We start from the raw sequence: 56,677 nt of genomic DNA on the forward strand, positions 1-56,677 counted from the left end.
CCCATCACCTTGTTGCCGACCGTGGCGGTCAGGTACGTCTGCCAGACGCCGATGCCGGCGGACAGCACCCAGAGTCCCACCATGGCGCCCACGAGTTCGAGCAGCACGGGCACGTCGGGACCGCCCTGGGGGAACAACCCCCGGTCGAACGCCTGCTTGGTGAGCAGCGGTGGAGCCACGCTGACGGCGGCCCCGATCAGGACGAGCACGACGGTGACGACGAGGGCTCGCCGGTGCGGGGCGAACAGGCCGCGGATGCGACGGAACAGGTCGGGGATGCGCGGCGCGGTGGCGTTCGCCGCACGCTGGGCCTCGGCGTCGCCGCTCGAGACCCGGCCGGACCCGCCCGGTCGGCCTCCGCCCCGGGGACCGCCTGCGGGGGCGTGCATCGAACTCATGCGGTCAGCGTAGGCCCGACCCCCGTCACGAGTGGCCCACCGTCGGACGCCGACGCCGCGACACGCCGTAGAACGACCGTTCGTCCCCCAGTTGTGGGCGCAATGCCCGACAGACCATACGGCGTAATGAACACTCAGTTTAGTATGGCGGTGTCGGTGCACCTGACCAGGCTCCGGCAGCCGCGTTCTCCCTACCCGACGGGCGAGCCTCCCGAAGCGGCCGAGCTAGGACCATCGTGAACACGTCGAACCCCACGGCCGTCGAACCGCCGAGTGCCGAACTGCAGCCCGCCGACCACCGGGCCGCTCTCGATGCCATCGAGCAGGGCTGGACCCAGATCGCCCCCTTGCAGGGAGCGCGTCTGCGCGAGGCCATCCGCTCGACGCCCGAAGAGGAATGGCGCGGCCGACCCCGCATCCTGCTCGCCCTGGCGGCGAGCCACCGCTCGGTCGGCTCCCGCTCGCGCAGTGCGGCCCTGCCCTGGTTCCGCGGCGTCGCCAAGGCGCTCGACGCCGACCCCGACCTGCCGCTCGACATCCGGGCGGGCTACCACGTGCACCTCGGGGCGTCGCTGCGCACCCTCGGCAACTTCGTCGTGGCCCACGAGCACCTCGAGGTCGCCCGGACCCTCATCGAGAACGACCTCGCCGAGTCGATCAGCGTGCGCATCTCGCTCAGCGCCTCCTTCTCGTTGCAACTCGGCCTCATCCGGCTGCACTACGGCGAGATCGACCAGGCCCGCTTCGCCCTGAGCCTCGCGAACGGTCTCGGCGAGGACCACCTCAGCACCGCCGAGCGGGTCGAGTGCCTCTCGGCGCTCGCCTTCGTCGCGATGCTGATCGGCGACTTCGACCTCGCCGACCGCCACGTCGACCTCGCCCGCGAGCTCGCCGACGGCACCGACCTGCTGGGGAGCTCGTTCGGGGCCCTCACCCAGATCACGCGCGTGCACCTCGCCCTCGAACGCGGCGAGGCCGTGAGCGGCCACGAGGGCCTGCTCGCCGACGTGCGGCAGGCGTCGCGCGGCAGCGACTGGGAGGCGCTCGGCCTCTTCGCCGAAGCGCACGTGCTGCTGTCCGAGGGCCGCTACATCGAGGTGCTCGACCTGCTGGCGCGGATCACCCGCACCATCGACGGGTTCACCGGGCACAGCGCCCTCACCGACTCGGCCACGGTGTTGCGGGCCGAGACCATGCGCCTGCTCGGTCAGCCGCACGAGGCCCGTCGACTCGCGTCGTCGGTGACGTCGTCGCACCACCACATCCGCTGTCCCGGTCGCGTGCTCGCCCTCGTGCACCTCGCCGCCGGTGAACCCGAGGCCGCCCTCGAGGCGCTCGAACCGTGCCTCGCCATCGGCGACCTGCACAGCGAGCGCACGATGGGCCAGGTGCACGCCCTCCAGGCGGCCGCACACCTCGCCCTCGGCGACGCCGCGCGCAGCGACATCGCCTTCGACCAGGCCCTGCTGAGCGCGGGTCACAACGGGTCGATCTGGCTCTTCGCCACCCTGCCGGAGGACGTCCTCGACCACCTCGTGCAGCGCGCCGTCGGCCGTCGTCAGCCGGCCGCCATCGTCGGGGTGCTCGACCGCCTGCGCGGGACCACGGCCGACGTCGTGCCGCAGCTCGCCGAGCCGCTGAGCGACCGCGAGCTCGTGATCGTCCGCCACCTGGCCACCGGTCAGACCCTCGGCCAGATCGGCAGCCAGCTGTTCATCTCGGTCAACACCGTCAAGAGCCACGTCCGCAGCATCTACCGCAAGCTGCAGGCGTCGTCGCGGCGCGAGGCGATGACCCGCGTCAAGCAGCTCGGCCTCGACCTCGACGACTAGGGACGAGGAGGCGCGGTGCCGGCCGTGGGGTAACCTCTCGCGGTGCCCCACGAGTCCCGCGTCACGTCCCGTCCGTCCCTCCTCGCCCAGCTGAGGGCGCGCAAACCCCTCGAGGCCTACGTCGCCGAGAGCGCGGCATCCGCCGACGGCGGCCCCCGTCTGCGACGCACCCTGGGCGTCTGGCACCTCACGGCGATCAGCATCGGGGCGACCCTCGGCACGGGCATCCTGGTCGTGCTGGGCACCGCCGTCCCGCTGGCCGGCCCCGCCGTCTGGATCTCGTTCGTGCTCGCGGGCGTCGCGGCCCTGCTGTCGGCCCTGTCGTACGCCGAGATGGCGGGCAGCGTGCCCGTGTCGGGGTCGAGCTACTCGTACGCGTACGCGACGCTCGGCGAGGGCATCGCGTGGGTCTGCGGGTGGTGCCTCGTGCTCGAGTACGCCGTCTCGGTCGCGGCCGTCGCCGTCGGGGCGGGGCAGTACGTGAACGAGGCCCTCGACGTGTTCGGGCTCGCCCTGCCGGCCGCGATCGCCGAGCCCCCGGGCGCCGGCGGCGTCCTCAACCTGCCCGCCGCGGTCCTCGTCCTGCTCGCCACCCTCGTGCTCGTTCCCGGCGCCCGGGAGAGCGCCTGGGTCAACACCCTGCTCGTCGTCGTCAAGGTGGCGCTCCTCGTGTTCTTCGTCGCCGTCGCCTTCACGGCCTTCCGCGCCGGGAACTTCGAGCCGCTGGCGCCGATGGGCGCGGCCGGCGTCTCGGCGGCGGCCTCGCGCCTGTTCTTCTCGTACATCGGCTTCGACGCGGCGTCCACGGCCGGTGAAGAGGCCCGCGACGCGAAGCGCGACCTGCCGCGCGCCATCATCGCCTCGATCGTGATCATCACGGTGCTCTACATCCTCGTGGCCGTCGCCGCGATCGGCGCGCGCCCGTGGACGACCTTCACCGACGGCGAGGCGACCCTCGTCACGATCGTCGCCGACATCACGGGGCAGCCGTGGGTCGCGTTCCTCTTCGCCGTGACCGCCGTGGCGGCGATCGCGAGCGTCGTGTTGACGGTGCTCTACGGTCAGACGCGCATCTTCGTCTCGATGGCCCGCGACGGGCTCGTGCCCCGCGTCCTCGGCCGCGTCTCGGCGCGCACGCAGACGCCCGTCGCCGGCACCCTGATCGTCGGCGGAGCCGTGGCCGTCGCGGCGGCGGTGATCCCCCTGGGCGCCCTGGCCGACGCGACGAGCATCGGCACGCTCTTCGCCTTCGCCCTGGTCAACGTGTCGGTCATCTGGCTGCGCCGCAACCGCCCGGAGCTCGACCGCACCTACAAGGTGCCGCTCTACCCGCTGACCCCGGTCCTCGGCTGTGCCTTCTGCGTGCTGCTCATGGTGACCCTCGGGTGGGTCACCTGGGCGGCCTTCGCCGTCTGGATGGTCGTGGGCACCGCGGTGTACCTCGGGTACGGCCGCCGACACTCGGTCCTGGCCCGCGCCTCCTGACCCGGCCGTCCGTGTGGTCGGCGCGCCCCACCGGAAACGCCGAAAGGCGCCACCCCGAGGGGTGGCGCCTTCCGTGTGGTGCTGAGCAGACGTGCCGCTCAAGCGCAGAGGGCCGCGAGGGCCCGCCGACTACTTGAGGGTGATCGTCGCGCCGGCGGCCTCGAGCTGAGCCTTGGCCTTCTCGGCGGCGTCCTTCGTGGCACCCTCGAGGACGGTGCTGGGAGCACCGTCGACGACGGCCTTGGCCTCGCCGAGACCGAGGCTCGTGAGCGCGCGGACCTCTTTGATGACCTGGATCTTCTTGTCGCCGGCAGCCTCGAGGACGACGTCGAAAGCGGTCTGCTCTTCGACCTCTTCAGCGGCGGCGGCGGGGCCGGCGGCACCGGCAGCGGCCACGGGGGCAGCAGCGGTGACCTCGAAGACCTCTTCGAACTTCTTCACGAAGTCGCTGAGCTCGATGAGCGTGAGCTCCTTGAAGGCCTCGATCAGTTCGTCCTGCGTGAGCTTCGCCATGGTGTTCTCCTTATGGGTTTTCTAAAGTGTGGGTTGGTACGACAGCTGTTTAGCTGTCGGCTTCCTGCTTGGCACGCAGCGCCTCGACCGTGCGAACGGCCTGGGACAGCGGTGCCTGGAACAGGTAGGCAGCACCGAACAGCGAAGCCTTGAAGGCGCCGGCCAGTTTGCCCAGCAGCACCTCTCGGGACTCGAGATCGGCGAGCTGCTTGACCTCGTCTGCCGTGAGCGGGTTACCGTCGAAGTAACCGTTCTTCACGATCAGAGCGGGGTGTGCCTTGGCGAAGTCACGCAGGCTCTTGGCGACGGCGACGGGGTCACCGTGCACGAAGGCGATCGCAGACGGTCCGACGAGTTCGTCGTCGAACGAGCTGATTCCGGCGTTGTTGGCCGCGATCTTGCTGAGCGTGTTCTTCACCACGGCGTACGTCGCGTCTGCACTGATGGACTTGCGGAGCTCTTTCAGCTCGGCAACAGTGAGACCGCGGTACTCGGTGAGCAGGACGGCGGTCGAGTCACGGAAGTTGTCCGTGAGCTCGGCGACCGATGCTTCCTTGTTCGCCATGGCTCTCCTAAAACGTGGGTGTGCCGGCAGCCCCCGGGAACTCGACTCGGCCGCGCCGAGACCGGCGCCGCACCAATGAAAAAAGCTCCGGCGCAAGCGCACGGAGCTGGATCTCTTCGAGAAGAGGAACGACTTCACACACCTGCGCTGGTCGCTCTCTCTCGAGAACCTTCGGCACCCGTCTGCGAGCAGACGACTACAACCGGCGGTCTTGGGCTTCGTACAGAGTAGACGCAGGAGGCGCCCTCACGCAAGTCGCGCCTCCTCGGCTTCGTGGTGGGGTGCGTCCGCGGGCGTCGCGAGCGGCAGGCGGACGGTGAAGGTCGCTCCCCCGGCCGAGCTCGCGACGTCGACGGTGCCGCCGTGGGAGTGGACGACCGCCTGGACGATCGCGAGGCCGAGACCCGTGGAGCCGGCCTTCCGCGACCGCGAGCTGTCGGCGCGGGCGAACCGCTCGAACAGCACGGGCAGCACGGCCGGGTCGATGCCCGGCCCGTCGTCGGCGACCGAGACGACGGCCTCCCCCGACGTGTCGTCGACCGTGAGCGAGACGTGCACGTGGGTGCCGTCGGGCGTGTGGGTGCGCACGTTCGTCAACAGGTTCGCGACGATCTGGTGCAGGCGCATGGCGTCGCCCGACACGGTGACCGGCTCGTCGGGCACGTACACGTCGACGTCGTGCGTGGGTCCGGCCACGTGGGCGTCGTTGACCGTGTCGAGCACGACCCTGGTCAGGTCGACGTCGCCCGTGACGAGGTCGCGACCCTCGTCGAGGCGGGCGAGCAGCAGGAGGTCCTCGACGAGCGAGGTCATCCGCAGCGACTCCGACTCGATGCGGCCCATGGCGTAGACCACGTCGTCGGGCAGTCCGGTGTTCATGCGGCGGGTCAGCTCGGCGTAGCCGCGGACCGACGCGAGCGGAGTGCGCAGCTCGTGCGAGGCGTCGGCCACGAACTGCCGCACCTTGTTCTCGCTCTGCTGACGGGCCTCGAGGGCCCCGGCCACGTGGCCCAGCATGCGGTTGAGCGACGCACCGACGCGGCCGACCTCGGTGCGGGTGTCGGCGTCGGCCTCGTCGACGCGTTCCGCGAGGGCCACCTCGCCGCGGTCGAGCGGCAGTTCGGCGACCCGCAGCGCGGTGTCGGACATGCGCTCGAGCGGGCGGAGGGCGCTCCGCACGACCCCGTAGGCGATCGCGATCGCGACCGCGAGGCCGATGAGGGTCACCGCGAGGATCGTGACCACCATGACCGTGATGGTGCGGTCGACGCTGCTCGTCGGCAGACCGACGACGAGGTACGCCGGCGTGGTGGCGAGGGAGCCCGACGTGGTGGTCGTCTGGTAGCCGACCGCGAGCGACTCCACCCGGTACGACCCCAGCGCCGACCCGAGCGAGACGGACTCGGGCGCGGTCGAGCCGGCGACCGTCGTCACGACCGAGGTCAGGTCGTCGGTCAGGCGCGGCGTGACGACCCGACCCGACTGCTCGACCTGGTACGCCGCCACGACCGTCCCGTTCACGACGACGGCCGTGAAGGTGCCGGGCGACTGCCGCGGGCCCGAGAGGTCGTCGCCGTCGGGCGTCAGGTAGGGCCGGCTCGTCGAGCCCTGCGCGTTCACCATGGGCACGGAGCGGCCCGTCGCCCCCTCGAGCTCGTCGTCGAGCTGACGCATGAGCGACGCCTGGAGCACGAACACGCTGACCGAGCCGATCACGATGGTCAGCAGCACCACGAGCGCGACGATGCTGAGGATCAGGCGGTTGCGCAGCGTGAGCGGCCCGGCGAGACCGGGCGCCCGGCCCACCAGGCCCCGGAGGCGCGAGCCCACCCGGGCGGGCAGGGCATCGCTCACGACGTGGGCTTGATCACGTAACCGACGCCGCGCACGGTGTGGATCATCGGCTCTTCGCCGACGTCGATCTTCTTGCGCAGGTACGAGATGTAGATCTCGACGACGCTGGACTTGCCGCCGAAGTCGTAGCTCCAGACCCGGTCGAGGATCTGCGCCTTGCTCAGCACGCGGCGGGGGTTGCGCATCAGGAAGCGCAGCAGCTCGAACTCGGTCGCGGTCAGCTCGATCTCGCGACCGGCGCGCGTCACCTCGTAGCTCTCCTCGTCGAGCACGAGGTCGCCGACGACGATGCGCGAGTCGCCCGCCTCGCTGATGGCCGAGGCCGACCGGCGGATGAGGCCGCGCAGCCGGGCCACGACCTCTTCGAGCGAGAACGGCTTGGTGACGTAGTCGTCGCCCCCGGCGGTGAGACCCGACACGCGGTCCTCGACGCTGTCCTTCGCGGTGAGGAACAGGATCGGGGTGTCGTCACCGCTCGACCGCAGTCGACCCAGCACCTGGATGCCGTCGATGTCGGGCAGCATCCAGTCGAGCACGATCGCATCGGGCTTGAACTCGCGCGCCGTGGCGAGGGCCGCCTGACCGTCGGAGGCCGCCTTGACGTCCCATCCCTCGTAGCGGAGGGCCATCGAGAGCAGGTCGGTGAGACTGTTCTCGTCGTCGACGACGAGGACTCGGAGGGGCGTTCCGTCGGCACGGGTGAGGCGGGGGGCCGAGGCGGTGGCGGGGGTCGTTGTGGTCACCTCTCCAAGTATCGAGTCGTTTCTATGAACCAACTGTGATGGGTCGATGAGCGGGCTGCGCATCGTCCCCGGACGGCCCACGGCGACCACGCGGGCCGCGAGCACCCGGGGCGCCGGGCGCGCGTCAGGCGGACGGGTAGTCGGCGCAGGCGAAACGAGCCGAGTCCGGGGCCCAGCAGGGCACGTTGATCGTGCCCTGGCCGCCGAAGAGGGCGAGCACGTCGCGTGGCGCCCGGCCCGGCACGGGCAGGCCGTCGGGACCGAGGGGCAGGGTGCGCAGCACGACGTCGCGGTTCTCGGGGTGGCCGAGCGTGCCGGGCTCGAACGACACCCAGAGCAGCGTCGAGCCGTCGGGCGACACGTGCGGGAACCAGTTGACCCGTTCGTCGTCGGTCACCTGCACGACGTCTCCGCCGTCCAGGCGGCTCCGGAAGAGCTGCGCGTGGCCGGCGACCCCCGCGGAGGCGCGTTCCGAGTTGGCCCACAGCCACGCCCCGTCCGGAGAGAACTCGGCCCCGTCGTCGGGGTGCTCGTCGTCGGTCACCGGCGTGGTCGCGCCGTCGGCGAGCGAGACCAGGGCGACGTTCGTGCGCCAGCCGGCCCGCGCCTCCTCGTCGTCCGGGTCGTCGACCGGCGCCGGCAGGGCGCCGACGATCACGCTGAGCGTGGCACCGTCGGGCGAGACGCCGTGCAGGTAGTTCTTGTGGTTGCGGCCCGCGGGGTGGTCGCGCGTCACGCGGCGGGCGGTGCCGCCCGGGGTCACGCCGTCCCACGGCACCTCGTACAGGTGGCCGTCCCGGGCGCTCACGATCACGGCCCCCTGGTCGGGAACGATCACGTGGTCGTTGTTGATCTCGGGCACGTCGCCCATCGGCACCGGCTCGAGCGCCGTCTCGTCGACCCCACGGGCGTCGGCGGGCACCCGCCAGAGCAGGCCGTCGCCGTTGACGACGAGCCATCGACCGTCGGGGCTCCAGTTCGGGGCCTCGACGAGCACGCGGGTGCTCTCGAGGACGACCTCGACGTCGCCGGTCGCGGGGTCGACGACGAGCAGGCGGCTCCGTTGGCCGGGCAGCAGGGTTCGGGGCATGGGATCAGTCTGCCGTCACTGGTTCGCGAAGGCGGCGTCGAAGGAGGCGCTCGGTCGTCTCCAGAGGAGTGAACGGATGTAGGCGAGCGCCTCGGGAGCACCGTGCAACCGGTCCATGCCCGCGTCCTCCCACTCGATCGAGATCGGGCCGTCGTAGCCGATCGCGTCGAGGGCGCGGAAGGCGTCCTCCCACTTCATGTCGCCGTGGCCGGTCGAGACGAAGTCCCAGCCCCGGCGGGGGTCGCCCCAGGGCAGGTGGGAGCCGAGCACGCCCGAGCGCCCGCTGGGCGGCTTGATGCGGGTGTCCTTGCAGTCGACGTGGAAGATCCGGTCGGCGAAGTCGGTGATGAACGACACCGTGTCGACCCCCTGCCAGAGCATGTGCGAGGGGTCCCAGTTGAAGCCGAAGGCGGACCGGTGCTCGATGGCCTCGAGCGCCCGGACGCTCGTCCAGTGGTCGTAGGCGATCTCGCTCGGGTGCACCTCGTGGGCGAACCGGACGCCCTCGGCGTCGAACACGTCGAGGATGGGGTTCCAGCGGTCGGCGAAGTCCTGGTAGCCGGCGTCGATCACGCTCGCCGGGACCGGCGGGAACATCGCCACGTAGGGCCAGATCTTCGAGCCGGTGAAGCCTACGACGGTGTCGACGCCCATCTTGCGGGCCACCCGCGCCGCCCGCTTCATGTCCTCCGCGGCCCGCTGCCGGACGCCCTCGGGCTCGCCGTCGCCCCAGGTGGACGGGCGCACGATCGCCTGGTGCCGGAAGTCGATCGGGTCGTCGCAGACCGCCTGCCCGGTCAGGTGGTTCGAGATCGCCCAGACCCCCAGGCCGTGCCGCTCGAGCACGTCGAGTCGCGACCGCAGGTACGCGTCGTCCTGGTCGGCGCGCTCGAGGTCGAGGTGGTCGCCCGACGCGGCGATCTCGAGGCCGTCGTAGCCCCACCCGGCGGCGAGTGCCGCGACCTCCTCGAAGGGCAGGTCGGCCCACTGGCCGGTGAACAGGGTGACGGGGCGGGAGCTCTCGGCCATGGGTTCCTTCTCGGGGGCGACGGGGGTGCGGGCGGGCGGCGGGGGCGGTGCGGGCGGCGACGGGGTCGGGACGGTCGGGGTCAGGGCAGGTCGACCCACCGGCGCGACGCGGCGGACGCGAGGACCGCCTCGGTCACCCGGACGGCGCGCAGGCCGTCGACGAAGGTGGGCAGCCCCTCGGGGGTCCCGCCCCGGACGGCGTCGTGGGCGTCGCGCACGAACCCCGCGAACGCGTCGACGTAGCCCATCGGGTGCCCGGCGGGGACGGTCGACAGGCGGGCGGCGTCGGGTGCGAGCACGGCCGCGTCGCGGGCGACGAGCTGCGTGCCCGACCGGCGTCCGACCCAGAGCGTCTCGGGCTCCTCCTGCGAGAACTCGAGGCTCTCGGCGGTGCCCGACAGGTCAAGCAGGAGGCGGTTCTTGCGACCCGGCGCGACCTGCGACACGAAGAGGGTGCCGATCGCCCCCCGTGCCGTCTCGAACACGACGGCCGCCTCGTCCTCGGTGTCGACCGACGAGCCGCCGCGGTGCGTGTGCACGGTGGTGGTCGTCGAGGTCAGCCGGGCCAGCCGGTCGCCCAGGACGAACTCGAGCAGGTCGACCAGGTGGCTGCCGATGTCGGCGAAGGCCCGCGAGGGACCACCCGCGGCCGAGTCGACCCGCCAGTCGACGTCGTCGCTGTCGAGCAACCAGTCCTGCAGGTACGAACCCCGGACGCTCAGCACGCGGCCGACCTCGCCCGTGGCGACGCGGGCCCGGGCCTCGCGCACCATCGGGTGGTAGCGGTAGACGAAGGGCACGGCACCGACCAGTCGCCCGGCCCGGGCGGCCTCGACCAGGGCCTCGGCCTCGGCGCTCGAGGTCGCCAGCGGCTTCTCGCAGACCACGTGCTTGCCGGCGGCGAGCGCCGCCAGCGCGACGGGCGCGTGCGTGGCGTTCGGCGAGCAGACGTGCACGACGTCGACGCCGGGATCGGTGACGAGGTCGTCGACGCTCTCGTGGGAGGTGTCGACGCCCAGGGACGCCGCCGCGTGGGCCGCGCTGGCGGCGCTCGAGGAGGCGAGGGCGACCACGCGGGCACCGGCCGACCGCGCGGCGCCGGCGTGCACGCGCGCCATGAAGCCGCCGCCCACGATGCCGACGCGCAAGGGTTCGACGCGACCCGCGCCTCCTCGGCTCGGTGCTGCCCGGCCGGCCGGGCCGGCGGTGGCGCCCACCGGCCCCACCGCCGTGGCCACGGCCGGCTCGGTCACTTCACGGCCCCCGACGACAGTCCGGTGATCAAGTGTTTCTGCACGAGCATGAAGCCTATGAGCACGGGCAGCGAGACGACGACCGAGGCGGCCATGAGCTGGTTCCAGTAGACGTCCTGCTGCGAGGCGTAGGCGCGGAGGCCGATGGAGAGCGTGCGCGTGTCCTTGCTCGTCAGCACCGAGGCGAACAGCACCTCGCCCCAGGCCGTGATGAAGGCGTAGACCGCGACCGCGATGATGCCCGGCTTGGCGACCGGGATGATCACGCGGAACAGGGCGCCGAGGCGACCCGTGCCGTCGATCATCGACGCCTCCTCCAGCTCTTTCGGGATCGACGCGAAGTAGCCCGTCAGCATCCAGATCGAGAACGGCAGCGAGAACGTCATGTAGGTGATGATCAGGCCGAGGTAGCTGCCGGTCAGCTGCACGCCGACCGTGCGCTGGATCTGCACGAAGATCAGGAACAGCGGCAACAGGAACAGGATGCCCGGGAACATCTGCGTCGACAGCACGACCAGGCTGAAGCTGCGCTGGCCCTTGAACCGCAGGCGGGCCAGCGAGTACGCGGCGAGCACGGCCATGGCCACCGACAGCACCGTCGCCGAGATCGTGACGATCAGGCTGTTCTTGAAGTACGACGCCAGCGGCACCGTCTGCCAGATCTGCACGTACGGTTCGAGCGTCACCCGGCTGGGGATCCAGGTGAACAAGCCCTGGACGTCGGCGAGCGGCTTGATCGAGGTGGTCAGCACCACGTAGAGCGGGACGACCACCACGAGCGACAGGAAGGCCAGCCCGAAGAAGCGGAAGACCTTGAACCCACGGGTCTCAATCATCGTGTTGTCCCTTCGGCAGAACCATGCGGATGTAGAACGCCGACGCGATCAGCAGCACGACCAGGAGCATCACGCTCATGGCACCGCCGAGGCCGAAGTTCCAGTTGTTGAACGACTGCTGGTAGATCAACGGCGAGATGAGCGTCGCCTGCTCGGGCGACGCCGGGCCGAAGAGCACGTAGGGCACGTTGAACTGGTTGAAGATCCACAGGCTCATGATCAACAGCAGCACGGCGTTGGCCGGCTTGACCATGGGCAGGGTGATCTGGGTGAACTGCTTCCAGAGGCTGGCGCCGTCGAGGCTCGCGGCCTCGTAGACGTCGCCCGGGATGTTCTGCAACGCGGCGAGCAGCATCAGGAAGGCGAAGGGCCAGAACTGCCACGCCGTCACGATGACGATGGCCCAGAACGAGTTGCCGCCGAGCAGCCAGAAGGGCCGGTCCTGCAGGATGCCGAGGTCGTCCACCAGGAAGCGGTTGATGGCCCCGTCGCGCTGGTTGAACATGAAGGCCCAGGCGATGGTGCCGACGTACGACGGCAGGGCGTAGGGCACGAGGAAGAGCGTGCGGAGGATGCCGCGGCCCTTGAACGAGCTGGTCAGGAGCACCGCGCCGAGCATGCCCATGCTCCAGGCGATGGCCACCACGATGACGGTGAACATCAGCGTGCGCCCCAGGGCCCCGTACAGCTGGCCGGCGATGGGCGAGGACGGGTCGAGCGCGGTGACGAAGTTCTGCAGGCCGACGAAGGGCGCGTTGACCCAGTTGGCGATGCTGAGCTGGTTCAGCGTGATGAACGCGATCCAGATGCCGAGCACCATCGGGACGATGTGGACGAGCAGTTCGGCCAGGGCGGCGGGCGCCACCAGGAAGTAGGCGAGCGGCGATCGGTGCTTCTTGCGCTTGGCCGGCTCGATCGGGGCCTGCTGGTGCGGGTCGGGCGGGAGATCTTTCTCGGCGGTGGCGGGGGGCAGGACGTTGACGGTCATGAGGGTCCTCTCGGGGCCTGGGTGGCGGGGGCGGCCGGTCGATCGGACCGGCCGCCCCCGTCACGGGCGGTGGGACGGGCTACTGACCCGAGCTCATCTGGCTGTTCGCGTCCTCGAGGGCCGACTTGACGTCGGACTCGCTGACGGAACCGCCCTGGGCTGCGGTGGCGAGGAGGTTCTTGATCGCGGTGCCGACCAAGGTCTCCATCTGCCCCTCGGAGGGGTAGAGGGGCATGGGCTGGGCGTGGTCCTCGAGGATCGTCTGCTTCAGCTTGATCGTGTCCGACTGGAACGCCGGGTCGTCGTACGCGCTCGTGACCACGGGCAGCGAGCTGAACGCCTTGTTCAGGTACACCTGCTCGGAGTCGCTCGTCAGGTGCTTGACGAAGTCGATCGCCGCGTCCTTGTTGCCGCTGTTCTCGAAGACGCTCACGTTGATGCCGGCCACGTGGCTCTGGGTGCCCAGCAGACCGGTCGCGTCGGCGGACTCCATCGGCACGGGTGCCGCGGCGTAGTCGGTGAAGTCGCGGGCCGAGAGGTTCGCGTCGGGGGCCTGGTCGAAGAACATCGCGGCCTTGTCGTCCGCGAACGTCGCCGCCATGTCCGAACCGTTCACGCTCTCGGCGTCGGACGGTGAGACCACCTTGTCGACCGCCATCAGGTCGACCCACTCCTTGACGCCCTTGACGACGCCGTCGTTGCCGAAGTCGGGCTCGCCGTCCTCGTCGTACAGCGCGCCTCCGTTCTGCAGGCCCCGGACGAACGCCTGGTGGGCGTTGTTCGAGATGCTCGACCCGGCCATGGTGACGCCCCACTGGTCGATCGTGCCGTCGCCGTCGGTGTCGACCGTCAGCTTCTTGGCGTCCTCGACGAACTCGTCCCAGGTGGCGGGCGGGGTGGTGATGCCCGCGGCCTCGAACATCTTCGTGTTGTAGTACAGCGAGTACGACAGCCCGTAGAGCGGGATCGACGTGGGTGCCTGACCCTCGGCACCGCCGGTGGCGAAGCTGGACTGCACGAAGCGGTCCTGGCCACCGACCTGGTCGAGGGCGTCGCCCTCCCAGGGCACGAAGGCACCGCTGGACTGCAGCGACACCGCCCAGGTGTTGCCGATGTTGAGGACGTCGGGCCCCTCGCCGCTCGAGACGGCGGTGAGGATGCGGTTGTAGAGGTCGGACCACGGGATGACCTCGAGGTCGACCTTGACGCCGGTCTCCTCCGTGTAGCGGTCGATGCTCTCCTGCAGGATCTCGGCGTCCTTCTCGACCGTCGGAGCCTGGTTGCTGGCCCAGTAGGTGATCGTGTCGGCGTCGCCGCTGCCGCCCGAGGCGCTGCAGGCGGTCATCGATCCGACCGAGAGGGCTCCGACCGCGAGGGCGGCGAGCCAACGGAACTTCGTTTGCATGACTTCTCCTGGTTGTCTCTTCTTCGAGATTTCTCTTCATCGAGTGAGGGAAGGGGTGGTGCGGGGGTTCGTGGTGCTGTGGTGACTCCGGTGGTGCGGGTGGTGCGAGTGGTGCGGGTGGTGCGCTCAGGGGGTGGACGGGTCGGGAGGCGCGGTGCCGGCGTCGAGGAGGCGCCGGCACCGCACCGGATCAGCCGAGGGTCGGGACGGAGGGGTCCCAGCTCTCGGGCAGCTCGGGCGTCGGCTCGAGGGTCGAGTCGACGCGGACGCTCTCGTCGCGTTCGGCGGACTCGGCCAGCGAGACCATGACGTCGAGGACGTGGAAGGCGAGTTCGCCGGGCACGCGCTCACGGCGACCCTCGCGGATGGCCTGGGCGAGCTCGGCGACGCCGGTGCCGCGGGTGAAGGTCGAACCCGTGGCCGCGACGACCGCCGGCTCGTCGGTGCCCGTGTGGACCGTCGTGTCGCCCTCGAACTCGTTCGGGTCGGGGAACACGGCCGTGCCCTCGGTCCCGGCGATCTCGACGAAGCCGGCACGGGCCAGTTTCGAGTCGAAGCTGAAGACGGCCTGCGCGCTGGCGCCGCTCTCGAACTGCAGCAGGGCGCTCACGTGCGTCGGCACCTCGACGGGGAAGACCGTTCCGGCCTTCGGCCCCGAGCCGATGACCCGGCTGTCCCGGGCCTTCGACGCCGTGGCCGTGACCTTCGCGACGGGTCCGAAGACCTGCACGAGCGTGGTCAGGTAGTACGGGCCGACGTCGAACATCGGTCCCGCGCCGTAGGCGAAGAGGAACTCGGGGCTGGGGTGCCACGACTCGGGGCCGGGCACCTGGAAGAGCGCGAGGCCGGTCAGGGGCGTGCCGATGTCGCCTCGCTTCACGACCCGCAGTCCGGTCTGCAGACCGGCGCCGAGGAACGTGTCCGGAGCGACGGCCACGCGGACGCCCGCCTCCTTCGCGGCGGCCAGCAGCCGGGCACCGCTCTCGCGGTCGAGGGCGTAGGGCTTCTCACCCCAGACGTGCTTGCCCGCGGCGACGGCCTGCAGCGCCACGTCGACGTGGGCCGCCGGGATCGTCAGGTTGACCACGATCTCGACGTCGTCGAGGGCGAGCAACTCGTCGACCGTGCCGCTGGCAGGCACGCCCCACTTCTCGGCCTGGGCCGCCGCGCGGGCCTGGTCGATGTCGGCGATGAAGAGCACCTCGAGGTCGGGGAACTGCGTGAGGTTGCCGAGGTACTGGTCGCTGATCACGCCGGCGCCGATGACCCCGACGCCCACCGGGCCGGTCTTGCCGTCGGAGGCGACGGCGGGCCGCGAGGCCGTCGTCACGTCGGTCATGCGCGGACCCCCTGCAGGAACTCGAGGCTGTCGGCGAGCGCGGTGAACACGTCACCGGCGTAGTCGTCGAGTTCGACGACGGGGGTGGCCTGACGGGCCGCCTGCAGGATGTCGCGGACGGGCATCGACCCGCGCCCGACGGCGACCTGCTCGACGTCGTTCTTGTTCTTCGGGCCGTCCTTCACGTGGAGGAACTGCACCTTGTCGCCGAGACGAGCGAGCAGCTCGGCGGCGTCGACGCCGCCGACCTCGACCCAATAGGTGTCGATCTCGAGCACGACGTTCGCGGGCAGGGCCGCGGCGAACACCTCGAGGGCGGGGGTGCCGTCGATCAGGTTCTCCAGCTCGAAGGCGTGGTTGTGGTAGCCGATGGTGAGGTCGTGGGCGGCGGCCGCGTCGGCGATCTCGCCCAGCTCCTTCGCGATCGCCTCGACGTCCTCACGGGTGACCCAGCGGGTCTCGTCGATGTGCGGGTCGATGATCGTGCCGACGCCGAGACGGGTGGCGGCGGCGAAGATCGGCTCGAGGTCCTTGCCGATCAGGCCGACGTGCGCGCTGGGCGCGGTGAGTCCGGCGGCGGGCAGGGCCTCGGCGTACTCGTCGACGCGGTCGACGAAGGCGTACGGCTCGACCTGGGTGTAGCCGAGGTCGGCGATGCGCTTCAGGGTGCCGGGCAGGTCGGCGGCGATGGCGTCTCTGACCGTGTAGAGCTGGACCGAGATCGGGCTTGCGGTGGTCACCAGGGGTGTCTCCTCTTCCGAGTGGATTTGCGACGGCGACGGGCACCGTCGGGGACTCTCAGCGGTCGAGCCGTCGACCGGTCACCCCCGGAAGAGTGGCGGTCGGCGTCGACCGAGACTCACCATAGGACCGCTTCTGTCGACCCGCAAGCAAAAGTCGACCTTTTCTCGGCGGGGTTCTCTCGGGCGTCGCCGAGGGCTGTGGTTTACTGCTGCCATGTCCGACACGACGAGGTCGTCTGCCCTCGGCAGCACCGGAGCCAGCGAGATCTTCCAGCTGCTCCGCGACGGCGTGCCGCGCACCCGGGCCGAACTCGCGGCGATGACGGGCCTCGCCCGGTCGACGATCGGCCTGCGCCTGGACGTCCTGGCCGAACTCGGTCTGGTCGGCCCCTCCGCCGACGCCGTCTCGACGGGTGGCCGCCCTCCCTCGCGCGTGGCGCTCATCCCCTCGGCGCGCGTCGTCCTGGCCGCGGACTTCGGAGCGGGCCACGTCAACCTCGCCCTGACCGACCTGATGGGCGTCGAGCTGACCAGCGACCGTCGCCTGATCGACATCGCCGACGGTCCCGAGACGACCCTCGCCGGCATGGTGACCGGGGCGGACGCCCTGCTCGACCGGCTCGGTCGCACCCGGGACGACCTCATCGGGGTCGGGATCGGCCTGCCGGGCCCCGTGCAGTTCAGCACGGGTCGACCGGTGAACCCGCCGATCATGCCCGGCTGGGACGGCGTCGACGTGCCGGGCTGGGTGAGGCGCCACCTCGACGTGCCCGTCCTCGTCGACAACGACGTCAACATCATGGCCCTCGGCGAGCGCAGCCACGCCTGGCCGGGCACCGACCACTTCCTGTTCGTCAAGGTCGCCACCGGCATCGGCTCGGGCATCATCTCGGGCGGTCGCCTGCAGCGCGGCGCCCAGGGCATCGCGGGCGACATCGGCCACGTGCAGATCCCCCGCGGCGCCGGCGTCGTCTGCCACTGCGGCAACGTCGGGTGCCTCGAGGCCGTCGCCTCCGGCCCGGCCCTCGCCCGCTCGCTGCGGGCCCTCGGCCACGACTGCGAGGGTGGCCGCCAGGTGGTCGAGCTCGTCCGGGCCGGCAACGTCGACGCGGTGCAGGCCGTCCGCCAGGCGGGTCGCGACCTCGGCGAGGTGCTGACCGCCTGCGTCAACATGATCAACCCCTCGGTCATCGCGATCGGCGGCTCCATGGCGCAGGCCGGCGAGCACCTGCTGGCCGGCGTGCGCGAGGTCGTCTACCAGCGGTCGATGCCGCTCGCGACCGAGCACCTGAGCATCGTGCCGTCCCGGGCGGGCGACCGGGCGGGACTCATGGGCGCGAGCATGCTCGCGATCCACCACGCCCTCTCCCCCGCGGCGATCGACGAGCTCGCCGCCGCCGTCTGACCGCGGGCTCCCGGTGCTCGCCGCTCCGCCGCGACACGAGGAGGCGCGGGTGTCGTCCTCGCGCCCCCGGCGAGGGAGAATGGTCACCATGACCGTCGTCCAACCCATGCTCGCCCTGTGGGACGACGACGAGCCGACGACCCCCGCCGCGCCTCCTGCGCACCTGACGCGCGTGCTGGCCGACTCGTCGGACCGCATCGCATGGCTGCGGGCTCGCAGCCAGGGCATCACGGCCACCGACGTCGCCCGGCTCTCGAGCCCGCGCGCCGTGCAGGCCGTCGTGCTCGACAAGTTGTACGGCAACGGTTTCGGCGGCAACGCCTACACCGACCACGGGCGGGCGCGTGAGCCCGAGATCGCCCGGTGGGTGCTGCAGCGGCACGGCATCGAGTCCAGCCAGAAGCTCTTCCACGCCGCGGGTCAGCGCCGACACCTGGCCACCCCGGACGGCGTGACCGTCCGCACCGACGGCACCGTCGAGCTGTGCGAGATCAAGACGACGAAGAAGGCCTGGTCGTCGATCCCCCGCTCGTACCTGCGTCAGGTGGCCTGGCAGCAGTACGTTCTCGGCGCCGAGCGCACCCTCGTGGTGTGGGAGCAGCACACCGACTTCGTTCCCCTGCACGGCGATCCGCAGTGCCGCTGGGTCGAGCGGGACGAGGACGAGATCCACCGTCTCGTGGCCCTCGCCGACCAGGTGCTCGACACCCTTGCACGACAGGCGCCGGTCGACCCGTTCGCGCCGGGCGGTCGGGCGTCGGCGCCGCCACCGCCCGACGACTACGAGGCCTACGAACCCCCGCCCTACGATCCGTTGCGCTGAGGCACGCGCCGATCCGGGTCGACGAGGCGCAGGCGCGACGCCGCCACGACGAGGGCCCCGATCAAGGCGACCGCGACGGCGATGCCCACGCACCAGAGCGCCACGACGCCCCCGCCGAGGGTCGCCACGTCGAGGAAGGGGTACGGCACGAAGTCGGCGCCCCGGGCCAGGACGACGACCACCCAGATCAACGGGAAGGCCAGGAACTGCCACAACCGCCGCCAGGGCTGGCGGTCGCGGTCGGCGAAGAGCACCCAGTCGAGCACGACGTAGAGCGGGATCACCCGGTGGAACACGTCGCTCGCCCACCCCACGGTGTACGGGTCGTTCGAGGGCAAGCCCGCCAGCAGCAGGTTGAAGACCAGCCCGGTCAACGCGATGTACGTGGTCGCCGCCGCCCGCACCGCGACCGTCCACCGGGGCGGCGTCGTCCGGCGCAGCACCGTGAACGCCCCGATCGCCAGGGCCAGCAGCACGATGAGGTTGCTCTGGATGGTGAAGTACCCGAAGAAGTCCACGAACCGGTACCCCGGGTCGCGCAGGCTGTTCTCCCACTGGGCCACGACGGCGACGAGGACCGCGACCGCAGCCGCGACGCGCAGGACGGCGACCGATGCTCTCATGTCCACACCGTACCCATCATCGTTTCCCTCTCGGTGACACCCGCGAAACACGGGTGACTCATCCGTCCCGTTGACTGACCTGACCACCGCGCCGGAGCCACGGCGCACACGAGCCGACAGGGGCCGCCGATGGACACGACGATGCAGACGACGATGCGGGCGATGGTGATCGAGCGGACCGGCGGGCCCGAACAGCTCGTCGCCGCCGACGTGCCCTACCCGCGACGGGTCAACGCCGAGGTGCTCGTGCGCGTCGTCGCCGCCGGCGTCAACCGCTTCGACCTGGAGACCCGAGCCGGTCGCGGCGACAGCGACGCCATCCCGGCGTTCCCGGCCGTGCTGGGCCACGACTTCAGCGGCGTCGTCGTCGAGACGCCCTACGCGGCGCATCCGCTGAGTCCGGGCGACGCCGTCTACGGCATGGCCCCGTGCCCGCGCTCCGGTGGCAGCTACGCCGAGTACATCAGCGTCCCGTCGCTGTCGGTGGCCCGGAAGCCCACCACCCTGTCGCACCTCGAAGCCGCCGCGGTGCCCCTCGCGGCGCTCACGGCCTGGGGGATGGTCGTCGACGTCGCCAAGGCCCACGAGGGCCAGCGCCTCCTCATCAACGCCGGCGCGGGCGGGGTGGGGCACTTCGCGGTGCAGTTCGCCTCGTACTTCGGCGCCCACGTCGTCGCGACCGGCTCGCAGGCCAACTCGGCCTGGCTGCGGGAGCTCGGTGCCGCCGAGGTCGTCGACTACGGCGCGGCCGACGTCGACCGCAGCGTCCGTCAGGTCGACGTCGTGCTCAACCTGGTCGACGACGACGTCGAGGCCGACCGGTCGCTGAGGTTGCTCCGACCCGGAGGGCTCGCCGTCCACGCACCGCTCGCCTCGGGGGCCGCCTTCGCCGAGAAGGCCGCGCAGGCAGGCGTCCGGTCGACCGGGTTCGCCGTCTCCCCCGACGGCGCCACGCTGGCGGTCATCTCGCGACTGCTCGACTCGGGAGACGTCCGGGTCTACGTCGACGAGGTCTACGACCTGGTCGACGCCCGTGACGCCCATGCCCGCCTCGAGCGGTCGCACACCCGCGGCAAGCTCGTGCTGCGCGTCACCGACGACACCGAGGCCGCCTGACCCGGCCTCCCGACCCGGCCTCCGGACCGGCCGCCGTGGCCCGAAGCGACCCCGCCTAGATCCGACGCTCGAAGACGAAGTCCTGCTGCAGGTCGTCGCCGAGGGCGAAGGTCTTCGTCCCGACCTGCACGAGTCCGTGCTTGGCGTAGAAACGCAGCGCCCGTTCGTTCTGCTGGTTGACCCCGAGCCACACCGAGGAGGCGCCGGTCGCGCGGGCTGCCTCGAGGGTCGCGGCCATCAGGGTCGAGGCCGCCCCCGTGCCGTGCCCCTGCGGCATGACGTAGAACTTGCTCAGTTCGACGGTCGGCCGGGCCGAGACGGCTGCGGCGACGTCCGCGTCCTCGGGATCTCCCGCGATCATCATGCTGTAGCCGAGGGCCCCCCGGGCCGTGGGGTCGACGGCCAGCAGGACGGTCCGGGTGTCGTCGGCGAGGTAGCGCGAGAAGGCCTCCTCGGACAGCACCGTGGTGACCACCCGGGCGATGTCCGCGAGGTCCGACCCGGGCGGGCAGGCGAGCGGGAAGGTCACCGCGGCGACCTCGGCGAGCAGGGGGGCGTCGGTCGGGAGGGCGGGGCGCACGGTGACGGTCATCTGCCCATGGTGCCCCACCCACGCCTCCCCGCCCGACCACGGACGGGCGCCGACGACGAAGGCCGCCCCACTCGAGAGTGGGACGGCCTTCGGGCGACGCAGTGCCTGGGAGGTCGGAGGACCTAGAAGACGTTGATGTCGAGGGGGATGCCGGGACCGAAGGTCGTCGACAGCGTGCCCTTGGTGATGTAGCGGCCCTTGGACGAGGACGGCTTGAGGCGGACGACCTCTTCGAGGGCGGCGTCGAGGTTGGTGTTCAGCTGCTCTTCCGAGAAGCCGGCCTTGCCGATGACGAAGTGCACGTTGCTGTGCTTGTCGACACGGAACTCGATCTTTCCGCCCTTGATGTCGTTGACGGCCTGCGCGACGTTGGGGGTCACGGTGCCGGTCTTCGGGTTGGGCATGAGGCCGCGGGGGCCGAGCACCTTTCCGAGACGACCGACCTTGCCCATGAGCTCGGGGGTCGAGACGGCCGAGTCGAACGACGTGTAGCCGCCCGCGACCTTCTCGATGAGCTCGTCGCCACCGACCTCGTCGGCACCCGCGGCGATGGCCGCCTCGGCGGCGGCACCCGTCGCGAACACGATGACGCGGGCGGTCTTGCCCGTGCCGTGCGGCAGGATGACGGTGCCGCGCACCATCTGGTCGGCCTTGCGGGGGTCGACGCCGAGCTTGAGCGCGACCTCGACGGTCGAGTCGAACTTCTTCGAGCCGGTCTCGCGAGCGACGGCCACGGCCTCGCTGGTGCTGTAGAACTTGCCTGCCTCGATCTTCTCGGCAGCGGCGCGGTACGCCTTGGACTTCTGAGCCATGTTGGACCTCTTCGTACTGGGGACGTGGTTGCGAGCCTGGCCGGCTCTCCCACTGATGTCAGGGTCGTGCAGGCGGGTCGCCTGCACGGAGGGGTGCTGCTTAGGCGTCGACCGTGATGCCCATGGAACGGGCGGTGCCGGCGATGATCTTCGCCGCGGCGTCGATGTCGTTGGCGTTCAGGTCGGCCTGCTTGGTCGTCGCGATCTCGCGCACCTGGTCCATGGTCAGCTTGCCGACCTTGGTGGTGTGCGGGGTTCCCGAACCCTTGGCGACGCCGGCGGCCTTCTTGATGAGCTCGGCGGCGGGCGGGGTCTTGAGGATGAACGTGAACGAGCGGTCTTCGTAGACCGTGATCTCGACGGGGACGACGTTGCCGCGCTGCGACTCGGTCGCCGCGTTGTACGCCTTGCAGAACTCCATGATGTTCACGCCGTGCTGACCCAGGGCCGGGCCGATGGGCGGGGCGGGGTTCGCGGCGCCGGCGTTGATCTGAAGCTTGATCAGACCCGTGACCTTCTTTTTCGGTGCCATTGTTCTTTTCCTTCTTGTGGGGTTCGAACCGATCGCGGTCGCGACCTGCTCTCCCGGTGGCCCGCGGCGCGGACTCCGGTGATCTGTAGACCTGGGGGGTGGGTGCCTGCTAGAGCTTCGTGACCTGGTCGAAGCTGAGCTCGACCGGCGTCTCGCGCTCGAACAGCGAGACCAGCACGGTGAGCTTGCCGCTCTCGGGCTTGATCTCGTTGATCGTACCGGGAAGTCCGGCGAACGACCCCTCTTTGATCGTGATCGTCTCGCCGATCTCGAAGTCGACCTCGGCGGGGATGACCCGCTGGGCCTGCTTGCCACCCTTGGCGCCGCCCTTGGCGGGCGCCGGGGTCGTGTCGACCTGGACGAGGCTCTTCAACATGTTGAAGGCCTCTTCGAAACGCAGCGGCGTCGGGTTGTGGGCGTTGCCCACGAAGCCCGTGACGCCGGGGGTGTGGCGGACGACGGACCAGCTGTCCTCGTTGAGGTCGAGACGCACGAGCACGTAGCCGGGGATGCGGACGCGGGTGACGAGCTTGCGCTGCCCGTTCTTGATCTCGACCACGTCCTCCATGGGGACCTCTACCTGGTAGATGTAGTCCTCCATGGTCATCGAGACCATGCGGTTCTCGATGTTCTGCTTCACGCGGCGCTCGAAGCCGGCGTACGAGTGGATGACGTACCACTTGCCGGGCTTGCCCCGCAGCTCGTAACGGAAGGCCTCGTAGGGGTCGACCTCGGCGGGCTCGTCGTCCTCGACCTCGGTGGCGGACACGTCGACGTCGACGTCGTCGTGCGCGATCTCCGCGTCGGCGTCCTGGACGGACTGCTCGGCCTCGGCGATGACGGCGTTCGCAGCGGGGGCGTCGCCCTGGTCGGCCGCCTGCTCGGCCTCGGAGTCGGCCTCGTCGTCGGTGGCCTCGACCGCGGCCTCGGCCTCGAACTCGTCGTCGACGTCGAGGGCGTCGTCGACGATCGCGTCGGCCTCGGGGTCGCGCGCCTCGGCCAGCGTGTCGAGCAGGCCGTCGAGGTCGCTCGTGTCGGTCGAACCGGAGTCGCCTTCGTCGACGACCGAGAGGGCCTCGGACTCGGCGGGCTCGACGGCGTCCTCGTCGGCGGCCAGCGTGCCGCCCTCTTGGGCCTCTTCGACCTCGGAGGACTGCTCGGCAGCGGTGGCGAGGTCGATGTCGTCGCGCTCGTTGTCAGGCAAGGGTTCTTCTTTCGATCGGGGTTGTCGGGTGCTCGTGCTCGGTGGCACGGGACCCGCTCACGTGGTGCTCGGGGAGTCGGCCGGTGGGTGCCGCGTCAGCTGCCGGTCGGGCCGTTGCCGAAGACGTAGCCGACGCCGGTGCCGAACACCAGGTCGAGCAGGGAGACGAGGGCCATCATGATGACCACGAAGACCAGGACGACGCCGGTGTAGCTCAGCAGCTCTTTGCGGGTCGGCGTGACGACCTTCTTGAGCTCGGCGATCACCTGGCGGATGAACAACGCGATGCGGGCGAAGGGGCTGCGGCGCGTCGCACCGTCGCTCTTCGCCTTCTCGACGACGTCTTCACTGGGGACGTCAACGTCTTTTCTCGCCACTGTTCCGACCTTCCGAGCTCGGCCCGTGGGCCTGTGTCCGTATCTGTGTGTGATCACCGTGTCATGAAGAACACAGCCGGGCTGCAGGGCGGACAGGACTCGAACCTGCAACCTGCGGTTTTGGAGACCGCTGCTCTACCAATTGAGCCACCGCCCTATGGGATCGACGCCCTTCAGATGACCTCTCGGTCGGACCCGGAGGCCCTGCCTCTCTCAGTCGGCTGTTGGTGAACCGGACTGCAGAGGCGCGCTGAAGCTTGGCGCATTCGATCGCCTCGTCAAGTGTAGGCGAAGCGGCGGGCGCGTGCAAAGCCGGGCGCCGCGGGGTCCGACGGACCCTCGGTGGGCGCACCCGTCCGGGCCGGTGACACCCCCGCTAGGCTGACCCGCGTGACCCCGACCGCGCGCCGTCTCTCGTCCCGTATCTCGTCGATCGCCGAATCGGCCACGCTGGCCGTCGACGCGAAGGCCAAGGCCCTGCTGGCACAGGGCCGACCGATCATCAGCTACGGCCCGGGCGAGCCCAACTTCCCCACGCCCGACCACATCGTCGACGCGGCCGTCGTCGCCGCCCGCGACCCGCGCAACCACCGTTACTCGGCCGCGGCCGGCCTGCTCGAACTGCGCGAGGCGATCGTCGAGAAGACCCTGCGCGACAGCGGCACCACGGTGTCGACGTCGCAGGTGATCGTCACGAACGGTGGCAAGCAGGCCGTCTACCAGGCCTTCCAGGCGCTGCTCGACGACGGCGACGAAGCCCTCCTGCCGGCGCCCTACTGGACGACCTACCCCGAGGCCATCGCCCTCGCCGGCGGAGTCACCGTCGAGGTCTTCGCCGGTGCCGACCAGGGCTACAAGGTCACGGTCGACCAGCTCGAGGCCGCCCGCACCGAGCGCACGAAGGTGTTGTTGTTCTGCTCGCCGTCGAACCCGACTGGCGCGGTCTACTCACCCGACGAGGTCGAGGCGATCGGTCGCTGGGCCCTCGAGGCCGGCGTCTGGGTGATCACCGACGAGATCTACCAGAACCTCACCTACGACGGGGTGACGGCCGTCTCGATCACCGAGGCCGTGCCCGAGTTGGCCGACCAGGCGATCCTGGTCAACGGCGTGGCCAAGACCTACGCGATGACCGGGTGGCGGGTCGGCTGGATGATCGGCCCGACCGATGTGGTCAAGGGTGCCGCGAACCTCCAGTCGCACCTCACCTCGAACGTCTCGAACGTGTCGCAGCGGGCGGCCCTCGCGGCCCTCACCGGGCCGCAGGACGAGGTCGAGGCCATGCGGGTCGCCTTCGACGCCCGACGCAGCACCATCGTCCGCGAGCTCAACCGGATCGACGGCGTCGTCACCCCCACCCCCGAGGGAGCCTTCTACGTCTACCCCGACGTGCAGGGCCTGCTCGGTCGCGAGTGGGGAGGCGTCACGCCCACCACGTCCCTCGAACTCGCCGACCTCATCCTCGAACAGGCCGACGTCGCCACCGTGCCCGGTGAGGCCTTCGGGCCCAGCGGGTACCTCCGGCTGTCCTACGCCCTCGGCGACGACGAGCTGCTCGAGGGCGTCCGCCGCCTCCAGCGCCTGTTCGCCTGAGGCCGCGACCCCCGTCCCGAGGCCGGGTCCACCGATCGGTGGACCCGGCCTCGACCGGTCGGGCCTGGTGCGCGGAGCCGCCACGGCGCACGCTGGAGCCATGACCCCCGAACCCGTCGTGCGAGTGCACGACCTCACCAAGACCTACGGCACCGCCACGGCTCTGCACGGCCTCTCGTTCGAGGTGGCCGCGGGCGAGACCCTCGGCCTGCTCGGCCCCAACGGCGCCGGCAAGTCGACCACCATCGAGATCCTCGAGGGCTACCGCGACCGGTCGGGCGGCGACGTGTCGGTGCTCGGCGCCGACCCGCAGCACGCCGGTCTCGACTGGAAGGCGCGCCTCGGCATCGTCCTGCAGACCTCCGGCGAACAGGGGACGGCCACGGTGCGCGAGCAGATCGCCCACTTCGCCGGCTTCTACCCGAACCCGCGCGACGTCGACGAGGTGATCGCCGCGGTCGGCCTCGAGGCGAAGGCCGGGGCACGCATCCGGTCGCTGTCCGGGGGGCAGCGACGACGGGTCGACGTCGCGCTCGGTGTGGTCGGCGGCCCCGAGCTGTTGTTCCTCGACGAACCGACCACGGGCTTCGACCCCGAGGCCCGCCGACAGTTCTGGCAGTTGATCCGGTCGCTGTCGGACGACGGGACGAGCATCGTCCTCACCACGCACTACCTCGACGAGGCGGCGCAGCTGAGCGACCGCGTCGCGGTGATCGCGCAGGGCCGGCTCGTCGCCCAGGGGCGACCCGACGAGCTCGGGGACGAGGAGGCGCGCACCCCTCGCGTGACCTGGCTCGACGAGCACGGACGGCACGACGTCCGCACCTCCGCACCGGGCGCCCTGGTCGCCGACCTGCACGCCCGCGGAGGCGAACCGCGCTCGCTCGAGGTGATCCGGCCGTCGCTGGAGGACGTGTACCTCGGGTTGGTCGCGACCGCCGAGCACGTCGCGGACGGAACACGGGGCGCGACCGACGCCGGGGACGCGCCGCGCGCCTCCTCGTCCGGGGTGACCTCGTGAGGACGCTCTCGCTCGGCCTGAGCCGCACCCGGTACGAGGTGCGGGGGTACTTCCGGGCCGGCGACACCGTCTTCTTCACGTTCTTGTTCCCGGTCGTGATGCTCGCGATCTTCTCCACGGCGTTCAGCGCCTCGGGCTCGTTCGGCACGCGGCCGGACGGTTCCGAGGTGGGGGCCGCCGCGTTCTACCTGCCGGGCATGATCGCGGCCGGCATCCTGCTCTCGGGCGTGCAGAACCTCGCCGTCGACATCGCCCTCGAGCGTGGCGACGGCACCCTCAAGCGACTTTCGGGGACGCCCCTGCCGGTCGGGTCGTACTTCGTCGGCAAGTTCGGCCAGGTGCTCGTCACGAGCCTGCTGCAGGTGGCGCTGCTCGTGCTGGTGGCCCGGGTGCTCTTCGGCGTGCCCTTGCCGACCGACGCCGGGTCGTGGCTGACGCTCGCCTGGGTCTACCTGCTCGGCATCGCGACGTCGGCGCTGGTCGGCATCGCCCTCTCGCGCGTGCCCCGCAGCGGGAAGAGCGCCACGGCCGTGATCGTCCCGATCACGCTCGTGCTGCAGTTCATCTCGGGGGTCTACCTGCCGTTCACCCAGCTGCCCGACTGGCTGCAGTCGGTGGCCTCGGTGTTCCCGTTGAAGTGGCTGGCGCAGGGCATGCGCAGCGTGTTCCTGCCCGACACGTTCTCGGCCGCCGAGGCCGGCGGATCGTGGGACCTGCCCGGCGTCGCCCTCTGGCTGGCGGTCTGGCTCGTCGCCGGCGCCGTCGCCTCGCTGCTGACCTTCCGGTGGATCAGGAAGGACACCTGACCCGTGGACGGCCACCGTCCTCCGCCCGATCGGCGACGACCACGACGGCCTCGCCGGCCCGCGGCTGCCACTAGCGTGATCGACATGGACGACACAGGCGACCGGGCGGAGGCCGCGGCCCCCGCCCGGTCGGGAACCGCCATCTCGATGCGCTGGTGGGACGCCGGCCTCGCGATCACGGTCGTGGTGATGGTCGTCCTGGCCACGACCTCGTCGAGCGGCCGGGTCACGGCCTCGTTCGTCGCCGTCGGGCTGCTGGTGCTCACGTGGTTCGCCCTCGCGCGGCCCGTGGTGCGTCGCGCCGTCGCGCTGCTGTCGCTCCCGACCGTGACGGCCGTCGCCGCGCTCGTGGTGGTGGGCGGCGTCACGGTGGCCGCCACCCCCGAACTCGCGGTCGTGCAGGCCTTCCTCATGCCGCTGATCTGGACGCTGCTCCCCGGCACCCGGTCCGCGATCGTCGCCAACGTCTGCTTGTGCGTCGCCATCTCGATCGGGTTCGTCGTCAGCCTGGGGTGGTCGGCCGAGGCCCTCGCGACGGCCGCCACCAGCGAAGGCCTCTCGCTCGTCTTCAGCATCGCGCTGGGGATGTGGATCACCACGATCGCCGGGGTCGGGGTCGAACGCGGCCGGCTGCTCGACGAGCTGCGCGAGGCCCAGGCCGAACTGGCCGCGCGGCACCGCGACGCGGGCACGAGCACCGAACGCGAGCGCCTGGCCCGGGAGATCCACGACACGATCGCCCAGAGCCTCACCGGAGTCGTCATGCTCGCGCAGCAGACCCGCGGAGCCCTCGCGGCCGGCGACCTGACGACGACCCGTGAACGGCTCGACGTGATCGAGGCCGCCGCCCGCGAGGCCCTCACCGAGGCGCGCACCCTCGTCGCGGCGACCGCGTCCACCGGACCGGCGGGCACCGACGTGGCGGCCGCCCTCCATCGCCTCGGCGAGCGCTTCGAGCGGGAGAGCGGAATCGGGATCACGGTCGACGCCGTCGAGGTCGACCTGCCCCGCGACCTGCAGGTCGTGCTGGTGCGGTGCACCCAGGAGGCGCTGGCCAACGTCCGCAAGCACAGTGCGTCGACGTCGGCGCGGGTCACGCTCACGGCGACGGACGGGACGGCCGTGCTCGTCGTGTCCGACGACGGCACCGGGTTCGACACGGCGGTCGCATCGACCGGGTTCGGCCTCGACGGCCTCCGCGAGCGGCTCGAGCTGTCGGGTGGCCGCCTCGACGTCTCGTCGGACCGCGACGGGACGGTCGTCACCGCGCAGGTCCCCCGCGCCGCGGTGGTGACCCCGTGACCGCGGGGCCCGCGCACGAGGGTGCGACGTCGACCGGGCTCGGAGCCTCGTCGGCGGGATCGCCCGTGCACCGCACCCTCGTGGCCGACGACCATCCGATCGTGCGGCAGGGCATCGCCGCCCTGCTCGCGACGACGGACGACTTCGTCGTGGTGGGGCAGGCGAGCGACGGCTCCGAGGCCGTCGCCTTGGCGGACTCGCTCGAGCCCGACCTGATCGTGATGGACCTCCGCATGCCCGGCCTCGACGGTGTCGAGGCGACCGAGGCCGTCCTGGCACGTCACCCGACGACCAAGGTCGTCGTGCTCACCACCTACGAGTCCGACGACAGCATCCTGCGGGCGATCGAGGTGGGGGCGAGCGGCTACCTGCTGAAGGCCTCGCCGGAGGACGAGCTCGTGGCGGGCCTCCGAGCCGTGGTCGCGGGACAGGTGGCCCTCGCCCCCGCGATGGCGGCCCGTCTCGTCGGCCGCGCACGCAGCGGCGCCGAGCCCGTGCCGCGCCCGACCCCGTTGAGTCCCCGCGAGACCGACGTGCTCGCCCTCGTGGCGGAGGGTTGCTCGAACCGCGAGATCGGACGCCGGCTGTTCGTCGGCGAGGCGACGGTCAAGACGCACCTGCTGCACGTCTTCGAGAAACTGGGCGTCAACGACCGGACGCGCGCCGTCACGCTGGCGCTCGAGCTCGGCCACCTGCCGCGCCGCTGAGGATCTCTACGCCGCGACGTCGGACGGGCACCGCCGCGTCGGGCGCGCGGGGCCGTGTCGGACGCACGTGGCCGCGCCGGACGCACGCGGCCGCGTCCCTACAGCGAGAGGCCGAGGAGGACGGGCTCGGGGTGCAGCAGCACGCCGAACTCGGACTGGACCCGCTGCTGGACGTAGCGCGCGAGCTCGGCGACCTCGTCGCCCGTGGCACCGCCACGGTTGGTCAGGGCCAGGGTGTGCTTGGACGAGACGGCGGCTCGCGAGCCCGGCAGGCGGAAACCCCTCGCGATGCCGGCGTGCTCGATCAGCCAGGCGGCGCTGAGCTTGACCTCGGCGGGCGCACGGGGCGCCGGGGCGGCCGGCTCCTCACCGAGTGGCACGACCTGGCGCTCGGGCTCGGGCCCGGTCGGCCACCGTGGCGCATCGGCCGGCAGGGTCGACGCGTCGGCCCGCGACACGATCGGGTTGGTGAAGAACGATCCGCTCGACGCCGTGTCGCGGTCGGCCGGATCGAGCACCATGCCCTTCGCGGCCCGCAGGGCGAGCACGCTGGAGCGCACGTCGGCGACCGAGACCCGGGCCCCGAGCTCGACGCCGAGGGCCTTCGCGAGCTGCGGGTACGCGACCTGCTCGCTCGCGCCTCCGTGGTCCGTGAGGGCGAACTCCACGGCCGTGACGACGCCCCGACGGCCCTGCTTGAAGACGCTCGTGCGGTACCCGAGGTCGAGGTTGGCCGCGGGGATGCGGACGAACTCGCCCGAGTCGTCGTCCAGGAAGTCGACGGCCACGAGCGTCGAGGCGACCTCCTGGCCGTAGGCACCGATGTTCTGGATCGGCGACGCGCCCGTCGAGCCGGGGATGCCGCTGAGCGCCTCGAGCCCCGACCAGCCCTGCTCGACCGTGGAGGCGACGAGGTCGTCCCAGGGCTCACCGGCGGCGACGCGGAGGTGGACGCGGTGGTCGTCGGAGTCGACGCGCTCGACACCCCGGGTGGCCACGTGGACGACCGTGCCGTCGAACGGCTCGTCGGAGGCGACCGTGTTCGACCCGCCGCCCAGGACGTACCAGGGGTCGTCACCGACCGACGCCTCACGGACCGCGGCCAGCAGCTCGTCGGTCGTCGTCGCCTCGACCAGGCGGGCGGGCTCGCCGCCCACCTGCATCGTCGTGAGCTCGGCGAAGGTCGTCACGCCAGCGTCACCACGACCTGGGCCTTGCCCAGCACGGTCTGGCCGCCGGCGGTCACGGTCAGGTCGATGCGCGCCGTGCCGGCCTCGGCGTCGAGCTTGCCCACCTTCGCGACGACGGCGATCTCGGCCCCGGCGGTGGGGTCGACCACGACGGGACGCGTGAAGCGCACCTGGTAGTCCGACACCCGACCGAGCACGCCGGCGTCGTCGCCCGCCCCCTCGAGCCATTCGACGACCGGCTGGACGGCGGTGCCCATCGTGAGCATGCCGTGGGCCAGGACACCGGGGAGACCGACCGCGGCCGCCACGTCGTCGCGGTAGTGGATGGGGTTGAAGTCGCCCGAGGCGCCGGCGTAGCGCACCAACGAGTCGCGTGTCAGGGGGTAGGTCTTCTCGGCGACGACCTGGCCGACCTCGAGGGCGCTCACGCGGCGGCCTCGTCGTCGGCGCGGACGACGAGCGTCGACACGGCGGTGACCACGTGCCGCCCGTCGACGTCGCGCATGTCGGAGGACGCCGTGACCATGGCGTTGCCGCCCAGCGTCTTGACGCTCGTCACGGTCAGGGTGGCCGTGAGCTCGTCCCCCGCGACGATCGGACGCGAGAGCGAGAAGCGCTGCTCGCCGTGGACGACGCGGGAGAAGTCGATGCCCGCGTCGGGTTCGGCGAGCAACTGGGCGAGGGTGGCCTCTTGGACGACGACGGCGAAGGTCGGCGGGGCGACGAGGTCGCCGTGCCCGGCCGCGTGGGCCGCCTCGAGGTCGAACGAGAGCGGGCTCGTCGAGCCGGTCGCGCGGGCGAACTCGCGCACCTTCTCGCGGCCCACGAGGTAGGGCGGGGCCGGCGGGAAGACCCGCCCTTGCAGATCAGGGTTCACGGACACGCGGTCGAGTCTAACCAGCGGGGTACGTCGCCCGGCCCGGTGTCGGGGGCACGGCGTACGTTCACGTCATGAGCGACGCGAACATCGACCCCGACATCACCCCCGTCGACCCGGCAGCGGCCGAGTCCGACGAGACGACGACCACCGACACGACGACCACCGACGAGACCGACCAGGCCGCCACGGCCCGGGAGGAGAACGCGGCCCCCGCACACGGCGAGACGCTCGGCGGCGCCCGCCCCGACGGCGGCAGCACGGCGTCGAAGGACCCCGACGACTGGGTCACCGGCGACGAGCCCATCACCGGCCCGCAGAAGAGCTACCTCGACACCCTCGCCCGCGAGGCCGGCGAAGAGCTACCCGCCGACATGACGAAGGCCGAGGCGAGCGAGCACATCGACCGCCTCCAGCAGAAGACCGGCCGCGGGGCCTGACCCCTCGTCGTCCCCCGGGGCCCGGGCCGATCCGCGAAAGACGGCCCGGTGCCCCTTCCGATCCACCCGTGGCAGTCGTACACTCCAGTCACGTCTGGGATGGTAACTCGACGTGGGCACCCTCCTCTGGCGCGTGCCGGTACTGATCCACCTGCACCTCGAGCGCCGAGGGTGCGACGGGGTGCATCCGAGTCCTCCCCCGACTCGGGTGCACCTCTTCACGTCGCCCACCGCATCGTGTCCCGCCGTCCGGGGCCGACCGACTCGGGGCCGTGCGGCTCCGTCCGTCTAGGGTGAACGGATGATCTCCCCCGAGCCCCCGGTCTCCACCGCCGGCTCCGGTCGCCGCGACGGCCCCGCCTCGTGGACCGCCGCACTGCTGGGTTCGACGCACCCGGGGCCGACGGTGGTGGTGACCGTCCTCGCCGTCGTGCTGGGCGCCTCCTCGGGGTTGCCCCTCGGCCGACTCGTGCTGCTCGCCCTCGCGGTGCTGCTCGGACAGGCCTCGATCGGGTTCGCCAACGACTGGCTCGACGCCGGGCGCGACCGCGCCGTCGGCCGGACCGACAAGCCGGTGGCCCAGGGCCTCGTGAGCGTGTCGGCCGTCCGCCGTGCCGCGGTGGTCTGCGGCGTGCTGATGCTCGTGCCGTCCTACGCGCTCGGGCCCGCAGCCGGCACGGCCCACCTCGTGCTCGTGGCCTCGGGGTGGGCGTACGACCTCGGGCTCAAGCGGACCCCGGTCTCGGTGGTGCCCTTCGTCGTGAGCTTCGGCCTGCTGCCGGCCGTCGCCACCCTCGCGGCGGCACCACCGTCGCCTCCCGCCGCCTGGGCCGTGGCGGTCGGAGCCGTCTTCGGCATCGCGATCCACTTCACGAACGTCCTGCCCGACCTCGAGAACGACGCGCGCACCGGCATCGTCGGGCTCCCCCACCGCCTCGGGCGGACCGTCTCGGGAGTCGTCGCGTTCGCGGCGCTGGCCATCGCGGCCGTCCTGCTGCTCTCGGGCCGACTGGGCGGCGACTCGTCGGCTCCGGGCCTCGTCGCTGCCGCCGTCGGCACCGCCGTGACCCTCGGCATCGCCGTCGTCGGAGTGCGCCTCGTGCTCGCGGGACGCGTCGACCGGACCCTCTTCCGGTTGATCATGGTGGCGGCCGTGCTGCTCGTGGTGCAGCTCGCCCTCAGCGGCGGCACCGTCGTCGCCTGAGCACGCGGGTCGGCGGAGGGGAGCCGAGACGGCGCGGCCGCGGGGGCCGACCGCTCAGGCCCAGCGCATGGCGTAGACCGACGCGAGCAGGTGCCTGCTCGGAGCCCTCAGCACGGCTCCGAGCGCCAGGTCCCGGGCCCGAGCCGCTCCCCCGCCGACGGGCCGACCGAGGGCGGTGTTCCACTCGGCCTGCCGGGCGGCGCGCAGGGCGGCGCGGGCACGGTCGGCGTCGAAACGACCGAACGTCGTCGGATCGAGCACCCGGCCACCCCTCCGCTTCACCGCCGCGGCGATGACGGCCTCGAGCGCGTGCCCGTCGAGCCAGCCGAGGTTCATGCCCTGGCCGCCGATGGGACTGATCTCGTGGGCGGCGTCGCCGATCAGCGTGACCCGGCCGACGACCGTCCGGACGGCCAGCCGGCGCCGGACGCCGAACCCGCTCGTCATGGTCGAGGTCGTCGGGTCGACGGGCGACCCGGTGCGGTCCGACACGAGCCGCGCGACGTCGTCCGGTGCGACCGACGCGGTCGCTGCGTGAGCCGACCCGACGTGCACCACGAACCGTCGTCGACCCGCGGGCAACGGGAACGACTCGACCACCCCGGAGCGCTCGAGATGGATCACGGCGTCGGGGCCGTGGCCGGTGGCGTCGGCGAAGTCGCCCATCACGTAGCGGTCGGGCAGGTCCCGGGCCCTGGTGTCGACGCCCAGCGCGGCGCGGACGGCGCTGCGCGTGCCGTCGGCCCCGACGACGAAGCGGGCGGCGACGACCACCGGCCCCTCGTCGTCGACCCCCTCGACGACCACGTCCTCGTCGCGTTGTGCGAGCCCGACGAACCGCACGCCCCGACGGAGCGCGTCGTCCCGCCGCGCGGCCAACCCCGTCCGCAGCACCGCCTCGGTGCGGTCCTGCGGCACCGCCGCGACGAACGGCCACCGCGACGACGCCCGGTCGAACGGCACCACGCCGACCGTCCGCTCGCCGCTCCGGGCGATCCCCCGCCGGATGCGGACGGCGTCGGCGAGCAGGTCGTCCGCGAGGCCGAGCCGGTCGAAGAGGTCGATCGAGGGCGGATGCACGCCGAGGGCGCGCGAGTGCGCCGGATCGTCGACCCGCGCCTCCCAGACGACGGCGTCGAGGCCGCGATCCGCCAGGGCGGCGGCGAGCATCACCCCGACGGGCCCCCCACCGACGATCAGGACGTCATGCGTCCGCACGGCCGGCACCCCCGGGGGCGTCGACGCCGATCTGGCGGACGAGCAGCAGGCGGAAGGGCCACTGCCGGACGACGCGCCACCCCGGCGGAGCCACGTCGACCAGCTCGTCGGCGGTGAAGCTGCGGCGGATCGACAGGAGCCCGTCGACGTGGACGAACGAGCGGGTCCGCCACGGCCAGGTCGCGGCCCGGTAGGCGAGGTACGCCCCGCGGGCCCGCTCGATGTCGGCGTGCAGCACGAGACGGGACGCCAGGCGGGCGCTGTCGTCCAGCACGGCCGCCCGGGCCTCGTCGTCGAGGTGGTGCAGGACGTGGTTCGACACGACCACGTCGAAGGTCTCGCCCGCCGCCACGAGGTCGGCGCTCGAGGCCCGCCGGAACTCGACGCCGGGCGGGACGGGGCGGGACGCCGCGAAGGCGTGGGCCCGTTCGTCGGGATCGACGGCCACGACCTCGAGGGCGAGCCCGTCGCGACGGGCCCAGCCGGCCAGGGCGCGCGCGAGGTCGCCACCGCCGGACCCGAGGTCGAGCAGCCGGGTCGTCACGTCCGCCGACAACAGCGGGCGCAGGCGGCGGAGGTACGCCCGGCGCCACCCCGCCACGAGACCGTTCACGACCGGAAAGGCCCGGTAGGTGGCGTTCAGCAGGCCGAGGTCGCAGCCCGGGTCGTCCATCAGCTCGACGAGTCCGACGCCTCGTCGCGACAGGTCCGGCCACCAGGGCGGCCGCACCGCGACCGACGGAGCCGAGGAGGTGCGGGTCGCGCTCACGAGACCGCGCGACGCGTCATCAGCGCGGTCTCGACGGTCAGCCCGGGGCCGAAGGCCATGGCACCCACGCGCTGCGACGGGGCGGGGGGCCCGGCCAGGAGGTCGGCGAGGATGAACAGGACGGTCGCGCTCGACATGTTGCCGTAGTCGCGCAGGACGTCGCGTGAGGGCGCAAGGTGGGCGTCGGTGAGCCCGAGCTGCTGTTGCACGCGGTCGAGGATGCTGCGCCCGCCCGGATGGACGGCCCACAGGTCGACGTCGCCGACGCCGACGCCGCCGGCCTCGAAGAGCGGTGCCAGGGCCGAGTCGATGTGCAGCTCGATGATCTGCGGGACGTAGCTGCTCAGCACCATGTCGAAGCCCAGGTCGCCGATCGTCCACGCCATGTCGGTCTCGCCGACCGGCGTGAGCACCGTCTCGAGGACGTCGAGGTCGAGCACGACGGAGCCCGACGGCGCCGGGCGGGCGGTCACCACGGCGGCGGCCGCCCCGTCGGCGAACACGGACGAGGCGACGATCGAGTCGGGGTCGTCGGAGCTCCGCAGGTGCAGCGTGCAGAGCTCGGCGCAGACGACGAGCACGACCGCCTCCGGATCGGCGAGGCAGAAGTCGCGTGCGGCGGCGAGGGCGGGGAAGGCCCCGTAGCAGCCCATGAAGCCCAGGTGGTGGCGACGGGTCGACGGCGACAACCCGAGGCCCCGGACGAGCAGGTAGTCGGGCCCGGGGGCGAAGAAGCCGGTGCACGACACGCTGATCACGTGCGTGACGTCGTCGGGCCCGAGGTCGGGCGCCGCCGCGAGCGCGGCACGAGCGGCGTCGAGGAACAGCTCGGGCGACCGGTCCGTGTAGACCTGGTTGCGTGCGCCCGTGCCGGGTCGGAGGATCTCGTTCGACGCGGCGTCGTAGAACGTCGGCTCGCCCTCGCGCGGTCGCCGGTCGAGCTCGTCGACGACGGTGTGCCGGGTCTCGATGGCCGAGGCACCGAACGCGGCGCCGACGATGCGCTGACCGAGGCGGCCGAGGCCGGCCTGGGTCGCGAAGATCTCTCGGACGTCGTCCTGTCGGATGATGGTCGGGGGCACCGCGGTGCCGATGCTGCGGATGCTCACGGCCATGCTTCATCGTATGCCCGACGCCCGGGCACGGCGCACCGGTCGCGTCTCGGTGCACGGAGACGACTCGGCGGGTGACCACCGAGGGTACGGACGACGAAGGCCCGAACTCGTGAGAGATCCGGGCCTGCGGTAGCGAGGGCGGGACTTGAACCCGCGACACCACGATTATGAGCCGTGTGCTCTAACCAACTGAGCTACCCCGCCGCAGGCTGCAGGCCCTGCCGGCATCACACCGGGACGGGACCGAGACAGCCAGAGCCCCGAGTCAGGATTGAACTGACGACCCCTTCCTTACCATGGAAGTGCTCTACCACTGAGCTATCGGGGCGTGACCACCAGGCGAGCGACCGGGGCCGCTGCCGATTGGCACCAGACAAGGGTAGCAGAGCGAACGGGCTGCTGACGCCACGTGCCGACCCGGCCCGCCGCGGGCCCCGCGGGGCAGGATCGACGGGTGCACAGCCTCGAACTCCTGCTCGACCCGGCCTCCGACGGAGCCGTCCGTGACGAATGGCGCGTGCTGTCCGCGGCGGGCCTCCCGTCGCAGGGCGACCACGTCGGGACGTCGAACGCGCCGCACGTCACCCTGGTGGCACGACCCGACCTCGACCCAGCTGCCGACCCGCGCCTCCTGCCCCTCTCGGAGGCATTGCCGATGCCCGCCGAGCTCGGCGGGCTGCTGCTCTTCGGATCGCCCCCGCGCGGGCTCGTGCTCGTGCGACCCGTGGTCGTGACGGGAGAACTGCTGGACCTCCACGCCCGGGTGCACGAGAGCCTCGGAGGCGCGGGGGACGTCCCGCACACCACGCCCGGTCGGTGGACCCCCCACGTCACCCTCGCGTCACGCCTGACGCCCGACCAGGTGGCCCGGGCCCTCGACGCCCTCTCCGAGGCCGGCGTCCCGTCGACCCGGCCGGTCGTGCTGTCCCGGCTGCGGCGCTGGGACCCGGGAGCGCGGACGATCGTCCCGCTGGGTCCCGTCGCCGCGGACGGGGAGGCAGATGAGAGGGACGGCGCAGGGCGCTGACCCCGGACGTCAGGCGAGCGGACGCGAGACCGCCTCGAGGGACGCCAGGTCGCCCTCGGTCAACTCGACCCGGGCGGCGTCGAGCAGGCCCTCGAGCTGGCGGGGGGTCCGGGCACTGCCGAGTGCGCCGATGACGTTGTCGCGGGAGGCGAGCCACGCGACGGCGACGGCGCCCGGCTCGACGTCGAGACGCTCGGCGATCTCGACGACGACCTCGAGGGTGCCCTGGTTCTGCGGCGTGACGTAGCTGAGGGCCCGGCTGCCCCGGGGAGAGTCGCCGCGGCCGGCCTCGTGACGGTACTTGCCCGTCAGGAACCCGCTCGCCAGGGACGAGTGCGGCAACACGGCGAGGTCGTAGTGGTCCACGATGGCGGCGACGTCGTGCTCGTACTCGCCCCGTCGCACCAGGTTGTACGCGACCTGGACCAACCGGAACGGGTGGAGTCCGTCGCGGTCAGCGATCGCGAGGGCCTGCCGGAGGCGCGCACCGGTGTAGTTGGACGCCCCGGCGCAGAGGATCTTGCCCTCGTCGACGAGCTCGCTGAGCGCGCCCACGGTCTCGTCCAGCGGTGTCTCGTCGTCGTCGAAGTGCGTGAAGTAGAAGTCGACGTGGTCGGTGCGCAGACGGCGCAGCGACGCCTCGACCGCCGCACGGATGCTGACGCGCGACAGGCCGGGGGCGTCGGGGTGCTGCCCGCACTTGGTGCTGAGCACCACCCGGTCGCGGTTGCCCGGTCGGGCGAGCCACCGGCCGATGATGGCCTCGGACTCGCCCCCGGAGTTGCCCGGCAGCCACGCCGAGTAGACGTCGGCCGTGTCGACGACGCGGCCGCCGTCGTCGGCGAAGAGGTCGAGCACCTCGAGGGCGGTGGGGGCGCCGACCGTCCAGCCGAAGACGTTGGTTCCGAGCGCGAGCGGGAACGGCCGGGTGCCGGCGGGCAGGTCGGCCGTCACGAGATCGGTCGCAGGGTTCAGGATCGTGCCAATCGTGTCGCGGGTGTTCGTCCCGGAGGTCCCCCTCCGGGCTGTCCTGACCACGACCGTAGCCGATGCCGCGTCGAGGGCCTGCCGTATCGTGGCCTCATGTCCACACGAGATCCGGCCGAGACCGACACGCTGACCCCGACCGCCCCCCTCGAGGGCACCGCGACGACCGCCGACCAGGGCCACGAGTGGTGGCGCACCGCCGTCATCTACCAGGTCTACCCGCGGTCGTTCGCCGACGGCGACGGCGACGGCGTCGGCGACCTCCCCGGCATCACGTCGCGCCTCGACGCCCTCGGCGAGCTCGGCGTCGACGCCGTCTGGCTGTCGCCCTTCTACACCTCGCCCCAGCGCGACGCGGGCTACGACGTGGCCGACTACCGCGACGTCGACCCGCTGTTCGGCACCTTGGACGACTTCGACGCCCTCCGCACCCGGGCCACCGAGCTGGGCCTGCGGGTCATCGTCGACGTCGTGCCGAACCACACCTCGAGCGACCACGCGTGGTTCCGCGAGGCCCTCGCCTCGCCGGCCGGATCGGCCGCCCGCGGTCGCTACCTGTTCCGTGACGGCCGCGGCCCCGACGGCGACCTGCCGCCGAACAACTGGCAGTCGGTCTTCGGCGGCCCGGCGTGGTCCCGCGTGACCGAGGCCGACGGCCGACCGGGCCAGTGGTACCTGCACCTGTTCGACTCGTCGCAACCCGACCTCGACTGGACGAACCGCCGCGTGCGCGACGAGTTCGTCGACGTGCTGCGCTTCTGGCTCGACCGCGGCGTCGACGGGTTCCGGGTCGACGTCGCACACGGCATGGTGAAGGCCGAGGGCCTGCCCGACTACACGCCCCCCGCCGAGTCCGGCAGCATGGGCGGTGGCCAGGGCGAGTCCGCTCCCCCGCCCTACTGGGGCCAGGAGGGCGTCCACGAGATCTACCGTGAGTGGCACACCGTCCTCGCCGAGTACCCGGGCGACCGGGTGCTCGTCGCCGAGGCCTGGGTCGAACCGCTCTCGCGTCTGGCCGACTGGGTGCGACCCGACGAGATGCACCAGGCGTTCAACTTCGCCTACCTCGAGACCGGGTGGTCCGCCCCGGCCGTCCGCGAGGTCGTCGACGCGTCCCTCCAGACCTTCTCGAGCGTCGGAGCCCCCAGCACCTGGGTCATGAGCAACCACGACGTCGTCCGGCACGCCAGTCGGCTCGCCCTGACGGCCGAGAACCCGCAGGGGTACGGCATCGGGCCGAAGAGCGAGGGGCTGCCCGTCCCCGAGCTCGGGTTGGCCAGGGCGCGAGCCGCGTCGGCGCTCATGTTGGCCCTCCCCGGCAGCGCGTACCTTTACCAGGGCGAAGAACTCGGCCTGCCCGAGGCCATCGACCTGCCCGACGACTCCCGGCAGGACCCCACGTGGTTCCGCACGGACGGGGAGCGCTACGGCCGGGACGGCTGCCGTGTGCCGTTGCCGTGGTCCGCGACCGAGCCGGCCTTCGGGTTCAACGCGACGGGCGCCTCCTGGTTGCCCCAACCCGCGGACTGGTCGACGTACGCCCGGGACGAGCAGCGGGGCGTCGCCGGGTCGACGCTCGAGCTCTACACGCGGGCGCTGCGCCTCCGTGCGGAGCACGAACTGGGTGCGGGAACGCTGACCTGGCTCGAGGGCTTCGGGCCCGAGGTGGTCGCGTTCCGCAGCCAGGGGGTCACCGTCGTGGCCAACATGGGCGACGTCCCCGTCGAGCTCCCCGTGGGCGAGGTCCTGCTGGCCACCATGGTCGTCGACGGGCCGGCCCTGCCGCCGAACGCGACGGTCTGGCTCACGACCGCGTCGTAGGCGCGGCGACGACGGAAGAGCCCCACCTGGTGACAGGTGGGGCTCTTCTCGTGCGTGCCGCGCGGACGCGGGACCACGCCTCAGTTCGTGTTGGCCTGGAGCCAGGGATACGGGTCGACGGGCACGCCGCCGATCACGATCTCGAAGTGCAGGTGCGCCCCGGTGCTGTTGCCCGTGCTGCCGACCTTGCCGATGATGGTGCCGACCGTGACGGTGTCGCCCTCGCGGACCTCGACCGAACCGGTCTGCATGTGCGCGTAGACGCTGGTGACCTTCTGGCCGTTGACGACGTGGTCGATCCAGACGTTGTTGCCCAGGGCACCGGAGGGGCCGTCGACCTTGCTGACGACGCCGTCGGCTATCGCCTGGATCGGCGAGCCGGCACCGGGGACGAAGTCGAGGCCCTGGTGGAACGTCGAGCAGAAGCCGCAGTTGGCGACCTGCCGGGCGCCGAAGCCGCTGCTGATCGGCACGCCCGTCTGGAACGGCCACTGGACCGTGCCGTCGACGTCGTTGGAGAACGTGCTGGCGCTCGTCGAGGCGTACTCGGAGACGGCCTTCATCTCGGTGACCGAGTAACCGTCGCGCGAGACGCCGGCCGTGCCGTCGGCCGAGGGTGCGGTCGCCGTGTAGCTCTGGGAGTCGGCGGCCTTCTTGGCGGCCGTCTGCGTGGGGGTGTCGACGAAGAAGGCGTTGGCGGGTACCGAGGTAGCCACGAGCATGGACGCGGCGAAGAGCATGGCTCCGACGACCGTGACGCGCTTGGTGGTGCGTCGGAAGGTCGCCCCGGCGGTGCGGGGCGCGCGGACGGGCGCCTCGAGGCGAGCCGCGGGGCGCTGTGCGCGAGCCTTCGCTGTGCGTCCGGCAGCTGCGGGACGGGTGCCGGAGTCCGCACCGAGACGAGCGGCTCGTCGCGGCGAGACGTGCTCGGTCGCCGCGGACGGGCCAGTCGCGGGCCGGGCCTCGGCGGCGGGCTCGGCGACCACGCGGGCCGCAGTGCTCGTAGCGGCGGCAGCCGTCGTGGTGGCGGAGGTCGTGGTGGCGGCGGAGGCCGTCGCGGTCACGGGCCGGGCCGCGCGGCGTTCGGCCTCACGCGCTTCGCGACGGGTGAGGTAGACGGGGGCGTCGGCCACGACGGGGACGGTCGGAGCGACACTCGGCGAACCGGTGCCCGTGAGGTCGTCGGTGGCGCGACGCGACGGGGTTCCGTCGCCGTCGGGCTCGGCGATCTGCTGGTACTTCGTCACGTGTGATGGGTCCTCGGGGTGATCGGGATCGGACGGTGGGTGCACCGTCGTCTTCACGGCCGCCACTGGTGATCATGGCGCGAGCTGCGCAGGACCTTCAGAAGGAGCCCTGGCGGAGTGCGTCACGCGATGATCACGGATCAATAACGACCTCTCCAGGGTAGCCGGTCGATGAACGAATGGCTACCCGCATTCGGGTGTCGATGTCGATATGTATCGTTGACCTACGATATGACAACTCGAACGCTGCATGTTCATATCTCGCAGCGAGGATGCTCAGGTCAGATCCCTGCCTCGACGACCAGGGCGGCGAGGTCCTGGGCGATGGCAGGGGCCGCGACGAAGGTCAGCGACTCGCTGGGCGCCTGCCCGAGCTCCCCGCGGACGACGGCGCCTGCTTCGGCGGCCACGAGCGCGCCCGCCGCGTGGTCCCACGGTTTGAGTCCTCGCTCGACATAGGCGTCGACCCGTCCTGCGGCGACGGCGCAGAGGTCGAGCGAGGCCGCCCCCAGGCGCCTCAGGTCGCGAACGCGCCCCACCACCCGGACCAGCGCCTCCGCGTGCTCGACCCGACGTGCGGCGTCGTACGAGAACCCGGTGGCCAGCAGGGACGACTCGAGGGAAGCCGGAGCGTTCACCTCGAGGCGACGACCGTCCAGCCACGCGCCGCCGCCGACCGACGCGGTGAAGGCCTCGCCCGACGTCGGGTTGACGACCGCCGCGGCGAGGGTGCGCCAGGTGAGCGGGTCGGGACCGCCCTCGACGACGGCGATGCTCACGGCCCACTGCGGGATGCCGTAGAGGAAGTTGACGGTCCCGTCGATGGGGTCCACGACCCAGGTGAGACCGGTGGTGGAGTCGTCGGGTTCGCCCTCTTCTCCGAAGAAGCCGTCCCCGGGTCGCAGCTCGGCCAGACGGCCTCGGACGTACGTCTCGACCTCTCGGTCGGTGTGCGTCACGACGTCGACGGCGCTGCTCTTGGTGTCGGCGACCACGACCCCCTCGGAGCGGCGGAGGGCCGCGAGCTCGGCGGCCTCACCCGCGACGGCGACGGCGATCTCGAGCAGCTCGGCGGGGGTCGGGGTGACGGACACGGGTCCTCCTGTGGGGGTGGGTGGCCCGGTAACGCAAGAACGGACTCGACGAGCGAGTCCGTTCTTGAGGGGCAACCGTGGCAAGTGAGGGATTCGAACCCCCGAAGGCTACGCCGGCTGATTTACAGTCAGATCCCTTTGGCCGCTTGGGTAACTTGCCATGCACGCCCAGCCCGTGTGATCACCGACCGGAGGCGCCAGACAAATATACAGCCTCGGGAGCCCCCTCACGACCACTCGCCCTCAGGGCCGCGCCGCGCGGGCCGCGGGCCCGCGATGGACCGCGTGGACAGGTGGACTACTGGACGGCGGAGGTGAGGCGGGCGACGTTGTCGAGGACCTTCGAGCGGAAGGGCCGCACGAGCCAGTCGTCGAGGAACAGTTCGCTGCTCGAGGCGCGGTAGGTCTGCTCGACCTCGCGCAGCCGTTCGACGAACTCGCGTCCTCGCACCATGACCGAGATCTCGAGGTTGAGGCTGAACGACCGCATGTCCATGTTGCTGGAGCCGATGACCGCGACCTCGTCGTCGATCGAGAAGTGCTTGGCGTGCAGGACGGTCGGCGAGCGGTACAGGAAGATGCGGACCCCCGACCGCAGCAGTGCCTCGTAGTAGGAACGCTGCGCGTGGTAGACCACCGGCTGGTCGCCAATCTCGCTGACGAAGAGCTGCACCTCGAGCCCGCGCTGGGCCGCGGTCGTCACGGCGTAGAGCATCGACTCGTCGGGCACGAAGTAGGGGCTGGTGATGATGATGCGCTCCTGCGCGCTGTAGAGCAGCGAGTTGAACAACCGCAGGTTGTTCTCGCCGTCGAAGCCCGGCCCGCTCGGCACCACCTGACAGTCGATCGTCTCGAGCCGGTCGGCCGTGTGCACGGGGTCGGTCTCGCGGAGCAGCAACTCGTCGGTCTCGCTGTACCAGTCGGTGACGAACAGCGCGTTGATGCCGGCGACGATGGGGCCCTCGAAGCGGACCATGAAGTCCTTCCACTCGAGGCCGCGGCGCTTGTTCTTGCGTTTCTGGTAGCTCTTGTCGACCATGTTCTGCGAGCCCGTGAAGGCCACCCGGCCGTCGATGACGAGGAGCTTGCGGTGGTTGCGCAGATCGGGCCGCTGGTACTTGCCCCGCAGCGGCAGCACGGGCAGCATGAGCTGCCACTCCACGCCCATCGCGTCCAACCGGCGTCGGGCCTTGCGGTACCCCGGGTACCCGCGGCTGGCGATGTGGTCCATGAGCAGACGGACCGTGACGCCCCGTCGACGGGCCTTCTCGAGGGCCAGGAAGAACGGCTCGGTCGTGCGGTCGAGGCTCGTGATGTAGAACTCGGCGTGGACGTAGCGGTGGGCCCCGTCGACGGCCTCGACCATCGCGGCCATGGATTCGTCGTAGTCGGTGTGCATCTCACCGGTGTTGCCGCCGACGAGCGGCATCGCACCGAGCGTGCGGTTGAGTTCGACCACCGAGTCGAGCCAGGCCGGCCACGGGTGGTCGCGCTTGACGCGCTCCATGCCCTCGGTCGTCTCGATGATGTACTTGTTGATCTCGGTCTGCTTCTCACGACGACGCGCGGGCAGCTTGGTGCTGCCGATCAACAAGAAGAGGACGAACCCGACGTACGGGATCAGGAAGATCGCGAGCAACCACGCGGTGGCCGTCTGGGGCCGCCTGTTGATCGGGACGTAGACGATCGCGAACACCCGGATGGCGATGTCGAGCACGATGCCGAGAACGGCGATCGTCGGCGCCACCCAGGCGGGTTCGACCATGGACGGGACCTCGGAGTCGTGAGCCGCGGGTGACTAGCGGAAGTTGACGAACTGCAGGTCGACGTCGAGGTCGGCCTTCTTCAACAGCGCCATGGTCGCCTGCAGATCGTCACGGCTCTTGGACTGCACGCGCAGTTCGTCGCCCTGGATCTGGCTCTTCACGCTCTTCGGGCCCTCGTCGCGGATGATCTTGCCGATCTTCTTCGCCGCGTCCTGCTCGATGCCCTGCTTGAGGGACGCCTCGATGCGGTACTCCTTGCCGCTGGCGAAGGGCTCGCCGACGTCGAGGTGCTTGAGGCTGATGCTGCGCTTGATGAACTTCGACTCGAGCACGTCGAGCACGGCCTTGACGCGTTCTTCGGTGGCGGCCTTGAGCAGCAGCTTCTCGCCGCTCCAGTCGACCGAGGCACCGACACCCTTGAAGTCGTAGCGCTGCTCGATCTCTTTCTGCGCCTGGTGGAGGGCGTTGTCGGCCTCCATCTTGTCGACCTTGCTGACCACGTCGAAGGAACTGTCTGCCATGGGGACCACCATACCGACGACCGGCGAGGTCGGTGACGACCGCGCGCCTCCTCGGTTCCGCCGTCGAGGGGAGCCGAGGAGGCGCGCTACGGGCGACCGAGGACGTCAGGCGGGCGTCGACTCCGTCTCGACGGCGCGCGAGACGCGCACCATCTCGTCACGCTCCACGACCTTGACCCGGGCACGCTCGTGCTCGTGGGCCCCGCCGAGGGCGATCTCGTGCCCGTCGAGACGGTGCCAGCCCTCGAGGTCGGTGTACTCGACGCCGCGCTGCTCGAGCAGGGCCGGGATGGCCTCGTCGGACGGGTCGACCGGCTGCCACCAGCTGGCCTGGTCGTTGATGAGGTGCTTGACGGTCTCCATCGCGTCGCTCTTGGTGTGCCCGATGAGGCCGACGGGGCCGCGCTTGATCCAGCCGGTGGCGTAGACGCCGGGGACGATCTGGTTGTCGTCGTCCATCACCTGGCCCTCGTGGTTCGGGATCACGCCACGACGCTCGTCGAACGGGATGCCGTCGAGCGGGGAGCCGAAGTAGCCGACCGCGCGGTAGATGGCCTGGATCGGCACGTCGCGGAGCTCGCCCGTGCCCTCGACGCCGCCCTGCCCGTCGGGCCGGGTGCGCTCGTACCGGAAGGCCGCGACGCGACCGTCGGCGTCGCCGACGACCTCGACGGGCTTGGCGTAGAAGTGCAGGTGCAGGCGACGCGACGCCGTCCCGACCTCGCGCTGGCGCCACTGGTTCAGCACCTTGTCGATGACGAACACCTGCTTGTTGGTGGCGATGGCCGTCTTGGACGCCTCGTCGTGGTCGAAGTCCTCGTCGTAGACGATCATGTCGACGTCACGCACCTCGCCCAGCTCGCGCAGCTCGAGCGGCGTGAACTTGACCTGCGCCGGGCCCCGGCGTCCGAAGACGTGCACGTCGGTGATCGAGGACTGCTTGAGGCCCGCGTAGACGTTGTCGGGGATCTCGGTGGGCAGCAGGTCGTCGGCGTGCTTGGCCAGGATGCGGGACACGTCGAGGGCGACGTTGCCGACGCCGACGACGGCGACCGACGTCGCGTCGAGCGGCCAGGTGCGGGGGAAGTCGGGGTGACCGTCGAACCAGCTGACGAAGTCGGCCGCGCCGTAGCTGCCCTCGAGGTCGATGCCGGGGATGTCGAGGTCGGCGTCCTTGATGGCACCGGTCGAGAAGATGACGGCGTTGTAGTGCTTGCGCAGGTCGTCGAGCCCGATGTCGACGCCGTAGCGGACGTTGCCGAAGACCCTGATGTCGCCGCTGTCGAGCACGTCGCGCAGCGCGTTGACGATGCCCTTGATGCGGGGGTGGTCGGGGGCGACGCCGTAGCGCACGAGACCGTAGGGGGCCGGCAGCTGCTCGAAGAGGTCGATCGAGACGTCGAAGGCCTTCTCGGCCTTCGCGAGGATGTCGGCGGCGTAGATGCCGGCCGGTCCGGCGCCGACGATGGCCAGTCGCAAGGTGGTCACGGGTTCTCCCTAGATCTGGGGTGGCTCGGCGGGGCCGGCCGGTTGGACGATGGTGCTCGAGGACGAGGCGGACGAGGAGGCGCGGCGCCGGTCAGGCGGACCGCTCGACCACGCGATCGGCGAAGCGGGTGAGCGCCTTCTTCACGGGCCCGTCGGGCAGCGGGGACAGGGCGTCGAGGGCCTCGCGGGCCCACCGGTGAGCCTCGACCCGGGTGCGTTCGGTGACCTCGTGCTGACGGACGCGTCGGACCAGGTCGGCGAACTCGTCGTCGAGGTGGGCCGTCGCGTCGGCGAGCGACGCCGACGTGCCGCCCTCGAGGTTCGGTTCACCGCTCGACCCGTGGGCCGCGGCACGCGTGGCGTCGACGATGCGGTCGATCTCGGACAACAGCGACGACGCCTCGAGGTCGGCCTGCGCCACCTGCCGCAGGTACAGCACCGGGAGCGTGACGACGCCGGCCCGCAGGTCGGTGCCGGCCTTCTTGCCGGTCTCCGCGGGCTGGTCGGACAGGTCGATGACGTCGTCGATCAGCTGGAAGGCGATGCCGATCTTCTCACCGAACTCGGCGACGGGGGCGAGGTACTCACGCGGTGCCCCGCTGAACATGACGCCGGCGCGAGCGGCGGTCGAGATGAGCGACCCCGTCTTGTCGGCGAGCACGTCGATGTAGTGGGCGATCGGGTCGTCGCCTTCTCGTGGGCCGACCGTCTCGTGGAGCTGACCGAGGCAGAGCCGTTCGAAGGTCTCGGCCTGGAGCAGGATGGCCTCTTGGCCGAGCCCCGACACGATGGTGCTGGCCCGGGCGAACAGCAGGTCGCCGGCGAGGATCGCGACGTTGTTGCCCCACACCGTCTGGGCACTGGGGACGCCGCGACGCATCTGCGCCTCGTCCATGACGTCGTCGTGGTAGAGCGAGGCGAGGTGGGTGATCTCGGTGGCCTGCGCCGAGGCGACGATCCCGGGGGTCGCGCCGTCGCCCAGCTGGGCGATGAGCAGCGTCAGCGTCGGCCGGACGCGCTTGCCGCCGGCCGCGAGGAGGTAGCGCGTCGTGGCGTCGGCGATGTCGTCGGCGAAGGCGATCTCGCGCAGCAACCCCTCTTCGACGAGCTCGAGCCCGTCGTCGACCGCGGCCACGAAACGACGCTCGGTCGGCGTGGCGAACAGCTTCTCGCCGAGGCCGAGCGAACGACCCAGCGAGTTGCGCTGCGCAGGAGGGGCGCCGGCGTTCACGACGTGGCCCGCTTCGACCGCGAGGAGGAGCGCGCGGCGCCCGACGCCGGCTTGCGACCCCGGTGCAGGGCGACGATGCCGAAGCTGAGGTCGCGGTGGGCGACGCGGGTGAACCCGGCGCCGCGGATCCACTGGCTGAGGACCTGCTGCTCCGGCCACTGCTCGATGGACTCGGCCAGGTACGAGTAGGCCGGGCCGTTGCTGCTGGTGACCTTGGCGACGAGGGGCATGCCGTACTTGAGGTAGGCCCGGTAGGCGGCGCGCAGGAGACCGAACGGCGGAGTGGAGAACTCGCAGACGACGAGGCGGCCACCGGGCTTGAGCACGCGGTTCATCTCGGCCAGCGCGACCTTGGGCCGGTTCACGTTGCGCAGCCCGAACGAGATGGTGACGGCGTCGAACGTGTCGTCGTCGAAGGGCAGCGACTCGGCGTTGCCCTCGACGAACTCGAGCTCGGGGTGGCGTTCGCGGCCGACCTCGACCATGCCCTTCGAGAAGTCGAGGGCGACGACCTCGGCACCCCGCTGCGCTATGGCCGCCGAGCTGGTGCCCGTGCCGGCTGCGATGTCGAGGACCTTGTCGGCCGGACCGGCACCGATCGCCTTCACGGTGGCGATGCGCCACAGGACGGCGTTGCCCGCCGAGAGCACGTCGTTCGTGCGGTCGTAATGGCGCGCGACGCCGTCGAACATCGAGGCGACCTCGTCGGGTTGCTTGTTCATGTCGGCCTTGGTCACGATGGTGGATCCTACCGTCAAGCACTGGGGGTGTCCCGAGTAGGGTCGACGAGTGAAGTCCCCCGCGTCCCGCGCTCCGTCACTCGCCGTCCGCACCACGCGAATCGACCACGTCAGCCCGTTGCTCGACGTCGTCGACCGGGCGCGTCCGCTGGTCTTCGTCCGCGGCGGGGCGGGCATGGCGGGCGTCGGCGAGGCCCTCCGTCTCGAGTTCTCCGGGCCCGACCGCATGACCGAGGCCGCCGACGCCTGGCGTGCCGTGGCGGCCGCCGCCACGGTGCACGACGAGGTCGGCGTGCCCGGTACCGGGTTGGTCGCGTTCGGCTCGTTCGCGTTCGACGACGAGTCCGCCGAGACGAGCGTGCTGATCGTCCCGAGCATCGTCATCGGACGGCGCGACGGGGTCGCCTGGATCACGAGGGTGGACGACGCCGAGCTGCCCGCGGGGAAGCCGGTCGGCGCCTCCGTCCGCCTCTCGCTGGCCGACGGCGCCCTCGACGCCGGCGGCTACGCGACGGCCGTGGCCCGGGCCGTCGACGCCATCGGCGCCGGTCGGGTCAGCAAGGTCGTGCTCGCACGCGACCTCGTGGGCACGTTGCCCCCCGAGGCCGACCTGCGCCTCGTCGCCGCCACCCTGCTCACCGCGTACCCCGACTGCTACGCCTTCGCCGTCGACGGACTGATCGGGGCCAGCCCCGAGACGCTCGTCAAGTCCGAACGGGGCGAGGTGTCGGCCCGGGTCCTCGCCGGAAGCGCGGCCCGTGGCGTCGACGCGGCCACCGACGAGCAGGCCGCCCTCGCCCTGGCGACGTCTCCGAAGGACCTCGACGAACACGCCTTCGCCCTGCGCAGCCTGTTGCTGTCGCTCGGACCGCACGCCCGGGACGTCGTGACGGGCGAACAGCCCTTCACCCTGCGCCTCCCCAACCTCTGGCACCTGGCCAGCGACGTGCGGGGCCGCCTGACCGACGGGTCGAGCTCGCTCGACCTCATCGCCTCGCTGCACCCGACGGCGGCCGTCGCCGGCACCCCGACGCAGGAGGCGCTGGCCCTGATCCGAGAACTCGAACCGTTCGACCGTGGTCGCTACGCGGGGCCCGTCGGCTGGGTCGGTGCCGACGGCGACGGCGAGTGGGCCATCGCCCTCCGGTGTGCCCAGGTCGACCGGGACGGCTCGGTGCGGGCGTTCGCGGGGGCCGGCGTCGTCGCCGAGTCCGTGCCCGAGAGGGAGGTGGCCGAGACGGCAATGAAGTTCCGCCCCGTGGTCGACGCCTTCAGCCGATGACCGCGCCCGCCCCCGCGACGACGTGGTCGCGTCCGGTCGCCCTCGTCGTGGCGGCCGCGTTCTTCATGGAGAACCTCGACGCCACCATCCTGTCGACGGCGACCGCCACGATCGCGACCGACTTCGGCGTCCAGCCCGCGCAGCTCGGACTCGCCGTGACCGGCTACCTCGTCGCCGTGGCGGCGTTCATCCCGCTGGGCGCCTGGCTCGCCGAACGCTGGGGCGCCCGCCGCGTGTTCCTCGCGGCCGTCGTGCTCTTCGTCCTCGCCTCGGTCGCCTGTGCCGCGAGCACCGACCTGGTCGCCCTCACGACCTCCCGGGTCGTGCAGGGCTTCGCGGGCAGCATGATGGTGCCGATCGGCCGACTGATCGTCCTCCGCAGCACCGAGAAGTCCGAGCTGATCCGGGCGATCGCCTACCTCACCTGGCCCGCGCTCGTGGCTCCGGTCGTCGCGCCGCTGCTCGGAGGACTGCTCACCGAGCACCTCGGCTGGCAGTGGGTGTTCCTGGTCAACGTCCCGGTCGGCCTCGCGCTGCTCGCGGTCGCCTGGAGGGTCGTCCCCTCCCCCGAGGTCGGTGACCGTCAGCCTCTCGACCTGGTCGGTCTGGTGCTCGTGGCGGGATCGATCGTGGCACTGGTGCTGGCGTTCGAGCTGCTCGGCGAGCCCACGACGCTCGTGCCGGGCGTGCTGCTGGCCGTCCTGGCGGTGGTGCTCGGCCTCGTGGCCGTGCGGTGGTTCCGTCGTGCGGCGCACCCGTTGCTCGACCTCACGGCCTTCCGCATCGGGTCGTTCCGCGTGACGAACCTCAGCGGATCGCTCTACCGGGCCGTCGTGAACGGCATCCCCTTCGTCGTCCCGCTGCTGCTGCAGGACGGTTTCGGCTGGTCGCCGGTCGAGGCGGGACTCATGCTCATGTGGGTGTTCGTCGGCAACCTGGCCGTCAAACCGTTCACGACGCCGCTGCTGAAGCGCTTCCGCGTGGTGCCGATCATCGTCGTCGCGACGGTGGCCCTCGCGGCGACCTTCGTCGGGGCCGCGCTGGTCGGCCCCGACACCTCGCCGGTCGTCGTGGCGGGGGTGCTGCTGCTCAGCGGCGTCTTCCGGTCCGTCGGCTTCACGGCCTACAACACGCTGCAGTTCGCCGACGTCCCGGCCGAGATGATCGGGCCCGCCAACGCCATCGCGTCCATCACGAGCCAACTCGCCGTGGGGCTCGGCGTCGCCGCGACGGCGCTGGCCGTCCGCGTGGCCGACCTCGCGATCTCGACCGACGGCCCGGCACCCGCGGCGTCCGGGTACCAGGCCGCGTTGATCGTGCTGGCCGTGCTGGCCCTGCTCAGCCTGATCGAGGGGCTGCGGCTGCCCAAGGGGACCGGCGACGCGTTGCGGAGCCGCGCCTCCTGACGTCCGGTCAGCGACCGCAGACGGCCAGCGGGACCTCGTTGGCGGCCCCCAGCACCGCCGGTCCCCCGACGAGGACGACCTCGAAGACGCGGGCGTCGAGCACGGCTCGCTCCGTCGCCGGCGGGACACAGTCTCGCTCGCTCAGGACGAGCGAGGCACCTTCGCGGGCGGCGACCGCACCCGCGACCAGCGCATCGGCGAATCCCCGTCCGCTCGCCACGAAGATCGTCTCGGAGTCACCACCGACGAGTGCGGCGGCCGTCTCGTAGCGATCGACTCCGGCGCGACGCTCGGTGACGAGAAAGGGCTCCTGCTCGACGAGACTGGCTTCGTACGCCCGGGAGATGCTCGCCGTCCCGCCGACGAGGATGGCCCGGGCCCTGCCCAGCTCGACCATCAGGGCCCTCGTCGGAGCGTCGGCGGCCGACTGAGCACCTCGGACGAGGACGACCGGGGCGTCGTCCCGATGAGCGGCAGGACCTGCGGCCAGGGCATCCGGGAACGCCTCACCCGTGGCGAGGTAGATCCTCTCGCCGGTCGACGAGCCGAGGAACGAGTGACGCGCCACCAGGCGCGAGGTCTCGTAGCGGTCCGCTCCACCGAGCCTCGTGATCGCCGGTTGCCACGAGGCCAGCTGCTCGTAGACCTGGGCGGAGACCGCGGCCGGCCCACCCACGACCACGATGCGCTCGGGGGCGAGGCGCTCGATGACCGCCACGGTGGCTGCGGGGAGGGCATCCCGGTCGGTCATCGCGAGGGCCCCGCCCTCGTGGGCTGCCGCAGGGCCCGCGCTGAGCGCGTCCGGGAAGTTCAGCCCGTTCGCGACGTAGAGGACGGGGACCCGAGGCGTGGCACCGTTCGTGGAAGGAAAGCCCCAGGGCGACGACAGGACCGCTGCTCCGGTGCCGAACCGGTCGTCCCCGGCCACTCGTGTCGTCGTGAAGGTCCGTTCGGTGAGGACGACGTCGAGACCGGTGATCTTTTGTCCGGGACCGATGACGATGTCCTCGGCATCGGCGAACCGCCGACCCGCCGGCCAGTACAGGTCGTCGTGGACCCTCGATGACTGCGAGGACCCGTCTCCGAAGCTCAGGCGATAGGTGCCCGGGCGCAGGAGGGGGAACTCCCAGCGACCGTCCTCGCTCGCCGTGGACTCGGAGCCCTCGTCCTTGTAACCACCGGTGGTGGGGTTCTTCCACCAGATCGTCACGCGGGCGTACGGCAGCGGCACCGTCCTCCCGTCGACGACCGCCGACACCTGGCCCGACAGGAGCTGGGACAGGATGAGCGGGAGATCGCCGACCGAGGCCGCCGACCCGTCGGCGGGAACGTCCACCCAGAATCGAGGGGACCCATAACGGTACGGACCGGGATACGGCGCTTCGAGCGTGACGTACCACCGGCCCGGCGTGACTCCGGTGAACGCGAAGGTCCCGTCGGGCCGACGCTCGAGCGAGGGGACCGGGACCTCGTCCGGGGTGGTCCCGGGTGAGACGGCCGTCAACCGACCGGCGGACGACGGCACCATCGAACCGTCGGCCGTCTGGGCCGTGACCCGACCGGTGATGCTCCCGATCGGCGTCGTGCCGAGCGGGGCGGCGCCGGCCGGGGCGACGACGAGCCAGGACGCGACGACGGCGACGACGAGAGCGAGGGAGAAGACCACCGCGGTAGGACCGCCACGGAGGGGCGAGATGACGAGCATGAGGCATTGTCAGGGACCGGGGGACCCGTGAGCAACACGCGTACCCCGAACCGTACCGTTCGACGCCCGGCGATCGCCGGAGGCACCTGAGCGGACGCGTCCGACCCGAGCGGACTGTCCCCCGCTACGACGTCGCGAGCTTCGTCTTCTCGAGCTCGACGTCGAACTGCGCGACGGGCCAGTCGAGCCCGCGCGACGCGAGGGCGTCGATCAGCAGCTTCTGGACGGCGACCCGGGCGTACCACTTGCGATCGGCCGGCACGACGAACCACGGGGCGGTCCCGGTCGACGTGCGACGGATCGCCGTCTCGTAGGCGTCTTGGTAGTCGTTCCAGACGAGACGCTCCTCGAGGTCACCCGGGTTGTACTTCCAGTGCTTGTCGGGGCGGTCGAGTCGGTCCGCGAGGCGTTCCTTCTGCTCGTCGGACGAGATGTGCAGCATCACCTTGACCAGCGTGGTGCCGTTCGCGACGAGCTCGTCCTCGAACTCGACGATGTCGGCGTACCGCTGTTCGATGTCCTCGGGCGGCGCGAGGCGGCGTACCTTGCCGATCAGCACGTCCTCGTAGTGCGAGCGGTCGAAGACCCCGATCATGCCGGGGCCGGGCAACTCGCGCCGCACCCGCCACAGGAAGTCGTGCGCGAGCTCGTCGGGCGTCGGCGACTTGAAGGCATGGTGCGCGACGCCCTGGGGGTCGACGGCGCCCACGACGTGCCGGACGATGCCGCCCTTGCCGGCGGTGTCCATCGCCTGCAGGACCAACAGCACGTTGCCGGTGCTGCCCCCGCTCCGGCTCTGCGCGAACATCTTCTCCTGGAGCTCGCTCAGGGTCTCGCGACCCGACTCGAGCGCCTGTTGTGCATACGCCTTGTCACCCGCGAAGCCCGGGGTGGACGAGGTGTCGACGTCGGCGAGCACGAAGCCCTCACCGGCTCGGAGGGACTGGGAGGGCGGGGTCGTCCACGTCTTGGCCATGCCCTCGACCCTACGACCGAGCGACCCGATCCGCCCTGCCGTGACGCGGACGCTCAGCGGGAGAGGGGCACCTCGATCAGCACCGGCCCGTCGTACCGGGCGACGAGGGCCTGGTCGAGCTCCGCCCGCGTGGCCGCCTCGACGTACTGCCAGCCGTAGGCCACGGCGAGTGCCGAGAGGTCGACCTCGTGCGGGGTGAACTGCACACGGGTCATCGCCTCGGGCGACGCGGTGGCCGCGACCTCGAGCCCGTCGAAGATGGTGCCGCCGCCGTCGTTGCCGACGACCACCTGCAACCGGGGCCTGGTCTCGCCGAGGCCGAGGAGCATCGAACCGACGTCGTGCAGCAAGGTCAGGTCGCCGACGAGCACCCGGGTGGTGCCGGCTGCGGGGTCGTCACGCTGGCTGGCGAGGGCGATGCCGGTGGCCGTGGCGATCGTGCCGTCGATGCCGGCCAGCCCACGGTTGGCGTGCACGGGGATCTTCTTGCCCGGCACGATCTGGTCGAGTTCGCGGATGAGCCTCGACGCACCCAACACGAGGCGGTCGTGTGGCCAGCTGACGCGCCACAGAGCCTCGGCGAGGGCGCGGCGCGTCACCGGCCGCCGCAGCAGCTGCACCTCGCGACGCAGGAACTCGGCCTGTTCGGCCGCCTCGGTGCGACCGGCCGAGCCCTCGGCCGTCCCGTCGGCCCCGGGACCGTCGGCCGCGTCCTCGGACTCGGCCTCGGCCTCGGCCTCGGCCTCGAGCAGGCGACGACCCGTGTGGACCCAGCGCCCGACCCACGTGCGATGAGCGGCGTCGTCGGTCGAACCGACCCCCGAGGAGGCGCGGTCCACCTCGACGGCCTCGACCACGCGCGCGGAGCGACCCGGGTCGTAGGCTTCGGCCCCCGCCGCACGGACGACCACGACCTCGACCCCGTCACGGGTGAGCAGCGAGGGGATCTGACGGCTGAGGGTCGGGTGCCCGAAGACCACCACCCGACGGACGCGGCCGCCGAAGTCGGCGTCGTCGAGCAGGGCACGGTACGACGAGACGAGGTGCGGCCCGAAACGGGCCCCGCTCGAGACCTCGGCCACGAGCGGGGCACCCAGTGCCCGGGCAGCGGCCTCGGCCTCGGGGCCGGCGGCGTGCCCGGCGACGACGAGGGTCGCGGGGTCGACGTCGACCTCGAGCGCGGATGGTGCCACGGGCGGCGCGACCTCGACCGGCGCGGGGTGGGCGGCGGGCAGCGACTGCTCGCCCGACGACAGGGGCTCGCGGAACGCGACGTTGAGCTGGACCGGGCCGCGCGAACGCCCGAGGGCACCGTGGGAGTCGCCGCCGAGGGCCTCGGCGACGGCCTCGCGCGCGAGCGTGCGGACGGCCTCGTGGTCGACCGGACCGGAGCGGGGAGCCTCGACGTCGCGCACCCACCCGACGGCGCTCGCGAAGAGACCCGGTTGCACCGTCGTCTGGTTCGAGCCGATCCCGCGCATCTCGGAGGGACGGTCGGCGCTCACGACGATCATGGGCACACCCGAGTGGTGCGCCTCGAGCACGGCGGGGTGGAGGTTCGCCACGGCGGTGCCCGACGTGGTGATCACGACGCTTGGGACGCCCGTCTCGGCGGCGAGACCCAACGCCAGGAATCCGCCCGAACGCTCGTCGATGCGCACGTGGACCGACAACCGACCGGCGATCTCGAACTCGGCGGCCGCGAGGGCCAGGGCCTGGCTTCGGGACCCAGGGCTGAGCACCACGTCGCGGACACCCGCGTCGGCGAGGGACGCGAGCAGCGACAGGGCGTACTCGGTCGACGGACTGGTCACTTACTGCTTGCCGGTCTTGTCGTCGTTGTCGAGGTCGAGCAGCTCTTGCTCGAGGCGACGGATGCGCTCGTCGGTCGTCTCGCGGTCGAGGTCGCTCGTCGTGCGCCAGGACGTCCCCGAGAACTCGGGGTCGTCGTCGGGTGCGATGGTGCGCGTCGCGGCGGGGCGGCCGCTCTTGCGCGCCCGCCCGAGCACGAACCACAGCACCGCGCCGATGACGGGGAGGAGGACGATGATGACGGCCCAGAGGGGCTTGTTGAGGGCCCGGAACCGTGAGGCGTCGGCGAACAGGCAGTCGATGAGCGCGAAGATGACGAATGCCGCCGCGGCGACGATGCCCACGATGAAGAGCCTGACCATGGACCGAGCCTAGTTCTCGATCCGGTGCAACGCCTGATGGTCGGTCGGCCGTTGCGGAGCTGTGACGTACGGCGCGAGGCGGTGCCGCACCGCGCCTCCTCGGCCCGTCGGATCGCGGCCGCACGGCCCGTCCGCCGCGGGGCGGGCGCACACCTCACGGACCGTAGACTCCTCGTCGTGAAACCCTGGCTCAAGTACTCGATCGTCCGCCTCGGCCTGTTCGCGGTCGTGCTGGGCCTGCTGCTGGTGCTGAGGTTCGACCCCTTCTGGGCCACGCTGATCGCGGCGGTCGTCGGCTTCTGCGTCTCGTACCTGTTCTTCGCGCCGCTGCGCCGGAAGGTCGCGCTCGACCTCGCCGACCGCCGGTCGCGCCCGGCCAAGCTCGACGACGACTCCGTCGCCGAGGACGAGGCCATCGCCGAGGACGACGGCGAGCGCGCACGCCGCATCGACGGCCAGGCCTGACCGCCCCCGGGCCGCGAGCCCGGGCCGCGAGCCCGGGCCGGACCCTAGAAGAAGAGCGCGGCCGACAAGGCGAGAGCCCAGACCAGGGCCGTCAACGACGACAGCTGCAGGGCGAGGATCAGCTCACGGGGCGTCTTGCCCGTGACGCCGATCACCGCGGCGGGCACCGCGACGATGAGCGTGAAGTAGACGTAGGGCGCGTGCAGGTACAGGAACGCGAAGTACACGAGGATGAAGAACGGCAGCAGCAGGAACAGCGCGTAGAGGGCGCGCGCCACCGGGTCGCCGACGACGACCGCGAGGGTGCGCTTGCCGGCGGCGGTGTCTTGCGGGATGTCGCGCACGTTGTTGATCATCAGGACCGCGCAGGCGAACAGCCCGGCGGCGACCCCCGCCACCCAGGCGTCGAACGGGAACTCGCGCAGCTGTACGAAGGTCGTGCCCACGGTCGCGACGAGCCCGAAGAACACGAAGACGAAGAGCTCGCCCAGGGCGTTGTAGCCGTAGGGCCGTTTGCCGCCGGTGTAGAACCAGGCGGCCACGACCGCGGCGGCGCCGACCGCGAGCAGCCACCAGATCTGGGTGATGACGACGACGACGACACCGGCGACGGCCGCGAGGGCGAAGAACGCCAGCGCCACCTTCAGCACGGTCTTCGGACGGACGCTGCCCGAGCCGGTCAGTCGCGAGGGCCCCACCCGGAAGTCGTCGGTGCCGCGGATGCCGTCCGAGTAGTCGTTCGAGTAGTTGACGCCGATCTGCAGGAACACCGCGACGGCGAGGCAGAGAAGCGCCAGGGTGAGGTCCCAGCCACCGTTCGCCCGGGCGACGCCGGTGCCGAGGGCGACCGGGGCGATGCCCAGCGGCAGGGTGCGCAGGCGGGCACCGCCGATCCAGTCGCCGGCCGTCACGCGACGGACCGGCTGCTTGCCGGGCCGCCCGCCCGGT

Annotated in this window: 54 protein-coding genes, 4 tRNA genes and 1 pseudogene (2 of these 59 only partly in view); 17 read left to right on the forward strand and 42 right to left on the reverse strand. The window is 71.5% G+C overall.

The genetic code is table 11. The features are described from left to right. On the reverse strand, positions 1–398 hold the 5' portion of the coding sequence (locus QRN23_RS06745) for an ABC transporter ATP-binding protein (protein WP_123570508.1). Its footprint begins 1,477 nt before the window's first position; the window shows 398 of its 1,875 coding nt (coding positions 1–398); it begins with the start codon at positions 396–398; its stop codon lies beyond the left edge, outside the window. A 236-nt stretch (positions 399–634) separates the two neighbouring features. Here QRN23_RS06745 and QRN23_RS06750 point away from each other — a divergent pair, with 236 nt between their 5' ends. Together QRN23_RS06750 and QRN23_RS06755 are read left to right on the forward strand one after the other, a co-directional pair. Beyond that, a complete protein-coding gene (locus QRN23_RS06750) occupies positions 635–2,230 on the forward strand; it encodes a LuxR C-terminal-related transcriptional regulator (RefSeq protein ID WP_192124602.1) in 1,596 nt (531 codons plus the stop codon). A 42-nt stretch (positions 2,231–2,272) separates the two neighbouring features. Next, entirely contained in the window at positions 2,273–3,715 is a 1,443-nt protein-coding gene (locus QRN23_RS06755; RefSeq protein WP_159826117.1) for an APC family permease, read from the forward strand. 129 nt (positions 3,716–3,844) lie between these two features. On the opposite strand, the gene rplL is transcribed toward QRN23_RS06755, so the two are convergent. The 12 genes from rplL to QRN23_RS06815 form a co-directional block, all read right to left on the reverse strand. Further along, positions 3,845–4,228 (reverse strand): 50S ribosomal protein L7/L12, encoded by a 384-nt coding sequence (gene rplL, locus QRN23_RS06760; RefSeq protein ID WP_056046519.1) that lies wholly within the window; start codon positions 4,226–4,228, stop codon positions 3,845–3,847. Positions 4,229–4,277: 49 nt separating this feature from the next. Then, positions 4,278–4,793 (reverse strand): 50S ribosomal protein L10, encoded by a 516-nt coding sequence (gene rplJ / locus QRN23_RS06765; RefSeq protein WP_043592926.1) that lies wholly within the window; start codon positions 4,791–4,793, stop codon positions 4,278–4,280. Between the two features lie 246 nt (positions 4,794–5,039). Next, complete coding sequence (locus tag QRN23_RS06770; protein WP_267658747.1) at positions 5,040–6,647, reverse strand: sensor histidine kinase; 1,608 nt, start codon at positions 6,645–6,647, stop codon at positions 5,040–5,042. Next, a complete protein-coding gene (locus tag QRN23_RS06775; protein WP_056046521.1) occupies positions 6,644–7,402 on the reverse strand; it encodes a response regulator transcription factor in 759 nt (252 codons plus the stop codon). The genes QRN23_RS06770 and QRN23_RS06775 overlap by 4 nt, the downstream gene beginning before the upstream one ends. Positions 7,403–7,514: 112 nt before the next feature. Then, on the reverse strand, positions 7,515–8,480 hold the full coding sequence (locus QRN23_RS06780; RefSeq protein WP_192124600.1) for a TolB family protein: 966 nt from the start codon (positions 8,478–8,480) through the stop codon (positions 7,515–7,517). 15 nt (positions 8,481–8,495) lie between these two features. Next, positions 8,496–9,509, reverse strand: a complete 1,014-nt coding sequence (locus QRN23_RS06785; protein WP_285062995.1) for a sugar phosphate isomerase/epimerase family protein — start codon at positions 9,507–9,509, stop codon at positions 8,496–8,498. 80 nt (positions 9,510–9,589) lie between these two features. Next, a complete protein-coding gene (locus tag QRN23_RS06790) occupies positions 9,590–10,762 on the reverse strand; it encodes a Gfo/Idh/MocA family protein (protein WP_347342498.1) in 1,173 nt (390 codons plus the stop codon). Further along, positions 10,759–11,598: a carbohydrate ABC transporter permease gene (locus tag QRN23_RS06795; protein WP_043592933.1), complete on the reverse strand. Its 840-nt coding sequence runs from the start codon at positions 11,596–11,598 to the stop codon at positions 10,759–10,761. The genes QRN23_RS06790 and QRN23_RS06795 overlap by 4 nt, the downstream gene beginning before the upstream one ends. Continuing rightward, positions 11,591–12,586 (reverse strand): carbohydrate ABC transporter permease, encoded by a 996-nt coding sequence (locus QRN23_RS06800; protein WP_082460311.1) that lies wholly within the window; start codon positions 12,584–12,586, stop codon positions 11,591–11,593. The genes QRN23_RS06795 and QRN23_RS06800 overlap by 8 nt, the downstream gene beginning before the upstream one ends. Before the next feature lie 79 nt (positions 12,587–12,665). Continuing rightward, positions 12,666–13,991 (reverse strand): ABC transporter substrate-binding protein, encoded by a 1,326-nt coding sequence (locus QRN23_RS06805; RefSeq protein WP_123570513.1) that lies wholly within the window; start codon positions 13,989–13,991, stop codon positions 12,666–12,668. 190 nt (positions 13,992–14,181) lie between these two features. Beyond that, entirely contained in the window at positions 14,182–15,330 is a 1,149-nt protein-coding gene (locus QRN23_RS06810; protein WP_056046529.1) for a Gfo/Idh/MocA family protein, read from the reverse strand. After that, complete coding sequence (locus QRN23_RS06815) at positions 15,327–16,070, reverse strand: sugar phosphate isomerase/epimerase family protein (RefSeq protein WP_285062997.1); 744 nt, start codon at positions 16,068–16,070, stop codon at positions 15,327–15,329. Before QRN23_RS06815 ends, QRN23_RS06810 begins: the two co-directional genes overlap by 4 nt. 217 nt (positions 16,071–16,287) lie before the next feature. Between QRN23_RS06815 and QRN23_RS06820 the strand changes: the two genes are divergently transcribed. Beyond that, entirely contained in the window at positions 16,288–17,478 is a 1,191-nt protein-coding gene (locus QRN23_RS06820) for an ROK family transcriptional regulator (protein ID WP_159826110.1), read from the forward strand. Positions 17,479–17,566: 88 nt separating this feature from the next. Next, complete coding sequence (locus QRN23_RS06825) at positions 17,567–18,301, forward strand: YqaJ viral recombinase family protein (RefSeq protein WP_285062999.1); 735 nt, start codon at positions 17,567–17,569, stop codon at positions 18,299–18,301. Here QRN23_RS06825 and QRN23_RS06830 read toward each other — a convergent pair. Continuing rightward, positions 18,283–18,924 (reverse strand): Pr6Pr family membrane protein, encoded by a 642-nt coding sequence (locus QRN23_RS06830; protein ID WP_285063001.1) that lies wholly within the window; start codon positions 18,922–18,924, stop codon positions 18,283–18,285. The two genes, QRN23_RS06825 and QRN23_RS06830, sit on opposite strands and share 19 nt — an antisense overlap. Before the next feature lie 129 nt (positions 18,925–19,053). Between QRN23_RS06830 and QRN23_RS06835 the strand changes: the two genes are divergently transcribed. Next, a complete protein-coding gene (locus tag QRN23_RS06835; protein ID WP_369794389.1) occupies positions 19,054–20,040 on the forward strand; it encodes an NADP-dependent oxidoreductase in 987 nt (328 codons plus the stop codon). Positions 20,041–20,095: 55 nt separating this feature from the next. Here the strand turns inward: QRN23_RS06835 and QRN23_RS06840 are convergent, their stop codons facing one another. From QRN23_RS06840 to QRN23_RS06865, 6 genes are all read right to left on the reverse strand, one after another. Continuing rightward, complete coding sequence (locus QRN23_RS06840; RefSeq protein ID WP_285063003.1) at positions 20,096–20,632, reverse strand: GNAT family N-acetyltransferase; 537 nt, start codon at positions 20,630–20,632, stop codon at positions 20,096–20,098. Between the two features lie 122 nt (positions 20,633–20,754). Further along, on the reverse strand, positions 20,755–21,444 hold the full coding sequence (rplA, locus tag QRN23_RS06845; protein ID WP_043592944.1) for a 50S ribosomal protein L1: 690 nt from the start codon (positions 21,442–21,444) through the stop codon (positions 20,755–20,757). 100 nt (positions 21,445–21,544) lie between these two features. Continuing rightward, a complete protein-coding gene (rplK, locus tag QRN23_RS06850; protein WP_043592945.1) occupies positions 21,545–21,976 on the reverse strand; it encodes a 50S ribosomal protein L11 in 432 nt (143 codons plus the stop codon). 109 nt (positions 21,977–22,085) lie between these two features. After that, positions 22,086–23,180, reverse strand: a complete 1,095-nt coding sequence (gene nusG, locus QRN23_RS06855; protein WP_285063005.1) for a transcription termination/antitermination protein NusG — start codon at positions 23,178–23,180, stop codon at positions 22,086–22,088. A 95-nt stretch (positions 23,181–23,275) separates the two neighbouring features. Then, the gene (gene secE / locus QRN23_RS06860) at positions 23,276–23,557 is read right to left on the reverse strand and encodes a preprotein translocase subunit SecE (RefSeq protein WP_043592949.1); all 282 of its coding nucleotides are present in this window, start codon (positions 23,555–23,557) and stop codon (positions 23,276–23,278) included. 84 nt (positions 23,558–23,641) lie between these two features. Continuing rightward, positions 23,642–23,714 (reverse strand) — tRNA-Trp (locus QRN23_RS06865). A gap of 233 nt (positions 23,715–23,947) precedes the next feature. On the opposite strand from QRN23_RS06865, the gene QRN23_RS06870 reads away from it, so the two are divergent. The 5 genes from QRN23_RS06870 (at position 23,948) to QRN23_RS06890 (ending at position 28,986) form a co-directional block, all read left to right on the forward strand. Next, positions 23,948–25,150 carry a pyridoxal phosphate-dependent aminotransferase gene (locus QRN23_RS06870; protein ID WP_446718862.1) on the forward strand — a complete coding sequence of 401 codons (1,203 nt, stop codon included), beginning with the start codon at positions 23,948–23,950 and terminating at the stop codon, positions 25,148–25,150. 100 nt (positions 25,151–25,250) lie between these two features. Further along, positions 25,251–26,171: an ABC transporter ATP-binding protein gene (locus QRN23_RS06875; RefSeq protein ID WP_285063006.1), complete on the forward strand. Its 921-nt coding sequence runs from the start codon at positions 25,251–25,253 to the stop codon at positions 26,169–26,171. Next, complete coding sequence (locus QRN23_RS06880; protein ID WP_056046543.1) at positions 26,168–26,977, forward strand: ABC transporter permease; 810 nt, start codon at positions 26,168–26,170, stop codon at positions 26,975–26,977. The genes QRN23_RS06875 and QRN23_RS06880 overlap by 4 nt, the downstream gene beginning before the upstream one ends. 84 nt (positions 26,978–27,061) lie before the next feature. Beyond that, positions 27,062–28,279: a sensor histidine kinase gene (locus tag QRN23_RS06885; protein ID WP_192124591.1), complete on the forward strand. Its 1,218-nt coding sequence runs from the start codon at positions 27,062–27,064 to the stop codon at positions 28,277–28,279. A 65-nt stretch (positions 28,280–28,344) separates the two neighbouring features. Beyond that, positions 28,345–28,986, forward strand: coding sequence for a response regulator (locus tag QRN23_RS06890; RefSeq protein ID WP_159826098.1), 642 nt, complete (start codon positions 28,345–28,347; stop codon positions 28,984–28,986). A 98-nt stretch (positions 28,987–29,084) separates the two neighbouring features. On the opposite strand, the gene QRN23_RS06895 is transcribed toward QRN23_RS06890, so the two are convergent. The 3 genes from QRN23_RS06895 to QRN23_RS06905 are packed head-to-tail and all read right to left on the reverse strand — an operon-like array spanning position 29,085 to position 31,059. Continuing rightward, positions 29,085–30,176 carry a UDP-N-acetylmuramate dehydrogenase gene (locus tag QRN23_RS06895; RefSeq protein WP_255350790.1) on the reverse strand — a complete coding sequence of 364 codons (1,092 nt, stop codon included), beginning with the start codon at positions 30,174–30,176 and terminating at the stop codon, positions 29,085–29,087. Continuing rightward, a complete protein-coding gene (locus tag QRN23_RS06900) occupies positions 30,173–30,604 on the reverse strand; it encodes a MaoC family dehydratase (RefSeq protein WP_056046546.1) in 432 nt (143 codons plus the stop codon). The genes QRN23_RS06895 and QRN23_RS06900 overlap by 4 nt, the downstream gene beginning before the upstream one ends. Continuing rightward, complete coding sequence (locus QRN23_RS06905; protein WP_056046547.1) at positions 30,601–31,059, reverse strand: FAS1-like dehydratase domain-containing protein; 459 nt, start codon at positions 31,057–31,059, stop codon at positions 30,601–30,603. The genes QRN23_RS06900 and QRN23_RS06905 overlap by 4 nt, the downstream gene beginning before the upstream one ends. Before the next feature lie 215 nt (positions 31,060–31,274). Between QRN23_RS06905 and QRN23_RS06910 the strand changes: the two are divergent. Together QRN23_RS06910 and QRN23_RS06915 are read left to right on the forward strand one after the other, a co-directional pair. After that, positions 31,275–31,493, forward strand: a pseudogene (locus QRN23_RS06910) (DUF3072 domain-containing protein); the annotation flags it as partial. A 301-nt stretch (positions 31,494–31,794) separates the two neighbouring features. Next, complete coding sequence (locus tag QRN23_RS06915) at positions 31,795–32,697, forward strand: UbiA family prenyltransferase (RefSeq protein WP_285063008.1); 903 nt, start codon at positions 31,795–31,797, stop codon at positions 32,695–32,697. Positions 32,698–32,751: 54 nt separating this feature from the next. Here the strand turns inward: QRN23_RS06915 and QRN23_RS06920 are convergent, their stop codons facing one another. The 5 genes from QRN23_RS06920 to QRN23_RS06940 all read right to left on the reverse strand — a co-directional run bounded on the left by QRN23_RS06920 (position 32,752) and on the right by QRN23_RS06940 (position 36,127). Next, entirely contained in the window at positions 32,752–33,915 is a 1,164-nt protein-coding gene (locus QRN23_RS06920) for an FAD-dependent oxidoreductase (protein WP_192124586.1), read from the reverse strand. After that, complete coding sequence (locus QRN23_RS06925) at positions 33,902–34,684, reverse strand: class I SAM-dependent methyltransferase (RefSeq protein ID WP_285063009.1); 783 nt, start codon at positions 34,682–34,684, stop codon at positions 33,902–33,904. The genes QRN23_RS06920 and QRN23_RS06925 overlap by 14 nt, the downstream gene beginning before the upstream one ends. Further along, entirely contained in the window at positions 34,681–35,799 is a 1,119-nt protein-coding gene (locus QRN23_RS06930; protein ID WP_159826088.1) for a type III polyketide synthase, read from the reverse strand. Before QRN23_RS06930 ends, QRN23_RS06925 begins: the two co-directional genes overlap by 4 nt. 130 nt (positions 35,800–35,929) lie before the next feature. After that, positions 35,930–36,003: transfer RNA gene (locus tag QRN23_RS06935), tRNA-Met, on the reverse strand. 52 nt (positions 36,004–36,055) lie between these two features. Next, positions 36,056–36,127, reverse strand: a tRNA-Thr gene (locus tag QRN23_RS06940). A 126-nt stretch (positions 36,128–36,253) separates the two neighbouring features. Here QRN23_RS06940 and QRN23_RS06945 point away from each other — a divergent pair. Beyond that, positions 36,254–36,826 carry a 2'-5' RNA ligase family protein gene (locus QRN23_RS06945; protein ID WP_285063011.1) on the forward strand — a complete coding sequence of 191 codons (573 nt, stop codon included), beginning with the start codon at positions 36,254–36,256 and terminating at the stop codon, positions 36,824–36,826. A gap of 9 nt (positions 36,827–36,835) precedes the next feature. Here QRN23_RS06945 and QRN23_RS06950 read toward each other — a convergent pair whose 3' ends face one another. Further along, entirely contained in the window at positions 36,836–37,780 is a 945-nt protein-coding gene (locus QRN23_RS06950) for an aldo/keto reductase (protein ID WP_285063013.1), read from the reverse strand. 129 nt (positions 37,781–37,909) lie between these two features. On the opposite strand from QRN23_RS06950, the gene QRN23_RS06955 reads away from it, so the two are divergent. Next, positions 37,910–39,634, forward strand: a complete 1,725-nt coding sequence (locus QRN23_RS06955) for a glycoside hydrolase family 13 protein (protein ID WP_285063014.1) — start codon at positions 37,910–37,912, stop codon at positions 39,632–39,634. Positions 39,635–39,714: 80 nt separating this feature from the next. On the opposite strand, the gene QRN23_RS06960 is transcribed toward QRN23_RS06955, so the two are convergent. The 8 genes from QRN23_RS06960 to ubiE all read right to left on the reverse strand — a co-directional run bounded on the left by QRN23_RS06960 (position 39,715) and on the right by ubiE (position 47,718). Further along, positions 39,715–40,881, reverse strand: coding sequence for a M23 family metallopeptidase (locus tag QRN23_RS06960; protein WP_173151351.1), 1,167 nt, complete (start codon positions 40,879–40,881; stop codon positions 39,715–39,717). Between the two features lie 281 nt (positions 40,882–41,162). After that, positions 41,163–41,975 carry an inositol monophosphatase family protein gene (locus QRN23_RS06965; protein ID WP_285063016.1) on the reverse strand — a complete coding sequence of 271 codons (813 nt, stop codon included), beginning with the start codon at positions 41,973–41,975 and terminating at the stop codon, positions 41,163–41,165. Positions 41,976–42,053: 78 nt separating this feature from the next. Then, positions 42,054–42,135 (reverse strand) — tRNA-Tyr (locus QRN23_RS06970). Between the two features lie 138 nt (positions 42,136–42,273). After that, entirely contained in the window at positions 42,274–43,740 is a 1,467-nt protein-coding gene (gene cls / locus QRN23_RS06975) for a cardiolipin synthase (RefSeq protein ID WP_285063017.1), read from the reverse strand. A gap of 33 nt (positions 43,741–43,773) precedes the next feature. Further along, complete coding sequence (locus QRN23_RS06980) at positions 43,774–44,262, reverse strand: YajQ family cyclic di-GMP-binding protein (protein ID WP_056047782.1); 489 nt, start codon at positions 44,260–44,262, stop codon at positions 43,774–43,776. A gap of 105 nt (positions 44,263–44,367) precedes the next feature. Then, the gene (locus QRN23_RS06985; protein ID WP_123570526.1) at positions 44,368–45,750 is read right to left on the reverse strand and encodes an FAD-dependent oxidoreductase; all 1,383 of its coding nucleotides are present in this window, start codon (positions 45,748–45,750) and stop codon (positions 44,368–44,370) included. A gap of 91 nt (positions 45,751–45,841) precedes the next feature. Then, on the reverse strand, positions 45,842–46,981 hold the full coding sequence (locus tag QRN23_RS06990; protein ID WP_285063018.1) for a polyprenyl synthetase family protein: 1,140 nt from the start codon (positions 46,979–46,981) through the stop codon (positions 45,842–45,844). After that, the gene (ubiE, locus tag QRN23_RS06995; RefSeq protein ID WP_233568365.1) at positions 46,978–47,718 is read right to left on the reverse strand and encodes a bifunctional demethylmenaquinone methyltransferase/2-methoxy-6-polyprenyl-1,4-benzoquinol methylase UbiE; all 741 of its coding nucleotides are present in this window, start codon (positions 47,716–47,718) and stop codon (positions 46,978–46,980) included. The genes QRN23_RS06990 and ubiE overlap by 4 nt, the downstream gene beginning before the upstream one ends. Positions 47,719–47,770: 52 nt before the next feature. Between ubiE and QRN23_RS07000 the strand changes: the two genes are divergently transcribed. Continuing rightward, positions 47,771–49,003, forward strand: coding sequence for an isochorismate synthase (locus QRN23_RS07000; protein ID WP_123570527.1), 1,233 nt, complete (start codon positions 47,771–47,773; stop codon positions 49,001–49,003). Beyond that, positions 49,000–50,409 (forward strand): MFS transporter, encoded by a 1,410-nt coding sequence (locus QRN23_RS07005; RefSeq protein WP_159826074.1) that lies wholly within the window; start codon positions 49,000–49,002, stop codon positions 50,407–50,409. The genes QRN23_RS07000 and QRN23_RS07005 overlap by 4 nt, the downstream gene beginning before the upstream one ends. A 7-nt stretch (positions 50,410–50,416) precedes the next feature. On the opposite strand, the gene QRN23_RS07010 is transcribed toward QRN23_RS07005, so the two are convergent. The 4 genes from QRN23_RS07010 to QRN23_RS07025 form a co-directional block, all read right to left on the reverse strand. Continuing rightward, the gene (locus tag QRN23_RS07010) at positions 50,417–52,114 is read right to left on the reverse strand and encodes a cell wall-binding repeat-containing protein (protein WP_285063019.1); all 1,698 of its coding nucleotides are present in this window, start codon (positions 52,112–52,114) and stop codon (positions 50,417–50,419) included. Positions 52,115–52,238: 124 nt separating this feature from the next. After that, a complete protein-coding gene (locus QRN23_RS07015) occupies positions 52,239–53,090 on the reverse strand; it encodes a PPK2 family polyphosphate kinase (protein ID WP_056046567.1) in 852 nt (283 codons plus the stop codon). A gap of 53 nt (positions 53,091–53,143) precedes the next feature. Continuing rightward, the gene (gene menD / locus QRN23_RS07020) at positions 53,144–54,904 is read right to left on the reverse strand and encodes a 2-succinyl-5-enolpyruvyl-6-hydroxy-3-cyclohexene-1-carboxylic-acid synthase (RefSeq protein WP_285063021.1); all 1,761 of its coding nucleotides are present in this window, start codon (positions 54,902–54,904) and stop codon (positions 53,144–53,146) included. Further along, a complete protein-coding gene (locus QRN23_RS07025; protein ID WP_056046571.1) occupies positions 54,905–55,264 on the reverse strand; it encodes a PLD nuclease N-terminal domain-containing protein in 360 nt (119 codons plus the stop codon). A gap of 177 nt (positions 55,265–55,441) precedes the next feature. On the opposite strand from QRN23_RS07025, the gene QRN23_RS07030 reads away from it, so the two are divergent. After that, entirely contained in the window at positions 55,442–55,729 is a 288-nt protein-coding gene (locus QRN23_RS07030; protein ID WP_056047790.1) for a DUF4229 domain-containing protein, read from the forward strand. Between the two features lie 44 nt (positions 55,730–55,773). Here QRN23_RS07030 and QRN23_RS07035 read toward each other — a convergent pair whose 3' ends face one another. Further along, positions 55,774–56,677, reverse strand: the 3' portion of a protein-coding gene (locus QRN23_RS07035; RefSeq protein ID WP_159826068.1) for a 1,4-dihydroxy-2-naphthoate polyprenyltransferase. 53 nt of this gene lie beyond the right edge of the window; the window shows 904 of its 957 coding nt (coding positions 54–957); the start codon falls outside the window, past its right edge — the gene reads right to left on this strand; it ends in the stop codon at positions 55,774–55,776.

The sequence above is a fragment of the Frigoribacterium sp. ME-P-080 genome, from assembly GCF_030209595.1.
Taxonomy (GTDB): Bacteria; Actinomycetota; Actinomycetes; order Actinomycetales; family Microbacteriaceae; genus Frigoribacterium.

What these genes read in the sequence shown, in the direction of transcription:
- QRN23_RS06805 (WP_123570513.1), bottom strand. Translation starts at nt 13,991, where the DNA reads ATGCAAACGAAGTTCCGTTGGCTCGCCGCCCTCGCGGTCGGAGCCCTC.
- QRN23_RS06810 (WP_056046529.1), bottom strand. Translation starts at nt 15,330, where the DNA reads ATGACCGACGTGACGACGGCCTCGCGGCCCGCCGTCGCCTCCGACGGC.
- QRN23_RS06830 (WP_285063001.1), bottom strand. Translation starts at nt 18,924, where the DNA reads ATGAGAGCATCGGTCGCCGTCCTGCGCGTCGCGGCTGCGGTCGCGGTC.
- QRN23_RS06840 (WP_285063003.1), bottom strand. Translation starts at nt 20,632, where the DNA reads ATGACCGTCACCGTGCGCCCCGCCCTCCCGACCGACGCCCCCCTGCTC.
- QRN23_RS06980 (WP_056047782.1), bottom strand. Translation starts at nt 44,262, where the DNA reads ATGGCAGACAGTTCCTTCGACGTGGTCAGCAAGGTCGACAAGATGGAG.
- QRN23_RS06875 (WP_285063006.1), top strand. Translation starts at nt 25,251, where the DNA reads ATGACCCCCGAACCCGTCGTGCGAGTGCACGACCTCACCAAGACCTAC.
- QRN23_RS07005 (WP_159826074.1), top strand. Translation starts at nt 49,000, where the DNA reads ATGACCGCGCCCGCCCCCGCGACGACGTGGTCGCGTCCGGTCGCCCTC.
- QRN23_RS06885 (WP_192124591.1), top strand. Translation starts at nt 27,062, where the DNA reads ATGGACGACACAGGCGACCGGGCGGAGGCCGCGGCCCCCGCCCGGTCG.
- QRN23_RS06800 (WP_082460311.1), bottom strand. Translation starts at nt 12,586, where the DNA reads ATGACCGTCAACGTCCTGCCCCCCGCCACCGCCGAGAAAGATCTCCCG.
- QRN23_RS06795 (WP_043592933.1), bottom strand. Translation starts at nt 11,598, where the DNA reads ATGATTGAGACCCGTGGGTTCAAGGTCTTCCGCTTCTTCGGGCTGGCC.
- QRN23_RS06820 (WP_159826110.1), top strand. Translation starts at nt 16,288, where the DNA reads ATGTCCGACACGACGAGGTCGTCTGCCCTCGGCAGCACCGGAGCCAGC.
- QRN23_RS06930 (WP_159826088.1), bottom strand. Translation starts at nt 35,799, where the DNA reads ATGGCCGTGAGCATCCGCAGCATCGGCACCGCGGTGCCCCCGACCATC.
- QRN23_RS07015 (WP_056046567.1), bottom strand. Translation starts at nt 53,090, where the DNA reads ATGGCCAAGACGTGGACGACCCCGCCCTCCCAGTCCCTCCGAGCCGGT.
- QRN23_RS06915 (WP_285063008.1), top strand. Translation starts at nt 31,795, where the DNA reads ATGATCTCCCCCGAGCCCCCGGTCTCCACCGCCGGCTCCGGTCGCCGC.
- QRN23_RS06825 (WP_285062999.1), top strand. Translation starts at nt 17,567, where the DNA reads ATGACCGTCGTCCAACCCATGCTCGCCCTGTGGGACGACGACGAGCCG.
- rplA (WP_043592944.1), bottom strand. Translation starts at nt 21,444, where the DNA reads ATGGCTCAGAAGTCCAAGGCGTACCGCGCCGCTGCCGAGAAGATCGAG.
- rplK (WP_043592945.1), bottom strand. Translation starts at nt 21,976, where the DNA reads ATGGCACCGAAAAAGAAGGTCACGGGTCTGATCAAGCTTCAGATCAAC.
- rplJ (WP_043592926.1), bottom strand. Translation starts at nt 4,793, where the DNA reads ATGGCGAACAAGGAAGCATCGGTCGCCGAGCTCACGGACAACTTCCGT.
- QRN23_RS06785 (WP_285062995.1), bottom strand. Translation starts at nt 9,509, where the DNA reads ATGGCCGAGAGCTCCCGCCCCGTCACCCTGTTCACCGGCCAGTGGGCC.
- QRN23_RS07025 (WP_056046571.1), bottom strand. Translation starts at nt 55,264, where the DNA reads ATGGTCAGGCTCTTCATCGTGGGCATCGTCGCCGCGGCGGCATTCGTC.
- QRN23_RS06835 (WP_369794389.1), top strand. Translation starts at nt 19,054, where the DNA reads ATGGACACGACGATGCAGACGACGATGCGGGCGATGGTGATCGAGCGG.
- cls (WP_285063017.1), bottom strand. Translation starts at nt 43,740, where the DNA reads ATGGTCGAACCCGCCTGGGTGGCGCCGACGATCGCCGTTCTCGGCATC.
- QRN23_RS06780 (WP_192124600.1), bottom strand. Translation starts at nt 8,480, where the DNA reads ATGCCCCGAACCCTGCTGCCCGGCCAACGGAGCCGCCTGCTCGTCGTC.
- rplL (WP_056046519.1), bottom strand. Translation starts at nt 4,228, where the DNA reads ATGGCGAAGCTCACGCAGGACGAACTGATCGAGGCCTTCAAGGAGCTC.
- QRN23_RS07010 (WP_285063019.1), bottom strand. Translation starts at nt 52,114, where the DNA reads ATGCTCGTCATCTCGCCCCTCCGTGGCGGTCCTACCGCGGTGGTCTTC.
- QRN23_RS06955 (WP_285063014.1), top strand. Translation starts at nt 37,910, where the DNA reads ATGTCCACACGAGATCCGGCCGAGACCGACACGCTGACCCCGACCGCC.